Source organism: Herbidospora sp. NBRC 101105 (genome assembly GCF_030269205.1).
Classification (GTDB): Bacteria; Actinomycetota; Actinomycetes; order Streptosporangiales; family Streptosporangiaceae; genus Herbidospora; species Herbidospora solisilvae.
In genome coordinates, this window is record NZ_BSSX01000004.1 from 170241 (window position 1) to 224273 (window position 54033).

At 69.0% G+C, this 54033-nt stretch carries 70 protein-coding genes (2 of these 70 running past the window's edge); 10 read left to right on the plus strand and 60 right to left on the minus strand.

What is annotated here, in order from left to right:
* Window positions 1-102, minus strand: the 5' end (the start) of a protein-coding gene (guaB, locus tag QSK34_RS17985; RefSeq protein WP_161482586.1) for an IMP dehydrogenase. It extends 1380 nt beyond the left edge of the window; 102 of the gene's 1482 nt are visible here — the first part of the coding sequence; it begins with the start codon at window positions 100-102; the stop codon falls past the left edge of the window.
* A 468-nt stretch (window positions 103-570) separates the two neighbouring features.
* Here guaB and QSK34_RS17990 point away from each other — a divergent pair, with 468 nt between their 5' ends.
* Together QSK34_RS17990 and QSK34_RS17995 are read left to right on the plus strand one after the other, a co-directional pair.
* A complete protein-coding gene (locus tag QSK34_RS17990; RefSeq protein ID WP_285585430.1) occupies window positions 571-1560 on the plus strand; it encodes a helix-turn-helix transcriptional regulator in 990 nt (329 codons plus the stop codon).
* Between the two features lie 48 nt (window positions 1561-1608).
* The gene (locus tag QSK34_RS17995; protein WP_030451440.1) at window positions 1609-1986 is read left to right on the plus strand and encodes a DUF5319 domain-containing protein; all 378 of its coding nucleotides are present in this window, start codon (window positions 1609-1611) and stop codon (window positions 1984-1986) included.
* Here QSK34_RS17995 and QSK34_RS18000 read toward each other — a convergent pair.
* The 4 genes from QSK34_RS18000 to groES form a co-directional block, all read right to left on the minus strand.
* Window positions 1947-2108, minus strand: coding sequence for a hypothetical protein (locus QSK34_RS18000; protein ID WP_156045282.1), 162 nt, complete (start codon window positions 2106-2108; stop codon window positions 1947-1949). The two genes, QSK34_RS17995 and QSK34_RS18000, sit on opposite strands and share 40 nt — an antisense overlap.
* Window positions 2105-2749 (minus strand): sigma-70 family RNA polymerase sigma factor, encoded by a 645-nt coding sequence (locus tag QSK34_RS18005; RefSeq protein ID WP_081898345.1) that lies wholly within the window; start codon window positions 2747-2749, stop codon window positions 2105-2107. The genes QSK34_RS18000 and QSK34_RS18005 overlap by 4 nt, the downstream gene beginning before the upstream one ends.
* A gap of 243 nt (window positions 2750-2992) precedes the next feature.
* Window positions 2993-4615 (minus strand): chaperonin GroEL, encoded by a 1623-nt coding sequence (gene groL / locus QSK34_RS18010; RefSeq protein ID WP_062344986.1) that lies wholly within the window; start codon window positions 4613-4615, stop codon window positions 2993-2995.
* Between the two features lie 63 nt (window positions 4616-4678).
* The gene (groES, locus tag QSK34_RS18015; protein WP_030451443.1) at window positions 4679-4990 is read right to left on the minus strand and encodes a co-chaperone GroES; all 312 of its coding nucleotides are present in this window, start codon (window positions 4988-4990) and stop codon (window positions 4679-4681) included.
* Between the two features lie 250 nt (window positions 4991-5240).
* On the opposite strand from groES, the gene QSK34_RS18020 reads away from it, so the two are divergent.
* The 3 genes from QSK34_RS18020 to QSK34_RS18030 all read left to right on the plus strand — a co-directional run bounded on the left by QSK34_RS18020 (window position 5241) and on the right by QSK34_RS18030 (window position 8848).
* Window positions 5241-6305, plus strand: coding sequence for an RICIN domain-containing protein (locus QSK34_RS18020; RefSeq protein ID WP_285585431.1), 1065 nt, complete (start codon window positions 5241-5243; stop codon window positions 6303-6305).
* A gap of 34 nt (window positions 6306-6339) precedes the next feature.
* Window positions 6340-7491, plus strand: coding sequence for a class I SAM-dependent methyltransferase (locus QSK34_RS18025; protein ID WP_285585432.1), 1152 nt, complete (start codon window positions 6340-6342; stop codon window positions 7489-7491).
* A gap of 181 nt (window positions 7492-7672) precedes the next feature.
* Window positions 7673-8848 (plus strand): coiled-coil domain-containing protein, encoded by a 1176-nt coding sequence (locus QSK34_RS18030; protein ID WP_285585433.1) that lies wholly within the window; start codon window positions 7673-7675, stop codon window positions 8846-8848.
* A gap of 57 nt (window positions 8849-8905) precedes the next feature.
* Here the strand turns inward: QSK34_RS18030 and tsaD are convergent, their stop codons facing one another.
* From tsaD to coaA, 16 genes are all read right to left on the minus strand, one after another.
* Window positions 8906-9928 (minus strand): tRNA (adenosine(37)-N6)-threonylcarbamoyltransferase complex transferase subunit TsaD, encoded by a 1023-nt coding sequence (tsaD, locus tag QSK34_RS18035; RefSeq protein ID WP_285585434.1) that lies wholly within the window; start codon window positions 9926-9928, stop codon window positions 8906-8908.
* Window positions 9921-10352 (minus strand): ribosomal protein S18-alanine N-acetyltransferase, encoded by a 432-nt coding sequence (gene rimI / locus QSK34_RS18040; RefSeq protein ID WP_030451448.1) that lies wholly within the window; start codon window positions 10350-10352, stop codon window positions 9921-9923. The genes tsaD and rimI overlap by 8 nt, the downstream gene beginning before the upstream one ends.
* A 20-nt stretch (window positions 10353-10372) precedes the next feature.
* Window positions 10373-11074, minus strand: coding sequence for a tRNA (adenosine(37)-N6)-threonylcarbamoyltransferase complex dimerization subunit type 1 TsaB (tsaB, locus tag QSK34_RS18045; protein ID WP_285585437.1), 702 nt, complete (start codon window positions 11072-11074; stop codon window positions 10373-10375).
* A gap of 32 nt (window positions 11075-11106) precedes the next feature.
* Window positions 11107-11646 carry a class F sortase gene (locus tag QSK34_RS18050; RefSeq protein WP_285585438.1) on the minus strand — a complete coding sequence of 180 codons (540 nt, stop codon included), beginning with the start codon at window positions 11644-11646 and terminating at the stop codon, window positions 11107-11109.
* Window positions 11647-11650: 4 nt separating this feature from the next.
* Entirely contained in the window at window positions 11651-12286 is a 636-nt protein-coding gene (locus tag QSK34_RS18055; protein WP_285585439.1) for a hypothetical protein, read from the minus strand.
* Between the two features lie 116 nt (window positions 12287-12402).
* Window positions 12403-12831: a tRNA (adenosine(37)-N6)-threonylcarbamoyltransferase complex ATPase subunit type 1 TsaE gene (tsaE, locus tag QSK34_RS18060; RefSeq protein ID WP_161482682.1), complete on the minus strand. Its 429-nt coding sequence runs from the start codon at window positions 12829-12831 to the stop codon at window positions 12403-12405.
* 26 nt (window positions 12832-12857) lie between these two features.
* A complete protein-coding gene (locus QSK34_RS18065) occupies window positions 12858-13910 on the minus strand; it encodes an alpha/beta fold hydrolase (RefSeq protein ID WP_285585440.1) in 1053 nt (350 codons plus the stop codon).
* Window positions 13907-15034, minus strand: coding sequence for an alanine racemase (gene alr, locus QSK34_RS18070; RefSeq protein WP_285585442.1), 1128 nt, complete (start codon window positions 15032-15034; stop codon window positions 13907-13909). Before alr ends, QSK34_RS18065 begins: the two co-directional genes overlap by 4 nt.
* Window positions 15031-16491 carry an NAD(P)H-hydrate dehydratase gene (locus QSK34_RS18075; protein WP_285585444.1) on the minus strand — a complete coding sequence of 487 codons (1461 nt, stop codon included), beginning with the start codon at window positions 16489-16491 and terminating at the stop codon, window positions 15031-15033. Before QSK34_RS18075 ends, alr begins: the two co-directional genes overlap by 4 nt.
* A gap of 174 nt (window positions 16492-16665) precedes the next feature.
* Entirely contained in the window at window positions 16666-17100 is a 435-nt protein-coding gene (locus tag QSK34_RS18080) for a holo-ACP synthase (RefSeq protein WP_285585445.1), read from the minus strand.
* Window positions 17097-17813: an ABC transporter permease gene (locus QSK34_RS18085; protein WP_285585446.1), complete on the minus strand. Its 717-nt coding sequence runs from the start codon at window positions 17811-17813 to the stop codon at window positions 17097-17099. The genes QSK34_RS18080 and QSK34_RS18085 overlap by 4 nt, the downstream gene beginning before the upstream one ends.
* Window positions 17810-18718, minus strand: a complete 909-nt coding sequence (locus tag QSK34_RS18090) for an ABC transporter ATP-binding protein (RefSeq protein ID WP_285585447.1) — start codon at window positions 18716-18718, stop codon at window positions 17810-17812. The genes QSK34_RS18085 and QSK34_RS18090 overlap by 4 nt, the downstream gene beginning before the upstream one ends.
* Complete coding sequence (locus QSK34_RS18095; protein WP_285585448.1) at window positions 18715-19581, minus strand: ABC transporter permease; 867 nt, start codon at window positions 19579-19581, stop codon at window positions 18715-18717. Before QSK34_RS18095 ends, QSK34_RS18090 begins: the two co-directional genes overlap by 4 nt.
* Window positions 19578-20468 carry an ABC transporter ATP-binding protein gene (locus QSK34_RS18100; RefSeq protein WP_285585449.1) on the minus strand — a complete coding sequence of 297 codons (891 nt, stop codon included), beginning with the start codon at window positions 20466-20468 and terminating at the stop codon, window positions 19578-19580. Before QSK34_RS18100 ends, QSK34_RS18095 begins: the two co-directional genes overlap by 4 nt.
* Window positions 20469-20521: 53 nt before the next feature.
* Window positions 20522-21478, minus strand: coding sequence for a DUF389 domain-containing protein (locus QSK34_RS18105; RefSeq protein WP_285585450.1), 957 nt, complete (start codon window positions 21476-21478; stop codon window positions 20522-20524).
* A gap of 45 nt (window positions 21479-21523) precedes the next feature.
* The gene (gene coaA / locus QSK34_RS18110; protein WP_285585451.1) at window positions 21524-22447 is read right to left on the minus strand and encodes a type I pantothenate kinase; all 924 of its coding nucleotides are present in this window, start codon (window positions 22445-22447) and stop codon (window positions 21524-21526) included.
* 93 nt (window positions 22448-22540) lie between these two features.
* Between coaA and glmS the strand changes: the two genes are divergently transcribed.
* Window positions 22541-24376, plus strand: a complete 1836-nt coding sequence (gene glmS, locus QSK34_RS18115) for a glutamine--fructose-6-phosphate transaminase (isomerizing) (RefSeq protein WP_285585452.1) — start codon at window positions 22541-22543, stop codon at window positions 24374-24376.
* A gap of 41 nt (window positions 24377-24417) precedes the next feature.
* Window positions 24418-25824 (plus strand): alkaline phosphatase PhoX, encoded by a 1407-nt coding sequence (locus QSK34_RS18120; protein WP_285585453.1) that lies wholly within the window; start codon window positions 24418-24420, stop codon window positions 25822-25824.
* Between the two features lie 23 nt (window positions 25825-25847).
* Here the strand turns inward: QSK34_RS18120 and glmM are convergent, their stop codons facing one another.
* The 3 genes from glmM to rplM are packed head-to-tail and all read right to left on the minus strand — an operon-like array spanning window position 25848 to window position 28177.
* A complete protein-coding gene (glmM, locus tag QSK34_RS18125) occupies window positions 25848-27179 on the minus strand; it encodes a phosphoglucosamine mutase (protein WP_285585454.1) in 1332 nt (443 codons plus the stop codon).
* Between the two features lies 1 nt (window position 27180).
* Window positions 27181-27702, minus strand: a complete 522-nt coding sequence (rpsI, locus tag QSK34_RS18130; RefSeq protein ID WP_030451466.1) for a 30S ribosomal protein S9 — start codon at window positions 27700-27702, stop codon at window positions 27181-27183.
* Between the two features lie 31 nt (window positions 27703-27733).
* On the minus strand, window positions 27734-28177 hold the full coding sequence (gene rplM / locus QSK34_RS18135; RefSeq protein WP_030451467.1) for a 50S ribosomal protein L13: 444 nt from the start codon (window positions 28175-28177) through the stop codon (window positions 27734-27736).
* 393 nt (window positions 28178-28570) lie between these two features.
* Between rplM and QSK34_RS18140 the strand changes: the two genes are divergently transcribed.
* The 3 genes from QSK34_RS18140 to QSK34_RS18150 all read left to right on the plus strand — a co-directional run bounded on the left by QSK34_RS18140 (window position 28571) and on the right by QSK34_RS18150 (window position 32410).
* The gene (locus QSK34_RS18140; protein ID WP_285585455.1) at window positions 28571-29155 is read left to right on the plus strand and encodes a CAP domain-containing protein; all 585 of its coding nucleotides are present in this window, start codon (window positions 28571-28573) and stop codon (window positions 29153-29155) included.
* 26 nt (window positions 29156-29181) lie between these two features.
* Complete coding sequence (locus QSK34_RS18145) at window positions 29182-29901, plus strand: hypothetical protein (protein WP_161482566.1); 720 nt, start codon at window positions 29182-29184, stop codon at window positions 29899-29901.
* A gap of 61 nt (window positions 29902-29962) precedes the next feature.
* Window positions 29963-32410 (plus strand): hypothetical protein, encoded by a 2448-nt coding sequence (locus QSK34_RS18150; RefSeq protein WP_285585456.1) that lies wholly within the window; start codon window positions 29963-29965, stop codon window positions 32408-32410.
* Here the strand turns inward: QSK34_RS18150 and truA are convergent.
* The 36 genes from truA to fusA form a co-directional block, all read right to left on the minus strand.
* Entirely contained in the window at window positions 32400-33203 is an 804-nt protein-coding gene (gene truA, locus QSK34_RS18155) for a tRNA pseudouridine(38-40) synthase TruA (protein WP_285585457.1), read from the minus strand. The genes QSK34_RS18150 and truA overlap by 11 nt on opposite strands.
* 72 nt (window positions 33204-33275) lie before the next feature.
* Window positions 33276-33788 (minus strand): 50S ribosomal protein L17, encoded by a 513-nt coding sequence (gene rplQ / locus QSK34_RS18160; protein WP_285585458.1) that lies wholly within the window; start codon window positions 33786-33788, stop codon window positions 33276-33278.
* 84 nt (window positions 33789-33872) lie between these two features.
* The gene (locus QSK34_RS18165; RefSeq protein WP_030451474.1) at window positions 33873-34889 is read right to left on the minus strand and encodes a DNA-directed RNA polymerase subunit alpha; all 1017 of its coding nucleotides are present in this window, start codon (window positions 34887-34889) and stop codon (window positions 33873-33875) included.
* Between the two features lie 110 nt (window positions 34890-34999).
* Window positions 35000-35626, minus strand: coding sequence for a 30S ribosomal protein S4 (rpsD, locus tag QSK34_RS18170; RefSeq protein WP_030451475.1), 627 nt, complete (start codon window positions 35624-35626; stop codon window positions 35000-35002).
* Between the two features lie 20 nt (window positions 35627-35646).
* Window positions 35647-36051 carry a 30S ribosomal protein S11 gene (gene rpsK, locus QSK34_RS18175; RefSeq protein WP_020542285.1) on the minus strand — a complete coding sequence of 135 codons (405 nt, stop codon included), beginning with the start codon at window positions 36049-36051 and terminating at the stop codon, window positions 35647-35649.
* Window positions 36052-36088: 37 nt separating this feature from the next.
* Entirely contained in the window at window positions 36089-36469 is a 381-nt protein-coding gene (gene rpsM, locus QSK34_RS18180; RefSeq protein ID WP_030451476.1) for a 30S ribosomal protein S13, read from the minus strand.
* 212 nt (window positions 36470-36681) lie between these two features.
* Window positions 36682-36795 carry a 50S ribosomal protein L36 gene (gene rpmJ, locus QSK34_RS18185; protein ID WP_003956441.1) on the minus strand — a complete coding sequence of 38 codons (114 nt, stop codon included), beginning with the start codon at window positions 36793-36795 and terminating at the stop codon, window positions 36682-36684.
* Window positions 36796-36810: 15 nt separating this feature from the next.
* On the minus strand, window positions 36811-37032 hold the full coding sequence (gene infA, locus QSK34_RS18190) for a translation initiation factor IF-1 (RefSeq protein WP_030451477.1): 222 nt from the start codon (window positions 37030-37032) through the stop codon (window positions 36811-36813).
* 530 nt (window positions 37033-37562) lie between these two features.
* Window positions 37563-38030, minus strand: coding sequence for a hypothetical protein (locus QSK34_RS18195; protein ID WP_161482562.1), 468 nt, complete (start codon window positions 38028-38030; stop codon window positions 37563-37565).
* Between the two features lie 128 nt (window positions 38031-38158).
* On the minus strand, window positions 38159-38602 hold the full coding sequence (locus QSK34_RS18200; protein ID WP_285585461.1) for a DUF1707 SHOCT-like domain-containing protein: 444 nt from the start codon (window positions 38600-38602) through the stop codon (window positions 38159-38161).
* Between the two features lie 31 nt (window positions 38603-38633).
* Complete coding sequence (map, locus tag QSK34_RS18205) at window positions 38634-39437, minus strand: type I methionyl aminopeptidase (protein WP_285585462.1); 804 nt, start codon at window positions 39435-39437, stop codon at window positions 38634-38636.
* 147 nt (window positions 39438-39584) lie between these two features.
* Entirely contained in the window at window positions 39585-40259 is a 675-nt protein-coding gene (locus QSK34_RS18210) for an adenylate kinase (protein ID WP_285585463.1), read from the minus strand.
* Window positions 40259-41575 carry a preprotein translocase subunit SecY gene (gene secY, locus QSK34_RS18215; protein ID WP_030451482.1) on the minus strand — a complete coding sequence of 439 codons (1317 nt, stop codon included), beginning with the start codon at window positions 41573-41575 and terminating at the stop codon, window positions 40259-40261. Before secY ends, QSK34_RS18210 begins: the two co-directional genes overlap by 1 nt.
* A 215-nt stretch (window positions 41576-41790) precedes the next feature.
* The gene (rplO, locus tag QSK34_RS18220) at window positions 41791-42246 is read right to left on the minus strand and encodes a 50S ribosomal protein L15 (RefSeq protein ID WP_030451483.1); all 456 of its coding nucleotides are present in this window, start codon (window positions 42244-42246) and stop codon (window positions 41791-41793) included.
* A gap of 2 nt (window positions 42247-42248) precedes the next feature.
* The gene (gene rpmD, locus QSK34_RS18225; RefSeq protein ID WP_030451484.1) at window positions 42249-42431 is read right to left on the minus strand and encodes a 50S ribosomal protein L30; all 183 of its coding nucleotides are present in this window, start codon (window positions 42429-42431) and stop codon (window positions 42249-42251) included.
* A 2-nt stretch (window positions 42432-42433) separates the two neighbouring features.
* Entirely contained in the window at window positions 42434-43066 is a 633-nt protein-coding gene (gene rpsE, locus QSK34_RS18230; RefSeq protein ID WP_030451485.1) for a 30S ribosomal protein S5, read from the minus strand.
* Window positions 43067-43103: 37 nt separating this feature from the next.
* Entirely contained in the window at window positions 43104-43481 is a 378-nt protein-coding gene (gene rplR / locus QSK34_RS18235) for a 50S ribosomal protein L18 (protein WP_161482558.1), read from the minus strand.
* Between the two features lie 2 nt (window positions 43482-43483).
* Complete coding sequence (rplF, locus tag QSK34_RS18240; RefSeq protein WP_030451487.1) at window positions 43484-44026, minus strand: 50S ribosomal protein L6; 543 nt, start codon at window positions 44024-44026, stop codon at window positions 43484-43486.
* An 18-nt stretch (window positions 44027-44044) separates the two neighbouring features.
* Window positions 44045-44443, minus strand: a complete 399-nt coding sequence (rpsH, locus tag QSK34_RS18245; RefSeq protein WP_030451488.1) for a 30S ribosomal protein S8 — start codon at window positions 44441-44443, stop codon at window positions 44045-44047.
* A 69-nt stretch (window positions 44444-44512) separates the two neighbouring features.
* Window positions 44513-44698 carry a type Z 30S ribosomal protein S14 gene (locus tag QSK34_RS18250; RefSeq protein ID WP_030451489.1) on the minus strand — a complete coding sequence of 62 codons (186 nt, stop codon included), beginning with the start codon at window positions 44696-44698 and terminating at the stop codon, window positions 44513-44515.
* A 5-nt stretch (window positions 44699-44703) separates the two neighbouring features.
* Window positions 44704-45273, minus strand: coding sequence for a 50S ribosomal protein L5 (rplE, locus tag QSK34_RS18255; protein ID WP_030451490.1), 570 nt, complete (start codon window positions 45271-45273; stop codon window positions 44704-44706).
* A complete protein-coding gene (gene rplX, locus QSK34_RS18260) occupies window positions 45270-45533 on the minus strand; it encodes a 50S ribosomal protein L24 (RefSeq protein WP_202610623.1) in 264 nt (87 codons plus the stop codon). Before rplX ends, rplE begins: the two co-directional genes overlap by 4 nt.
* Before the next feature lie 9 nt (window positions 45534-45542).
* The gene (gene rplN / locus QSK34_RS18265; protein WP_030451492.1) at window positions 45543-45911 is read right to left on the minus strand and encodes a 50S ribosomal protein L14; all 369 of its coding nucleotides are present in this window, start codon (window positions 45909-45911) and stop codon (window positions 45543-45545) included.
* A gap of 189 nt (window positions 45912-46100) precedes the next feature.
* Window positions 46101-46394, minus strand: coding sequence for a 30S ribosomal protein S17 (gene rpsQ, locus QSK34_RS18270; RefSeq protein WP_030451493.1), 294 nt, complete (start codon window positions 46392-46394; stop codon window positions 46101-46103).
* The gene (gene rpmC / locus QSK34_RS18275) at window positions 46387-46623 is read right to left on the minus strand and encodes a 50S ribosomal protein L29 (RefSeq protein WP_030451494.1); all 237 of its coding nucleotides are present in this window, start codon (window positions 46621-46623) and stop codon (window positions 46387-46389) included. The genes rpsQ and rpmC overlap by 8 nt, the downstream gene beginning before the upstream one ends.
* The gene (gene rplP / locus QSK34_RS18280) at window positions 46623-47042 is read right to left on the minus strand and encodes a 50S ribosomal protein L16 (protein WP_030451495.1); all 420 of its coding nucleotides are present in this window, start codon (window positions 47040-47042) and stop codon (window positions 46623-46625) included. The genes rpmC and rplP overlap by 1 nt, the downstream gene beginning before the upstream one ends.
* Before the next feature lie 2 nt (window positions 47043-47044).
* On the minus strand, window positions 47045-47896 hold the full coding sequence (gene rpsC, locus QSK34_RS18285) for a 30S ribosomal protein S3 (RefSeq protein ID WP_030451496.1): 852 nt from the start codon (window positions 47894-47896) through the stop codon (window positions 47045-47047).
* Window positions 47896-48249 carry a 50S ribosomal protein L22 gene (gene rplV, locus QSK34_RS18290; protein WP_030451497.1) on the minus strand — a complete coding sequence of 118 codons (354 nt, stop codon included), beginning with the start codon at window positions 48247-48249 and terminating at the stop codon, window positions 47896-47898. The genes rpsC and rplV overlap by 1 nt, the downstream gene beginning before the upstream one ends.
* A gap of 29 nt (window positions 48250-48278) precedes the next feature.
* Window positions 48279-48557: a 30S ribosomal protein S19 gene (gene rpsS, locus QSK34_RS18295; RefSeq protein ID WP_030451498.1), complete on the minus strand. Its 279-nt coding sequence runs from the start codon at window positions 48555-48557 to the stop codon at window positions 48279-48281.
* 11 nt (window positions 48558-48568) lie between these two features.
* Window positions 48569-49405 (minus strand): 50S ribosomal protein L2, encoded by an 837-nt coding sequence (gene rplB, locus QSK34_RS18300; RefSeq protein ID WP_030451499.1) that lies wholly within the window; start codon window positions 49403-49405, stop codon window positions 48569-48571.
* A gap of 184 nt (window positions 49406-49589) precedes the next feature.
* A complete protein-coding gene (gene rplW / locus QSK34_RS18305; protein ID WP_062337777.1) occupies window positions 49590-49892 on the minus strand; it encodes a 50S ribosomal protein L23 in 303 nt (100 codons plus the stop codon).
* Window positions 49892-50542, minus strand: coding sequence for a 50S ribosomal protein L4 (gene rplD / locus QSK34_RS18310; protein WP_285585469.1), 651 nt, complete (start codon window positions 50540-50542; stop codon window positions 49892-49894). The genes rplW and rplD overlap by 1 nt, the downstream gene beginning before the upstream one ends.
* Window positions 50539-51192, minus strand: a complete 654-nt coding sequence (gene rplC / locus QSK34_RS18315) for a 50S ribosomal protein L3 (RefSeq protein WP_062337781.1) — start codon at window positions 51190-51192, stop codon at window positions 50539-50541. Before rplC ends, rplD begins: the two co-directional genes overlap by 4 nt.
* Window positions 51193-51206: 14 nt before the next feature.
* The gene (gene rpsJ, locus QSK34_RS18320; RefSeq protein WP_012887830.1) at window positions 51207-51515 is read right to left on the minus strand and encodes a 30S ribosomal protein S10; all 309 of its coding nucleotides are present in this window, start codon (window positions 51513-51515) and stop codon (window positions 51207-51209) included.
* A gap of 164 nt (window positions 51516-51679) precedes the next feature.
* On the minus strand, window positions 51680-52873 hold the full coding sequence (tuf, locus tag QSK34_RS18325; protein ID WP_030451503.1) for an elongation factor Tu: 1194 nt from the start codon (window positions 52871-52873) through the stop codon (window positions 51680-51682).
* Window positions 52874-52958: 85 nt separating this feature from the next.
* On the minus strand, window positions 52959-54033 hold the 3' portion of the coding sequence (gene fusA / locus QSK34_RS18330; protein ID WP_285585470.1) for an elongation factor G. It continues 1019 nt past the right edge of the window; 1075 of the gene's 2094 nt are visible here — the last part of the coding sequence; its start codon lies beyond the right edge, outside the window; its stop codon occupies window positions 52959-52961.

The following is a 54033-nucleotide window of genomic DNA, read 5'->3' on the forward strand; positions in this document are numbered from 1 at the left end:
CAGCCGGGTGCTGGTGTCGGCGTCACCCGGCTGCATGTCCGAAAATGCGGGCACCAGCAGTACGTCGTCGTACGTGAGCCCTTGTTCGGTGAATCTGGCCATGGTGTCCGCGAACCCCCTCCTGCGGCAAAGAAGACCTCGTCAGGCCTCTGGGCCAGTCTAGGGCTCACGCAAAGAGGCGTCCGCCACGCGCCCTCGTCGGGCGGCGGCGGTCGGGGCCGGGCGGGCGGAGCCGTAACGGAGAAGAACACGGAAAGGGGGGACCGTCGTAGGACGGACCCCCCTGACGCGTCGGGTGATGGGACCCCCACGGTGACCGCCGAGCCCCCCTCCGCGCCCGGTCGGTCACGGCGTCCCACCCGTGCCGACGCAGGGTCAAGAGTGCGTCACCCTGGGTCTCCGCACAATGTCCGAACCTGCAACTACACGAAGCTGCACCTGTCGCGGTTTTCTCGGTCCGAAACGCAATAGCGCGTTATTCTCGCGAAGTCGCTCGGTGGCCCAGCCGCGGCGGCTCCGGGCGAGGGAGCAGACATCTGGGCGCGACCACGACCTGAGACTGGACCGACGATGAGCACCTCTGCCGACCCTTTGGAACGCCTGGGCCTCACCAGGGCCCAGACGGCGGTGTACGAAACCGTCCTGCGGCTGCACCGGGCCACGCTCCCCGAGATCGCCCAGGCCGCCGACGAACCGGCCGACGAGGTGGCCGCCCGGCTGGCCGGCCTGGTCCGGCTGGGGGCGGTCGACGAACAGGCCGGCGAATACCTGGCCCGCCATCCCGCCGCCGCGATCGGACGCCTGATCGCCGCCCGCCTCGACCGCCTGGCCGAGGAGAGCCGCCAGATCGACGAGGTGCTGGCCTCGGTGGGCGGGCTGACCCTGACCTACGACGCCGGGCGCGATTATCAGGACCGCAGGTTCCCCGTGGAACTGGTGAACGGCGCCGACGAACTCTACGAGAGCGTGATCGGCCTGGCGCTCCAATCGCCGCCTTCGGATCTGGTGACCGCGATCCCCGATGAACGTAGTTTGACGGATTTCATCCGCAAATATGCCGACACGTGGATCGAGGCGCTCAAAAGCGATCTCCTTTCCGCCCGCGCGGTGATCCCCGCGTCCGCCCTCGCGATGCCCGGAATGCGCGACTCCCTCGACCGGCTCGCCGCCGCCGGGGCGGGCATCCGCGTCCTCGATCGCATCCCGAGCTGGTTCTTCGCGATCGGCCACGACGCCGCCGGCCTCCCGGCCGACTGGGGGGTGTCGTTACCCGGCAGCGCATACAACTGTTACCTGGTCAGGGCCCCGATCGTGGTGGGCGCGCTGCGGGCGCTGTTCGACGAGATGTGGCAGCGGGCGGTGCCGGTCCGGCCCGCGCCGGGGGCCGTGCAGGTCCTCAGGCTGGCGTCCCAGGGGATCTCCGACGACACCATCGCCCGGCGTCTGGGGGTGTCGGTCCGGACCGTCCGGGCGCGGTTCGCCGACGCCATGGCGGAGCTGGGGGCCCAGACCCGCTTCCAGGCCGGGGTTGAGGCCGCCCGCCGGGGCTGGTTGTCCTGACCCGGCCTTTGAGCACACTGGGAGCGATGGGAGTCATATGGTGGTTACGTGCTGGAAGACGTCCCCCGCGACCCGTTCGCGGACGACCCCAACGACCCCGCCGTGGAGCTGGGTGAGCTCGACGACGCCGAGCCGCTCACGATGGCCGAGCGCGACGAGGCCCTGACCGACCTCGCCGACGTGGAGGTGTTCCGCTCCCTGCTCGAACCGCAGGGAGTCCTCGGTCTCGTGCTCGACTGCCCGGAATGTGGTGAACAGCACTACTTCGACTGGGACCTGCTCCGGGGCAACCTACGCCAGATGATCGACAACGGCCGACCCCAGGTTCACGAACCCGCCTTCCAACCCGACCCCGCCGACTACGTCAGCTGGGAGTACGCCCGGGGCTACGTCGACGGCGTCATCGACACCGAAGAAAGCCGCTGAGCTTCCTGAATGCTGTCCACATCGGCGATCAGGGCCTTCAGGACCAAGATCGCCGGATCGGCTGACCGCACCGCCTCGCGCCGGGCCAACGCGTCGAGCACGGCGTCAACGTCGATTGTCACGCAATCGACTCTAGCTCCGCCATCTGACGGAGCCGGGCAAGAGCACGATGCTGGGCCACTCTGACCGCGCCGGGTGACATGCCGAGGACGTTGCCCGTCTCCTCCGCCGAGAGCCCCGAGACCACCCGCAGGATCAGCAGCTCGCGCTGGTTCTCCGGCAGCCGCGACAGCAGCGCGCGGGCGTGTTCGGCCTCGATGTAGCGCACGACGGTCTCCTCGGGCCCGGGACCCTCGTCGGGCCCGTCGGGGAGATCCTGGGTCGGCACGGCCGAACGCACCGAACTGCGCAGCGCGTCGGCCACCTTGTGAGAGGCGATGCCGAAGACGAACGACGCGAACGGGCGGCCCATGTCCCGATAACGCGGCAGCGCCGACAGCACCGCGATGCAGACCTCCTGGGCCACGTCGTCGGCGTTGTGATAATGCCCCGAAACCCTGCCAAGCCTGGCTCGGCAATAGCGCACGACCATCGGCCGCAGCTGCGTCAGCAGCCTCTCGATGGCGGTGCGGTCCCCTGTCACGGCCAGACTGGTCAGCTCCCTGAGGTCGGACTCCTCCGGCCTCACGTCGACTCTGGACCCAATCGCAAGCCTTACCCCAGTTGCGGCGTCGGCGACGCATCCCTCGGTCACGTTAGGCATGATGCCCGCCACACAGAGAACTGTCGTCATGGTGAACGGATACGGATTGGTCACATTGGGGCGGCGATAACGGCAAGTAATCGCACGAACACTCGACGGTTTTGGACATTTCACTAAAAGGCGGAAATTGCTGTATTTCTGTCAGATGTTCTGACAGCTCAGACCCATTCGGCGTTCAGCTTCTATATAGAACTACGGCCCCCACCCCGGAATGGGGTGAGGGCCGTAGAACGGCAACCGTTATTAGTGACCGTGCCCGTGGCCGTGACCCGCGCCGGCGGCGGCGGGGGCCTCCTCCTCGGGCTTGTCGACGACGAGCGCCTCGGTGGTCAGCAGCATGCCGGCGATGGACGCGGCGTTCTGCACGGCCGACCGGGTGACCTTGACCGGGTCGATGACGCCCTGGGCGACCAGGTCGCCGTACTCGCCGGTGGCGGCGTTGAGGCCGTGGCCCACGGGGAGCTCGGTGACCTTGGAGGTCACGACGTAGCCCTCGAGGCCGGCGTTCTCGGCGATCCAGCGGGCCGGCTCGACCAGAGCCTTGCGGACGACGGCGACACCGGTCGCCTCGTCGCCCGACAGGCCGAGGTTGTCGAGTTCGGCGGCCACGTGGACCAGCGCCGAGCCGCCGCCGGAGACGATGCCCTCTTCGATCGCGGCGCGGGTGGCCGAGATCGCGTCCTCCAGGCGGTGCTTCTTCTCCTTCAGCTCGACCTCGGTGGCCGCGCCGACCTTGAGCACGCACACGCCGCCCGACAGCTTCGCGAGGCGCTCCTGGAGCTTCTCGCGGTCCCAGTCGGAGTCGGACTGCTCGATGGCGAGCTTGATCTCCTTGACGCGGTCGGCGATGGCCGAGCCCTCACCGGCGCCGTCGACGATCGTCGTGGCGTCCTTGGTGATGACGACGCGGCGGGCCGTGCCGAGCACCTCGAGGCCGACGTGCTCCAGCTTGAGGCCGATCTCCTCGGAGACGACCTGCGCGCCGGTCAGGATCGCGATGTCCTGCAGCATGGCCTTGCGGCGGTCGCCGAAGCCGGGGGCCTTGACGGCGACCGAGGTGAAGGTGCCGCGGATCTTGTTGGTGACCAGGACGGCCAGGGCCTCGCCCTCGACGTCTTCGGCGATCACGAACAGGGCCTTCTTCGTCTGGGCGACCTTCTCCAGCAGCGGGAGGAAGTCGGCCAGGGAGGCGATCTTGCCCTGGGTCAGGAGGATGTAGGGGTCGTCGAGGACGGCCTCCATGCGCTCCTGGTCGGTGACCATGTAGGCCGACAGGTAGCCCTTGTCGAACTGGAGGCCCTCGGTGAACTCGAGCTCCAGGCCGAGCGCGTTGCTCTCCTCGACGGTGATGACACCGTCCTTGCCGACCTTGTCGAACGCCTCGGCGATCAGCTCGCCGATCTTGGCGTCCTGGGCGGAGATCGTCGCGACGTGGGCGATCTCCTTCTTGTCCTCGACGTGACGCGCGGAGGACAGCAGCTTCTCGCTGACGGCCTTCGCGGCCAGGTCGATGCCGCGCTTGAGCGACAGCGGCTGGGCGCCGGCGGCCACGTTGCGCAGGCCCTCGCGGACCATGGCCTGGGCCAGCACGGTCGCCGTGGTGGTGCCGTCGCCCGCGACGTCGTTGGTCTTGGTGGCGACTTCCTTGGCGAGCTGGGCGCCCAGGTTCTCGTAAGGCTTGTCGAGCTCGACCTCACGAGCGATGGTCACGCCGTCGTTGGTGATCGTCGGCGCGCCGAACTTCTTGTCGATGACCACGTTGCGGCCACGCGGGCCGAGGGTCACCTTGACCGCGTCGGCGAGGGCGTTCACGCCACGCTCGAGCGCGCGGCGGGCGTCCTCGTCGAACGACAGGGTCTTGGGCATTTAACAAGTCCTCTCAGCGTCGAAGACCCCGGGCGCTCGTCGCGCCCGGGGTCTCCTCACGGCCTACTTCTCGATGATGGCGAGCACGTCACGGGCGGAGAGCACGAGGTACTCCTCGCCGCCGTACTTGACCTCGGTGCCGCCGTACTTGCTGTAGAGGACGACGTCGCCCTCGTTGACGTCGAGCGGAACCCGCTTGCTGCCGGACTCGTCCCAGTTGCCGGGGCCCACCGCGAGGACCTTGCCCTCCTGGGGCTTCTCCTTCGCGGTGTCCGGGATGACCAGGCCGGAGGCGGTGGTCTGCTCGGCCTCAAGCGGCTGAACCACGATGCGGTCGCCGAGCGGCTTAACGGGAACCTTGGTGGCGGTCGTCACGATCGGACCTCCCCTTCAGATTGCGATGAATGAGCTGAAGAGGCGACCAGCGGCCTGCCGTCGCGGGTGTCAGACCTATCTGCGTCGCATTGGCACTCTCACTAGGCGAGTGCCAACACGACACAGTATGCACCTTCCCCGAGCACGTCAACACGAGCGGGACCGCACCTCAGGCGAGTGTTGACAGCCGGTGGCCGGAGTCGTTCATTGATCTCGCCCTCGCTTGTGCCACCAATCGAAGGGATGGGCAATGCGCAAACTGTTGACGGCCCTCACGGGCCTCCTGCTCATGGCGGGTGTCCTGACCGCACCCGCCTACGCGGAGTCGAACGGCGGCGTGCGGATCATGCCGCTGGGCGACAGCATCACCGACGGGTTCAACGTCCCCGGCGGCTACCGCATCAATCTATGGCAGCGGTTCGTCCAGGCAGGTCACACGGTCGACTTCGTCGGCTCGGGGTTCAACGGCCCGGCGAGCCTGGGCGACCACGACCACGAGGGCCACTCGGGCTGGCGGATCGACCAGATCGACGCCCAGATCGTCGGCTGGCTGCAGGCCTACACCCCCCGGACGATCCTGCTGCACATCGGCACCAACGACATGGGCCAGCAGTTCCAGGTGTCCACGGCGCCCGCGCGGCTGTCGGCCCTGATCGACAAGATCCGGGCCAACGCCCCTCAGGCCGAACTGTTCGTCGCACAGATCACGCCGTCCGCCGATCCCGCCTTCAACGCCCGGATCCAGACCTTCAACGCCGCGATCCCCGGCATCGTGGCCGCCAAGGGCCCGCTGACCCACCTCGTCGACATGAACACCGGCTTCACCACCGCCGACCTGGCCGACGGCCTCCACCCCAACCAGACCGGCTACGACAAGATGGCCGCCCGCTGGTGGACCGCCCTCCAGTCGTTCCCCGGCAGCGTCACGCCCGGGGCGGTCAACCTGGTGAACGCCGCGTCGAACCGCTGCCTCGACGTCAGCGGCGTCTCCCAGGCCCAGGGCGCCCAGGTCCACGTGTGGGACTGCCACACGCAGGCCAACCAGCGCTGGACCCGCACGGCGGCCGGCGAGTACCGGATTTACAACGGCACCCGCTGCCTGGACGTGAACGGCAACGGCACCGCCAACGGCACCAAGATCCAGATCTGGCCCTGCAACGGCACCCCGGCCCAGCGCTTCACCCACAACGCCAACGGCTCGATCACCGCGGCGGGCTCCGGCAAGTGCCTCCACTCCACCGGCACCGGCAACGGCGCCCTGGTGGAGCTCCGCGACTGCAACGGGACCGCGGCCCAGCGCTGGACCACGCGATAGCCGACCGGTGAGCGGCGGGCGCTAGCGTCTCCGTGTGGACCTGGAGAGCTTCGCCCGCCTGCTCACGCCCGACGGCCAGACGGCCCTGGCCGAGGCCGGCGCGACGCTGGCCTCCGGCGCGGGCCAGATCGAGGCCGTGACCACGCTGCGCCGGCGCTTCGACGCCGACCTGGTCTCCGCCGCGCTCACCCAGGCGGGCCTGCGCCGCCGCGCCGTCCCCAAGTTCGGCCCCGACGCCGAGGTGATGTACTTCACCCCCCACGGCCTGGAGCAGGCCACCCGCCCCGAGGTCGCCGAACACCGCGCCCGGCGGCTCGCGGGCCTGTCGGTGGCCGACGCGTGCTGCGGCATCGGCGGCGACCTGATCGCCCAGGCCCGGGCGGGCTGTACGGTCGACGCCGTCGACCTCGACCCCCTGACGGTCGCCGTGGCGACGGCCAACGTCCGGGCCCTGGGTGTACGGGCCGAGGTCCGCGTCGCGAGCGCGGAGTCGCTCGACCCGGGGGCCTACGACGCCCTGTTCGCCGACCCGGCCAGACGCACCACCAAGGGCCGCGTCTTCGACCCGGCCGCCTACTCGCCGACCTGGGACGTGGTCCTCGACCTGGTCCGGAAGGCGAGACGGGCCTGCCTGAAGGTCGCCCCCGGCATCCCCTACGAGTACATCCCCGACGGCATGGAGGCCGAGTGGGTCTCGTTCCGGGGAGAGGTCAAGGAGGCGGTCCTGTGGTCGGGCGCCGAGGGGCGGCGGGCGACCCTGTTGCCGTCCGGCGAGACCATGACGGCGCGCGGCGTCGAAGCCGGCGTCGCCCCCATCGGGCGCTACCTGTACGAGCCCGACGGCGCGGCGGTCCGCGCCCACCTGGTCGGCGAGGTCGCCGAGATCGTCGGGGGCCGGCTGATCGACCCCCAGATCGCCTACCTGTCCGCCGACGAACACGTGCCCACGCCGTGGGCGGCCGGCTATCTCGTCGAGGAGGTCATGCCGTTCTCGCTGAAGCGGCTCAGGGCCGCGCTGCGGGAGCGGAGGGTCGGCGCGGTCACGATCAAGAAGCGCGGCTCGGCGGTCGACGTGGAGCGGCTCCGTCACGATCTGCGACTGTCCGGGGAGGGCTCGATGGTGGTCGTGCTGACCCGTCTCGGCACCCGTCCCGTGGCGGTGCTGGCCTCGGAAATGGGCAGGTAAAGCCGCCAGTCCGGGCAATCCATCGGGAACCCCGATGTTTCCCTGTCCCCGGGAAAGTGGCAGCGCCGAGGGTTATCGTTCGGTGACATTACGTGTTCACGTCTTCCTCTTGATCCGGAGCTCCTCGGTGGAAAACCACACCCTCCTTCAAGCGGGCGGTCAGGCCGCAGTGTCCGACCGGATGCGCGAGCTGCTGGCCCGCGCGGCCCAGGACCATGTCTACGAGCAGCGCACCCAAGGGGCGGTGCTCGACGAGATCCGCCAGCGCATGGAGGGCATGGAATGGCTGCTCCGCGAGGTCCGCGAGCGCGAGCTCGGCGGCATCAGCGCGACCATGGAGGCGGTCGGCGGCCGCCTCGACGACCTGACGGGCCGCCCGCCCGCCTGGGCCGAGGGCCTCGCCCAGCACATCGAGATGGTCCGTGACCACGTCGACACCGTCGGCGAGAAGGTCACCCCCATCGGCGAACTCCCCAGCCTGTGGGCCGACGTCGGCACGATGGGCGAGAGCGTCGAGGAGTCCCTCACCCGGCTGGCCGCGGTCACCGACCGCCTCGCCCAGATGCACGCCGGCATGGAGGCGGCCGCCGCCCGCTTCAGCCGCATCGACAAGGCCGTCACCGACCTCAGCGAGCGCCTCGACCGCCTGGAGGCCGACGTCACCGAGTCGCTCACCGCCGGCCTCGACACCGTGGTCACCCGCCTGACCGCGACGCTCGACCAGATCGCGACCCGCATCTCCGGCGTCGAGGGCCAGCAGTCGGCCAGCAACGCCCGTCTCAGCGCGATCAGCGAGGCGCAGTCGGGCGCCAAGGCCCAGTTCCACGCCCTTGAGGGCCAGGTGGCGGGGGTGACCGCCCGCCTCGACCGCATCGACGCCCGCATCGAGACGGCCGACGAGTGCCTGGCCGACATCGACACCCGCGTGACGGGCATCGAGGCCAAGCTCACCGAGAACGGCGAGAAGCTCGACGGCACCGACCGCGCCGTCAGCGCCCTCGACGAGCGCCTGGGCGCCTGCGTGGGCGACTCGGAGACCCGCCTGACCTCGAAGGTCGAGGCCCTGGAGGAGCAGCTCGGCGAACGCTTCGACGGCGTCGACGACCGCGTCGAGTCGATCAACCAGCGGCTCGGCCAGCTCCCCGCGACCCTGGAGATCGGCGAACTGCACCGCCTGGTCGGCGAGATCGCCCCGCTGGTCGAGACCCGCACCGACCGCGAGGCGGTCCGCGAGGCCCTCTCGACCACGGTGGAGCCCGCCCACACCGACCTGACCAGAAGGCTGGGGGCGCTGGAGGAAACGATGCTGGCGCTGGCTGAGGCCCTCCTGCGGCCCACCAGGAGCTCCAAGGACTGAACTCCACACACGAGAAAGGGCCGGGCGACTTCGCCCGGCCCTTTCGTGTTCCTACGTTCAGACGCTCACGGTCGTGATCGGCATCGACGAGTCGGCCGGGATGTCGAGCAGCGAGGGCGTCGCCCCCGCCGCGACCAGGTTGGACCCCAGCGCCGCCACCATCGCCCCGTTGTCGGTGCACAGGCCCGGGCGCGGCACCCGCAGCCGGACCCCGGCCGCGTCGCAGCGCTCCTGGGCCAGCGCCCGCAGCCGCGAGTTGGCCGCCACGCCGCCGCCGATCAGCAGGTCGCCGACGCCGTGGGCGCGGCACGCCTGGAGCGCCTTCCTGGTCAGCACGTCGACCACGGCCTCCTGGAACGAGGCCGCCACGTCGGAGACCGAGACGGAGTCGCCCTGCTTCTCCACGTATCGGGCCACGGCCGTCTTCAGGCCGGAGAACGAGAAGTCGAGCGTGCCGTCGTCGACCTTGCCCCGGGGGAACGGGATCGCGTCGCCGCGCCCCTCGCGGGCGGCCCGGTCGATGTGGGGGCCGCCGGGGAACGGCAGCCCGAGCACCCGGGCGACCTTGTCGAACGCCTCACCGGCGGCGTCGTCGACGGTCGAACCGAGGGAGATGACCTCACGCGTCACGTCGGGCACCAGCAGCAGCGACGAGTGGCCGCCCGAGACCAGCAGGGCCATGCACGGCTCGGGCAGCGGCCCGTGTTCGAGCTGGTCGACCGCCACGTGGGCGGCGAGGTGGTTGACCCCGTAGAGGGGCACGCCGAGACCCACCGAGTAGGCCTTGGCGGCGGCGACGCCGACCAGCAGCGCGCCGGCCAGGCCGGGGCCCGCCGTGACGGCGATGGCGTCGATGTCGGAGAACTTCAGGCCCGCCTTCGCCAGGGCGCTGTCGACCGTGGGGGCCATCGCGTCGAGGTGGGCGCGGGAGGCCACCTCGGGGACGACTCCCCCGAAGCGGGCGTGTTCGTCCATGCTGGAGGCGATCGTGTCGGCCAGCAGGGTGTGGCCGCGCACGATGCCGACGCCCGTCTCATCGCAGGACGTCTCGATCCCCAGGACGATCGGCTCGTCAGCCATCGAGTTTCCTCACCATCGTGATCGCGTCGGTTCCGTCGTCGTAGTAGCCCCGCCGGAGGCCGAGCTGGTGGAAGCCGAACCGTTCGTACATGGCCTGGGCGGGGGCGTTGTCGGCTCGGACCTCCAGGAAGACCGCTGAGGCCCCCCGGCGGGCGGCCTCGTCGAGCAGGGCGTTGAGCATCAGGGCGCCGACCCCGGCCCGCCGGTGTTCGGCGAGCACGGCGATGGTCTGCACGTCGCCCTGGTCGCCCGCCACGGCCAGGCCGGCGTAGCCGACGATCCGGCCGTCGCGCTCGGCCACGATGTAGTGGCGGGTGCGCGGCTGGTCGGCCAGCTCGCCGAGCATCATGCGCTCGCTCCACGCGTCGGCGGGGAAGGTGGCGCGTTCGAGCTCCATGACGGCCGGCAGGTCGTCGACGCCCATGCCGCGCAGCGTCACCACGCTCACGCCGTCACCTTCTTGGGCGCCCCCGGGATCTGTGCGTCGGGGCGCCGCAGGTAGATCGGCACGGGCGGGCCGAGGACGGCCCGGTTCTGAGCGGCCTCGACCGAGTCGATGCGCCCCTCGGGCAGCTTGGCCGCCGCGGCGGCCTCCTCGGGCGACAACCGGCCCAGCTCGACGGCGGCCAGCGCGGCCAGCGCCCCGGCCGACGGGTGTTCGGGACCGGTCACGCCGTCGAGGTAGAGCCGGGCGCCCACGACCGTGTGCTCGACCGGCACGTCGGCGGGCTTGTCGACCCGGGGACCGTCGAGCCGGGTGGAGCCGTCGGCGTAGGTCGCCCAGAAGAGCTCCTTGCGGCGGGCGTCGGTGATCACCGTGAACGGGCCGGGCACTCCGGCGGCGTAGGCGATCGCGTCGAGGGTGCAGATGCCGTAGGCGGGCACCCCCAGCGTCGTCGACAACGCCCGCGCCGTGATGAGGCCGACCCGCAGGCCGGTGTAGGGCCCGGGGCCCGCTCCCGCGACGACGGCGGTGACGTCGTGGACGGTCACGCCCGCCTCACGCAGGACGGTCTCGATCGCCGGCGCGAGCAATTCCCCGTGGCGCCGGGCGTCGATGGTGGTGGATTCCGCCAGCACGCGTGTTCCGTCGTGCACCGCGGCGGTCACGGCAGGGGTCGCCGTGTCGAAGGCCAGGACCAGCACGAAAAGCAAGCCTAGCCCTACAGCACGTGTGCTCAGGAGCGGGAGGCGTACACGATCACGTTGTCCTTGTACTCGTGGGCGTCCCAGTCGAACTGCCCGCCGCAGGTGATCAGGCGCAGGCCCTCGCCGAGGTAGACCTTCTCGGCGGGGAACGACTCCTTGGGGATCTGCTCGATCGCGTCGACCTTGTAGGAGACGGTCTTGCCGTCGGACCTGACAACCTTGACGACCGCGCCCTTCTTCAGCTCCCGCAGCCGGTAGAAGACGGCGGGCGCGGTCTTGGTGTCGACATGTCCGATGATCACGGCCGCACCCTCGTCGCCGGGCACGGAGCTGCCCTCGTACCACCCGGCGATCTTCGGTTTCTCGTACGGCGGCAGCTCGACCTCCCCATCGCCGGTGAGGCCGAGCTTGATCAGCGGCGCCTTCATCTGGAGCACCGGGATGTCGATGCGTTCGGGCACGGCTTTGCTGCGCTCGCCCTCGACCTGGGCCGTTTCCGGCTTGGTCATCACGAACAGGACGAACCCCGAGACGATCGCCGCGACGACCATCCGGGTGGAGACGGCCAAGGCGTCAGCCCCGGGCGCGCCTGCGGGCCACCGCGATGCCGAGACCGGCCGCGGCCAGCAGCCCGACGGCGAACGGAGCGACCGGGATGCCCGACTCGTCGGCGGGACCGCCGGCGGCCGTGCCGCCGCCGCCCGCGCCGGGGGCCTTGGTCGGGAAGCGGGTCTCGTCGGCGGTGTTGCCGCTGCGGAGCACCTGCAGGCGGGCGTTGCCGATGTCGTTGGTGGCCGAGCAGCGCACCTCGACGCGGTAGCCGCCGGCCTTGGCGCTCGCCTTGAGCACGGCCACGCCGGTCAGCCGGGGCGCGGGGGCCGGGGACGGGGCGGGCGTCTCGGCCGCCGGGGCCAGCAGACTCACGATGCCGGTGAACGCGTCGGAGTGGGCGCTGGCCTGGTAGCTGGTGCCCGGCAGCGCGGGCGGGCAGTAGGCGGTGATCCGGATGTTCCGGGACTGCCCACCCTGGATCTCGTCGGGGCTGAGCGTGACCCGGACCTCCTGTCGGGGCGGGATGCTCGCGGTGACCGTCGGCACCGGTGGCGTCACTGTGATGGACGCCTCCGGGACGATGCCCGCCTCCGCGGAACAACCGGCGACTCCGAGTAGCAGCACCCCGGCCAACGCGGCCTTCGATAACGCGTTCATCGGCCCACCCCTCCCACCGCCGACCATTACCCAGAAAATCTAGGCCAATCCATTAGTAAAGATCTTCATTTTCTAACGAATCGGCGGCGGTGTGGAAGGCTCCAAGCGGGACCGTACTAGATCGTCCCTGCGGGAATATCGGACCAACGATTGCCAACACCCCGAAGCAGGACATACCTACTCTCATCGGTGTCGTCCCGGTCAATCACGATTTCGAGGCGCTCGTCCGACAGCCCCTCGACGAGGCCCTCGCCCCACTCGACCACGGTGACCGAGTCGGCCAGCGAGGCGTCGAGGTCGAGGTCGTCGACCTCGAGCGCGCCGCCCAGGCGGTAGGCGTCGGCGTGGACGAGGGCCGGGCCCCCGGACAACGACGGATGCACCCGGGCGATCACGAAGGTCGGGGAGGTGATCGGGCCGCGTACCTTCAGGCCCTCGCCTATCCCCTGGGTGAGAGTCGTCTTCCCGGCTCCCAGCGGGCCGGTCAGCACGACCAGATCGCCCGCCCGCAGCAGCCCGGCGATCTTCACGCCGAGTGCGCGCATGTCCTCGGCCGTGGCCGCAGGCTCCTTCACCTGTCCCCCAGTTCCGCCCGGTCGATCAGGTCGATCAGGGCATCGTTCACGATTCCCGGACACTCGAGCTGAACCAGGTGGGAACTGTCGGTCACCATGGTCAGCGTCGCCGTCGGCACGGCCGCCGCGATCGCCCTGCTGTGCTCGGGCGGGGTCAGCCAGTCGCGGTCGCCGACGATGATCGACGTGGGCACCTTGTTCAGCACGTCGAGCGCCTTCAGCTTGTCATGGGACATGAGCGCCGGGTAGAAACCGGCGATCACGTCGGCGGGCGTGGCCCGGATCATCGACTCGGCGAAGTCGACCAGGGTCGGGCTGACCCGGCCGGAGTCGCCGAAGCCGAGGTGGCGCAGCAGCAGGAACGAGATGTCGTTCCCGGCCTGACGCCCCCGGTCGACCAGCGCGGCCTTCTTCTTCATGACCGACACGGCCGCCGGCGTGGCCTTGTGGACCAGCTTGGCGACCAGGGCGGGCATGCCGAGGCTGAGCTCGGCCAGCTTACCGGCGGAGGTGGAGATGAGCGCGACGCCCTTGACCTTGTCGCCGAACAACTCGGGCCGCCGATCGGCCAGCGCCATGATGGTCATGCCGCCCATGGAGTGGCCGACCAGCACGCACGGCCCCGGCACGAGGTCGTCGAGCACCTGCGCGAGGTCCTCGCCCAGCCGGTCGATCGACTGGTCGACGTCGGCCACCCGCTCCGAGCGGCCGTGGCAGCGCTGGTCCCAGACGACCACGCGGTACTTCTCGCGCAGCAGGCGCCACTGGTAGTGCCAGGAGTCGGAGGTCAGGCAGTAGCCGTGGCAGAGCACGACGGTCAGCGGGGCGTCGGGCGGCCCGTCGACCTCGGCGGCGAGGGTGAGGTTGTCGGAGGTGACGACCCGGGCGGTCGTGCCGTGGAGCTCGCCGAAGGGCTCGCTGGCCTCCAGGTCGGGCCGCAACCGGATGCGGCCCACGGCGTAGCGCTTGGCCAGGGCGGCCACCGCCACCCCCGCGGAGGCCGCGCCGACCACGATCCCCGCGATGCCGGCTGTGCGCCGTACTGTCATTCCCGATCTCCTTGCCGCACGTGCACACGTGGCACCCGGGTGCCGATCCTGGTCACGATCTCATGAGTGATCGTGCCGAGGGAATCAGCCCATTCCTGACATGTGGGTTCATTTCTATCGCCTGGGCCGAAAAGGACAACTTCGTCCCCTTCTGTGGCGGGGTGGTCACCCAGGTCGATGGAGAACTGATCCATGCACACGCGTCCGGCGATGGTGAAGCGTTGGTCGTTGACGAGGACTTGGGCACGGTTGGTGGCGTTTCGCATGATCCCGTCCGCGTACCCGAGGGGAACCAGGCCAAGCGTGGTGTTCCTGTCGGTGACGTAGAGGTGGCCGTAGGAGACCCCCGTGCCCTTCGGGACCCTCTTGACGAGGGCGAGCCGGGCAGTGAGGGTCATGGCGGGCCGCAGGCCGAAGTCGCCCATCTCGGGGATCGGGCTCAGCCCGTAGAGGGCGATGCCGGGCCTGACCAGGTCGTAGCGCGCTTGGGGCAGGGTGACGATCGCGGCCGAGTTGGCGATGTGCCGCCTGACCCCCGGCAGGCTCCCGGCCGCCTCGTCGAAGGCGGCCAGCTGCTTGTCGATGGACGGATGGCCGGGGATGTCGGCGCAGGCGAAGTGGGACCAGACCCCGTCGACCACGATCACGCCCTCGGCCTGGGCCTTCAGCGCGGCGTCGACCAGATCGGGCCACGCCTCGGCGGTCGCCCCGCCCCGGGAGATGCCCGTGTCGACCTTGAGGTGGACATTGACTGTCTTTCCGGTACGCCGTGCCGCGGCCGCGATCTCGTCGATCAGCCACGGCGCCCCGGCCGAGAGGTCGACCCCCTTGGCCACGGCCTCGTCGAGCGGCTCCCCCGGCGGGATCAGCCAGGCCAGCACCGGAGCCGTGATCCCGGCGTCTCTGAGCGCGACGGCCTCACGGACCGTGGCGACCCCCAGCCCCGACGCCCCGCCCTCCAGGGCCGCCTTCGCGCACGGCACCAGGCCGTGGCCGTAGGCGTCGGCCTTGACGGCCGCCAGCATCTCGGCCCCGCCGGCGGCCTCCTTGAGGAGGGCGGCGTTGTGACGGATGGCCGAAAGGTCGACCCTGGCCTCGGCAGGAGTGACGAAGCTGCTGCTCATGCCTCCATATTTGCAGCCGTCCGGAGGTGCCGGATCACATCCGGCAACGAGAGGGCGACATCGAGTGCGGCGATCGGCGCGCCCTCGGCGGCCTTCCGGGCGGCCAGGCCGTGGAGGAAAGCGGCTGCGCTTCCGGCGTCGTAGGGGGCCAGTCCGGCGGCGAGCAGCGTCCCCGAGATGCCCGACAGGACGTCACCGGTGCCCGCCGTGGCCAGCCAGGAGGTGCCGGTCGGGTTCACCCTGACCGGACGGCCCCGCTCGGCGACCAGCGTGGTCGAGCCCTTGAGCAGAACGGTCACCTGGAGCTCCTCGACCGCCCTGCGGACGTGCTCGATCCGCCGGGCCTCGATGTCCTTCGGGTCGGCGCCCAGGATCCGGCCCAGTTCGCCGGCGTGCGGGGTGATCAGCGTGGGCGCCTCGCGGCGCAGCAGCCCGGGGTCGTTCGCGACGATGGTCAGGGCGTCGGCGTCCACGATCACCGGCAGGCCGGTGGCGAGCACCTCGGCGGCGATCCGCCGGGCCCGCTCGTCGGTGCCCATGCCGGGGCCGAGCACCCAGGCCTGGACCCGCCCGGCCTCCTCGACCGGATCTTCCCGCAGCACGGTCGTGACGGCCTCGGGCCACCGGGCCCTGACCTGGTGGACGGCGTCTTCGGGCCCGGCGAACCGGACCATGCCCGCCCCCGCCCTGACCGCCCCGCCCACGGCGAGCACGGCCGCCCCCGCGAACCGGTCGCTCCCGGCCAGGACCCCGACGACGCCCCGGCGGTACTTGTCCGACTCGATCCCCGGCACCGGCAGCAGCCGGGCCACGTCCCGGGCGGTCAGCACGGTGATCTCGGGTTCGGGCAGGTGGGGGGTCAGCCCGATGTCGACCAGTTCGACGATCCCGGCCCGCTCGGCCCCCGGATCGACGAGCAGCCCGGCCTTCCGGGCCCCGAACGTGACGGTGACCTGGGCCTTCACAGCCTCCCCGGCGACCTCGCCGGTGCCGGAGTCGACCCCGCTCGGCACGTCGACCGCCACCACCATGGCCCCCGACTCCGCGGCGACCCGTGCGAGCGTGGCATAGGGGTCCCGCAGGCCTCCCCTGCCGCCGATCCCGAGCAGCCCGTCGAGGATCAGGTCGGGCACGCCGACCTCGCCGGCCTCGATCACCCGGCCACCGGCTCTCTTCAGGGCCGCGAGCCCGCCCTCATGGGTTCTGCTCCCCGCGAGCACCGCCTCGACGCGGGCGCCCCGGGCGGCGAGCCGCGCCCCGGCGTAGAGGGTGTCCCCGCCGTTGTCGCCGCCTCCCACGAGCAGGACGACCCGGGAGCCGTAGACCCCCGGCAGGAGCCGCGCGCAGACGGCGGCGAGCCCGGCGGCGGCACGCTGCATGAGCTCGCCGTCGGGCACGAGGGCCATCAGGGCGTGCTCGGCCTGCCTGACCTGATCGCTGGTGAAAGCAGTCCACATGAGGTCGACGCTATCCCGGCGCCTGCCACGATCACTCGGCCCGGATGCCGGATTTTCGGGCGGGAGCCGTCGCGGCGCTTCCCTTGAGCGGCCGAGGAGCGCCGGTCGGCCGCCCGTCACCCGGGGCGGGGGGCGGTGCCGGGGTGGGCGGAGCCGTAACGGAGCCTGAAGAGGTCAGGCCTCGGCGATCACGTAGGCGACCGCGAAGCCGCCGTCGTGGCTGAGCGACAGGTGCCACCTGCGCACCCCGAGTTCCTCCGCGACCTCCCCGGCCCGGCCGCCGACCGTCAGCATCGGGCGGCCGTGGTCGCCGACGACGACCTCGGCCTCGCGGTGGGCCAGGCCCGGCGGGCCGCCCAGCGACTTCGCCACCGCCTCCTTGGCGGCGAAGCGGGCCGCCAGGGAGGCCACCGGGACCTCGCGGCCGCCGTCGGCGAAGGTCTCGCCCCAGAGTTCGGTGCCGGCGTTGCCGGAGACCAGCCCCGTCGAGACCGAGCGGCCCTGGAGTTCGGCCTCGGTGAAGAGGCGTTCGCGCAGGGCGGGCCGGCGTTCCAGGGTGGCCGCGAACCGCGCGACGTCCACCAGGTCGACCCCGATACCGACGATCACTCGTCCCCCGTGAGTGAGAGCACCCGTAGCCGCTGACCGGCCCACAGCACCGACCCCACCACGACGATGACCATGGCCGGGACGGCGAAGCTCAGCGCCACCTCCGACTTCAGGAAGGCTGTGGTCGTCACCTGGTCGGCGATCGACTGGGCCCACTGCTGGATGGAGAAACGCCGTGCTCCGGGCACATACCCGCCGATGAGGCCCTCCCACACCAGGGCGTAGATCACGCCGATGGTGACGGCGTGCCGGGAGACGACGCCGAGGAGGAGGAACACGGCGGCGTAGGCGATCCCGGCGAACAGGGTGCCCAGCGCGAAGCCGCTCGCGATGCCCGACTCGGTGCCGATCAGGATGTAGGCCGCCACGTAGGTCGGGATCACCGAGAAGGCCACCATCAGCGAGGCCGCGACGACGAACTTGGTGAACGCGATCACCGGACGGGAGATCGGCTTGGACATCAGGTGGATGATCGTGCCGTCTTCGATCTCCGGCGCGATCACGCCCGTCCCGGCGATCAGGCCGAGCAGGGGCAACATGGTGCCGATCGCGAAGACCTTCATGAGTTCGACGGCGACGCTCTCGTCGCCGCCCCCGATGAAGCGGAACAGGAGGGCGAAGGCGATCAGCGCGATGGGCAGCAGGGCCAGCAGCCAGATCCGCTTGCGGCCCAGCATGGCCCGGTAGGTGATGGACGCGACGACGGTGTTCATGATCGGCCGCTCAGGTAGGAGAAGACGCTTTCCAGGTCTTCGTCGGTCGGGGACACCTGCCACAGGCGCACGCCCAGGTCGCGGGCGAGCCTCGGGAGCTGGTGGGTGAAGCGCCGGAAGTCGACGGTGCGGACCTCCAGGCCCTGCGGCGTCAACGACACCCCGCCCGACGCGCTGTCGGCGATCAGCGCGGCCGCCAGCCGCCGGTCGTCGGAGGAGCGCACCCGGAACAGGTGGGGCCGGTCGGTCATCCGCCGCCGGATCTCGCGGTAGTCGCCGGAGGCGGCGTGACGCCCGGCGACCATGACCTCGATCTGCTGGGCGACCCGCTCGACCTCTTCGAGGATGTGGGAGCTGAACACGACGGTCCGGCCGGACGCGCCCAGCTGACGGACCAGGTCCATCAGGTGGAGCCGCTGGCGCGGGTCCATGCCGTTGAACGGCTCGTCGAGCAGCAGCACCGACGGTTCGTGGACGAGCGCCCCGGCGACCTTGATGCGCTGCCGCATGCCCTTGGAGTAGGTCTCGATCCGCCGGTCCTGCGCGGCGGCCATGTCGACCTGGGCGATGGCCCGTTCGGCCGCGTCGTCGCCGAGCCCGTGGAGGCGGGCGGCCGACTGCACGAACTGCCATCCGGTGAGGAAGCCGTAGACGCCCTCCTTCTCGGGCACCAGGCCGATCGTGCGGTAGACGTCGTGGTTCTTCCAGATCGGCTTGGCGTCGAGGGTGGCCGTGCCGCCCGACGGCTGGAGGAAACCGGCCATCAGGTGGAGCAGGGTCGACTTCCCGGCGCCGTTGGGGCCGAGCAGGCCGGTCACGCCGGGGCCGATCGTCATCGTCACGTCGTTGACCGCGACGACGTTGCCGTACCAGCGGCTGACCTGCCGGATCTCGATCACGCTCATGCGGCCAGCGCCTTCCGGTAGCGGGCGTAGAGGGCGGCCAGCGCCAGGAGCACCACCGCGACGACGACCAGCGCCGGACCGGCCCCGCCCGGAACGGGCTCACCGCTGGCAGACTGGGTCCCGAACAGATTGACCTGCACGGCGTTGACCAGGAAGAACGGATTGAGCAGGAAGCCCCACCTGCCGGCTTCCACGTGGCCCTCGCTCTGGAGCACCCCGAACAGCACCGCCGAGGCGGCCAGCGTGAACATGTAGAACGCGATCACCGACGCCACCCCGAGCCCCCGGCGCGGCGTGAACGAGGCCAGTGTGAGCCCGATCGAGGCCAGCAGCACCGCGTTGATCAGCGAACCGGCGAGCCCGGCCAGATATTCGTGGGTGTGCAGCGGCATCGGCAGGTCGATCAGCAGTTCGCCGACGAACTGCACGGTGAGCGGCACGACCATGAGGATCAGCAGCGCCGCGATCATCGCGGCGAGTTTGGCCCCGATGTAGTCGACGATCGTGACGGGCCGCGACAGGTAGAGCGGGATCACCCGGTGGCGCAGGTCGGGCGCCACGAGCACGGGCGACTGGGCGGCCAGGAAGATCGCGATGACCGGCTGCATGAAGACCGCGTAGTCGGTGTAGCTCAGCGGCGCCTGCTTCAGCAGCGCCATGATCGTGATCGACACCACGGCCGGCAACATCATGGCCCCGAACAGCAGGAACGGCATGATCTTCGACTTGAACGTGCGGCCGAGCCCGAAGGTGCCGCGCAGGCTGTAGACCCACAACGCGACGGCGCCGGCGCCCCGCCCGAGCCGGGGCCCGTCGTAGTGGCGGTAACCGATGTCGTGGATGACTCCGGTGGGCTGGCTCATCGGAACACATCCTCAATGCGGGCGTGGCGCTGCTCCAGGCGCACCAGGTTGAGATCGAGGTCGACGACCGCGTCTCTGAGCAGGTCGTAGGTCTCGTCGGCGCGCACCTGCACGGTCAGGGCGCGGCCCTCCACGACGACGGTCTCGCCGGTCTCGGTCAGCCGGGCGGCCAGCTTCTCCAGCCCTTCCTCGACCTCCACGGAGATCACCTGGGAGGCCTGGGTGAGCTCGCCGATCGCCGAGGAGCGCAGCAACCGCCCGGCGTCGATGACGATCACGTGGTCGCAGATGCGTTCGAGCTCGCCCAGCAGGTGGGAGCAGACCAGGACGCTGATGCCGAACTCGGTGCCGATCCGGTGGACCAGGCGGAGCATCTCGTCGCGGCCCTGCGGGTCGAGGCCGTTGGTCGGCTCGTCAAGGAAGATCACCTTGGGGTCGTGGACGAGCGCCTGGGCCAGCTTGACCCGCTGCTTCATGCCGGTCGAGTAGCCCCCGATCGGCCGGTAGCGCTCTTCCTGGAGCCCTACGTGACGCAGCGTGTCGGCGGCCCGTTCACGGGCGGCGATGCGCGGCAGCCCGGACATCCGGGCCATGTGCACGATGAACTCGGTCGCGGACTGGTCGGGCGGCAGGCAGTCGTGCTCCGGCATGTAGCCGACGGAGCGCCTGATCTCCTGCCCCTGCGTGACCGGGTCGAGGCCGAGCACCCGGGCCGAGCCCTCGCTCGCCGGGACCAGCCCGAGAAGGATCTTGATCAGCGTGGACTTGCCCGCGCCGTTGGCGCCCACCAGCCCGGTCACCCCGGCGCCGACCTCGACCGTGAGCCGGTCGAGCGCGGTGACCCGGGGATATCGCTTGGTGAGCGCCTCGGTGGCGAGGATGGTCATGATCGGGACAGTACTCCTTCACCTGTCGACGGGTCGTCGCCCATAAGAACGAGTCATCGGTCAGACCGTGGTCGCGGGCCGACGCGTTCCCCGTACTTCCCCCAGAGGAGCCGCTGGGCCAGCAGGGTGAGCGTGCCCGCGATGACCATGCCGAGGATGTTCACGCCGAGCTGCAGCCCGGCGTGGCCGACCTCGGCCCAGTCGCCGAGGGCGACCGCGACGGCGGCGTATCCGGCGGCCGGCACGGTGGTGACCGAGATGAACACGCCGACCAGCGACGACGACTTGCCCGCCGTGATCGACAACACCCCCGCCACCCCGGCCAGCAGCGCGACGATGAACGACCACCGGTCGGGCTTGACGATGAAGTTCACCTCTTCGGTGTTGCCCTCGGCGATCATGGACGGCTCGATCCAGCCGAGCCCCCGGGCGACCAGCGCGCAGGCCAGGGTGACCACGATGGCCGCGGCGAACCCGATGACCAGGTTGCGGACCGCCGCCCCGATCAACCCGGACTCCCGCTGCAGGAGCCCGAAGCAGACGGCCGCGATCGGCCCGAACTCGGGCCCGAGCACCATCGCCCCGACGATCAGGATCGGCGAGTTGAGCAACACGCCGATCGCGGCGAGCTGCGTGGCGATGGCGAGGAAGACGATGAACGCCCAGGTCATGCGGCTGTCGTCGGCCACCCGCGCGGCGAGCTCCTCCCAGACCACCGCGTCGTCGCCCTCGCCTGGCGCCTCCGCGCGGGCCCGGTCGGCGGCCTCGGAGATGGCGATGTCGATCTTCTCGACCGCGATCGACCCGCTGGTCTCGATCCCGAGCCCGCGCAGGCTCTCGATGACCCCGTTGGCGGCCTCCCTGGCGACGTCGAACTCGACGAGATCACCCTGGGGGGATCGCGCGACCCCCGGGAAGACGACGAGGTTGGTGACCCCGGTCGCCTCGCGCAGGCAGCCGACGACCCCGTCGGTGGCCGAGGTGGGGCTGATCACCCGAATGTGCAGCACGCGACCGATTATGGCCGCAGCCGTCGAACGCGACGGGAACCGCCGTCAGACCCGGCGCAGCCGGATTCGCCGGATCGAGTGGTCGGGCCCCTTCTGGAGGATGAGCCCGGCCCGCCCGCGCGTGGGGGCGATGTTCTCCACCAGGTTGCGCTCGTTGATGTCGCGCCACACGTTCCGCGCGAACACGGTCGCCTCGTCCTCCGACAACTCGGCGATGTGCTTGAAGTAGGACTTCGGATCGGAGAAGGCGGTGCGCCGGAGCTTGTGGAAACGGTCGACGTACCAGCCGCGGATGTCCTCCACCCGGGCGTCGACGTAGATCGAGAAGTCGAAGTAGTCGTTCACCGCCAGCGCCGTGGGCGGGGCGGGCTGCAGGACGTTCAGGCCCTCCACGATCAGGATGTCGGGGCGCTTGACCACCTGCCGCGCGCCCGGCACGACGTCGTATTCGAGGTGGGAGTAGACCGGAGCCTGCACCTCGGGCTTGCCGCGCTTCACGTCGGCCACGAACTTGACCAGGGCCCGCCGGTCGTAGCTCTCGGGGAAGCCCTTGCGGTGCATGATGTCGCGCTCGGCGAGCACCGCGTTCGGGTAGAGGAAGCTGTCGGTGGTGATCAGGTCGACGCGCGGGTGCTCGGGCCAGCGGGCGAGCAGGGTGTGCAGCAACCGCGCGGTCGTCGACTTGCCGACCGCGACGCTGCCGGCGATGCCCAGGATGTAGGGCGGCGGCGCGGCGTCGTCGCCGAGGAAGGTGCTGACGGCGGCTCCGCGCTGCCGGGCGCCGGTGAAGTGGAGGTTCAGGAGCCGGGTCAGCGGCAGGTAGATATCGGTCACTTCGGCCAGATCGATGGGATCGTCGACCCCTCTGAGCTCTTCGAGTTCGGCCTCGGTGAGCGTCATCGGCGTATTGCGCCGCAGCTCGCCCCACTGGGCCCGGCTCAGCTCGACGTACGCGTCCCGATCCGCCACGACGCCCAACCCTACCCCGATCTTGACCGCCGGTGGAGTTTCCAGGACCGGCGAAATGGAATGTTCTGTCCCATACGTGATTGGGGGCGAACTATGTGCGGGATCGTCGGATACGTCGGATCACGTCTCGCCATCGACGTCGTCGTCGACGGCCTGGCCCGGCTGGAGTACCGGGGCTACGACTCGGCGGGGATCGCCCTGGTCAACGGCAAGCTGAGCGTACAGAAGAGAGCCGGGAAGCTCGCCAATCTGCGGGCCGCGCTGGCCGAGACCGCGCTCGTCGAGGCCACCGTCGGGATCGGCCACACCCGCTGGGCCACCCACGGGGCCCCGACCGACCAGAACGCCCACCCGCACACCGACTGTCCCGCGCAGGTCGCGGTCATCCACAACGGGATCATCGAGAACTTCGCCGCCCTCAGGGCCGGCCTGGCCGAGAAGGGGCACATCCTGGCCTCCGACACCGACACGGAGGTCGTCGCCCACCTCATCGAGGACGAGCGGGCCACCGGCGCGGGCCTGGCCGAGGCCATGCGCCGCGTCTGCCGGCGGCTGGAGGGCGCGTTCACCCTGCTCGCCGTGGACACCGCCGAGCCCGACCTGGTCGTCGGGGCCCGCCGCAACTCGCCGCTCGTCGTCGGCAGGGGCGTCGGCGAGAACTTCCTCGGCTCCGACGTGTCCGCCTTCATCGCGCACACCCGCCGCGCCATCGAACTGGGTCAGGACCAGGTCGTCGAGCTGCGTGCCCACGACGTGACGATCACCGACTTCGACGGCATCCCGGTCTCCTGCCGCGAGTTCGTCGTCGACTGGGACGCCACGGCCGCCGAGAAGGGCGGCCACGACCACTTCATGCTCAAGGAGATCGCCGAGCAGCCCCGCGCGGTCGCCGACACGCTGCTGGGCCGGGTCGACGAACAGGGCCGGTTGCGGCTCGACGAGGTCAGGCTGCCACTCGGCACGGTCGACAAGATGATCATCGTGGCCTGCGGCACCAGCTACCACGCCGGGCTGATCGCCAAGCACGCGGTCGAACGCTGGGCCGGGCTGCCCTGCGAGGTCGAGCTGGCCAGCGAGTTCCGCTACCGCGACCCCATCCTGAGCTCCGGCACGCTGATCGTGGTGATCTCCCAGTCGGGCGAGACCATGGACACCCTCATGGCCCTGCGGCACGCCCGCGAACAGGGCTCGGCCGTCCTGGCGATCTGCAACGTGAACGGCTCCACCATCCCGCGTGAGGCCGACGCGGTGATCTACACCCACGCCGGGCCGGAGATCGCGGTCGCCTCCACCAAGGCGTTCCTGACCCAGCTCGTCGCCTGCTACCTGATGGCCCTCTACTTGGCCCAGCGCCGCCGGACCCTGCCCGACGAGGAGATCAGGGGCATCCTGGCGCGCCTGTCCAAGGCCCCGGCCGACGTGGAGGCGGTGCTGACCACCGTCGAGCCGGTCCGCGAACTCGCCCGCACGCTGAAGAACCAGCGCTGCGTCCTGTTCCTCGGCCGCCACGTCGGCTACCCCGTCGCCATGGAGGGTGCGCTGAAGCTCAAGGAGCTGGCGTACATGCACGCCGAGGGCTTCGCGGCCGGGGAGCTGAAGCACGGCCCGATCGCCCTGATCGAGGAGGGCCTGCCGGTCGTCGTCGTGGTGCCGTCACCCAAAGGCGAACCGACCCTGCACGGCAAGATCGTGTCCAACATCCAGGAGATCCGCGCCCGCGGCGCGATGACCATCGTGGTCTGCGAGGACGGCGACACCGCCGTCGAACCCTACGCCGACGCCCTGATCCGCGTCCCGGCCGTCCCGACGCTCCTCCAGCCGCTGGTCACGACGGTCCCGCTGCAGGTCTTCGCCTGCGAGCTCGCCTCCGCCAAGGGCCTGGACGTCGACCAGCCCCGCAACCTCGCCAAGTCCGTGACCGTGGAATGAGATTAATGTGACATGAACGACGAGTGACCAGGGAGACCCTCATGGATCGACGTTCGTTCATCGCCGGCAGCGCCGGCCTCGCCCTGTTAGGCGGCCCGTTCGCCGGAGTCGCCGCGGCCGGCGCCCGCGCCACCCGGGTCCACGGAGCCGACTACGGCCCGCTGGCCCCCGCCGCTGACCTGCGTGACGGCGTGGTCCGCCTGGAGCTCCCGAAGGGGTTCGCCTACCGGTCGTTCAACCCCGCCGGAAGCGACTTCACCCAGGGCGGCGTCACCCCGGGCCGTCACGACGGCATGGCCGCCTTCGCCGGGCCGCGCGGCACCGCGATCCTGGTGCGCAACCATGAGGTCAACGGCCCGGTCGGCGCATTCGGCGACGTGGCCGCCGCCTACGACCCGGCGGCCGGCGGCGGCTGCGCCACGCTCACGGTCACCCGCTTCGGCGAGGTCGTCAGCTCGGGCGTGTCGCTGAACGGCACCCAGATGAACTGCTCCGGCGGCCCCATGCCGTGGGGAGCGTGGGTGACGTGTGAGGAGACCGTCAACGGGCCCGACGTCGGCAACGACTTCACCGGCGCCGACAACACGCTGCTCAAGCAGAAGCACGGCTACATCTTCGAGGTGCCGCTGCGGCGCGACGCGTCGCGTACCCCCATCAGGAAGGCCGGTCGGTTCGCCCACGAGTCGGCGGCCTTCGACCCGGGCAGCGGCGCGATCTACCTGACCGAGGACAACTTCGGCTTCCCGTCGGGCTTCTACCGCTACCTGGCGCCCAAGCACCCCGGACGGGCGGGCCGCATCCTCGACGGCGGCCGGCTCCAGATGCTCGCCGTGCAGCGCAGCCCCCGCAAGGACCTGTCGGTCGGGCTCACGCCGGGCTCGACGTGGGAGACCACCTGGGTCGACATCGACGACCCCGACCCGGCATTCACCGTGAAACCCACCAACGACCAGGCCATCCAGTACGTCGGCAACCAGGGCCGCGACCAGGGCGCGGCGCTGTTCTCCCGCCTCGAAGGGGCCGTGTACGACGACGGCGTCGTCTACTTCGTCTCCACCCAGGGCGGCGCGACCGCACCCGGCGACACGCCCCCGTCGGGGTTCGGCAAGGGCCGCGGCCAGGTCTTCGCCTACGACACCCGCTCCGGGCGGCTGCGCCTGATCTACGAGTCGCCCTCGGCGCTGGCGCTCGACCTGCCCGACAACATCACCACGAGCAGGCACGGCACGCTGGTGCTCTGCGAGGACGGCGACGGCGGCAACTACCTGCGCGGGCTCACCCGGCGCGGTCAGATCTTCGACTTCTCCCGGCTGGTCAGCACCGACGGGGGCGCGGAGTTCGCGGGGGCCTCGTTCGGGCCGGGTGGTCACACCCTGTACGTCAACGTGCAGTCGTCCCAGGGCCTGTCGTTCGCCGTCTGGGGACCATGGCAGAAGGGCGGCTTCTGACAGAGCAGAAACCGCCCTCGAGTTCATCCGCAGGTGACTCGGACGACCTCGGCCAGTCGATCCGCCATCTCCGTCGCCTGGTCGTGCGAGGCCGCCTCGACCATGACGCGGATCATCGGCTCGGTGCCGCTCGGCCGGATCAGCACCCGGCCGGTGTCGCCGAGCTCCAGTTCGGCCTGCGCGACCGCCGCCAGCAGGGCGGCCTCGCGGGCGCGGTTCTTGTCGACGTTCTTCACGTTGACGAGGACCTGCGGCAACTTCGTCATCACCGACGCCAGCTCGGCCAGCGGCTTGCCGGAGCGGGCCACCGCCGCCAGCAGGTGGAGCGAGGTCAGCAGGCCGTCGCCGGTGGTCGCGTGGTCGAGCATGATGACGTGCCCGGACTGCTCGCCGCCGAAGGTGAAGCCGTCCTCCCGCATGCGCTCCAGCACGTAGCGGTCGCCGACGGCCGTCTCGACGACCGTCACCCCCGCCTCGCGCATGGCCAGCTTGAAGCCCAGGTTGGACATCACCGTGGCGACGACCGTGTCCTTGGCCAGGCGGCCTTCGGCGCGCATCTCCATCGCGAGGATCGCCATGATCTGGTCGCCGTCGATCTCGGCGCCGTCGGCGGTCACCGCGAGGCAGCGGTCGGCGTCGCCGTCGTAGGCGATGCCCACGTCGGCCCCGCTCGCCAGCACCGCCTCACGCAGCGGGCCCAGGTGGGTGGAGCCCACGCCGTCGTTGATGTTGAGGCCGTCGGGGGCGGTGCCGATCGTCTCGACCTCGGCCCCGGCGCGCAGCAGCGCCTCGGGAGCCACCATGTGGGCGGCGCCGTGGGCGCAGTCGACGACGACCCGCAGACCGTCGAGACGGTGCGGCAAGGAGCTCAGGACGTGGGAGACATAGCGTTCGGTCTCGCCGTACGCCTCCCGCACCCGGCCAACGGCCGCGCCGACGGGACGTTCCCACTTCTCCCCGAGACGCCGTTCGATCTCGTTCTCCACCGCGTCGGGCAGCTTGAAGCCCTGCCGGGTGAGGAACTTGATGCCGTTGTCGGGCGCCGGGTTGTGCGAGGCCGAGAGCATGACACCGAGGTCGGCTCCCAGCTCAGGGGTCAGGTAAGCGACCGCCGGGGTGGGCAGCACGCCGAGACGGAGCACGTCCATGCCAGACGACGCGAGGCCGGCGACCACAGCGGCTTCGAGGAACTCCCCCGAAGCGCGCGGGTCCCGGCCTACGACGGCGAGCGGGCGGCTCCTCCCGGCATCGCGCAGGACGTGCGCGGCGGCCACGGACAGGTCCATGGCCAGCTCGGCGGTGAGGTCGCGACCCGCGACCCCACGTACCCCGTCGGTGCCGAAGAGGCGGCCCAACTTAACGCTTGCTGTACTGCGGAGCCTTGCGGGCCTTCTTGAGGCCGTACTTCTTCCGCTCCGTGGCGCGGGCGTCACGGGTGAGGAAGCCGGCCTTCTTCAGCGGCGGCCGGTTGGTCTCCGCGTCGAGGATCGCCAGCGCGCGGGACAGGCCCATGCGCAGGGCGCCGGCCTGACCGGTCACGCCGCCGCCGTCGATGCGGGCGATGACGTCGAACTGCTCCTCGGCGCCGAGCACCACGAAGGGCTCGTTGACGATCTGCTGGTGGACCTTGTTCGGGAAGTAGACGTCGATGCTACGACCGTTGATGGTCCACTTGCCGGTGCCCGGGACGATCCGGACACGGGCCACGGCCTCCTTGCGGCGGCCGGTGCCGTACGAGTTGCCCGTGGTGACGGGCTTGCGCACGGGGGCGTCGGCAGCGGGGGCCGACTCGGTGGTGTACTCGGACGGGAACTCCTCGCCCGCGAATTCCTCGACGTCGCCCTCGACGAGCGTCTCGGTACCGATGGTCTCAGCCACGGTTCTCCTCTTAACTTTTTCTGGCTCGGCGTTACTGGGCGATCTGAGTGATCTCGAAGGGCACCGGGCTCTGCGCCTGGTGCGGGTGCTCCGGACCGGCGTAGACCTTGAGCTTCTTGGCCATCTTCCGGCCGAGGGCGTTCTTGGGCAGCATGCCCTTGACGGCCTTCTCGACGGCCCGGTCGGGACGCTTCTCCATCAGCTCGCCATAGGTGACCGAGCGCAGACCGCCCGGGTAGCCGGAGTGGCGGTAGGCCTTCTTCTGCTCCAGCTTGTTGCCGGACAGAGCGATCTTGTCGGCATTGACGATGATCACGAAGTCGCCGGTGTCGACGTGGTTCGCGAAGATCGGCTTGTGCTTGCCACGGAGCAGGACCGCGACGTGGCTGGCCAGCCGGCCGAGCACGACGTCGGTGGCGTCGATGACGTACCACTGACGTTCGACGTCGTTGGGCTTCGGGGTGAACGTGCTCACGGCAGTGCCTTCTGTCGGATGGTGAACAGTCGGAGGTCGCGCGGGCCCACGACGCTCAACCATCCGTCTCCACACAACGGGAGATGACGCCGGACGCGCCGTGTTCAGTCAGCGAAGGACTGAAGCACACACAACGATCCACCACCATACCCGGTCCCGTTGACTTGAGCAAAACGCAACGGTCCAAAACGGAGCGCTTACTCCGCTGCCCTGATCTGCGGGTCCGCTACCCATCCGGTCTCTCCATTCTCATTTTCAACAGGCTCTCGGATGCCTATATTTGGCTGCGGTATGTGGCAGAACCCTCACAACCGGCATTCCCAGCCAAGCGCCCGACGCGGGACGCTGCTGGGCGTTCTGGCATGCGTCCTGGCGGTCTTAGTCCTCGGCATCGTGATCGGCCGGATCACCGTGCTGGGCAACGGCTCCAGTGAGGTCTACCTGCGCGACAACCAGCCGGCCGCCAAGGCGACCCCGTCGCCGCCGCCCCGCCACCGGCCCGGGCTGGTCCCGGTCGCCCCCGTGGGCGGCGAGGAGACGGTGACCTCCTCCTCGCACGGCGAGGCCGGCACCAGGCTGCCCCCGGTGAGCAGCCACGTCGCCGAGCTCGAAGAGAACGTGGTGTTCTTCGTCAACGAGGCCCGGGTCAACGCCGGATGCCCCAAGCTGCGGATCGACCACCGCCTGGTGGCCTCGGCCCGGCAACACTCCGCCGAGATGGCGGCGACCGGCAGGTTCGTGCACGAGTCGCCCGACGGCGCGAGCCCCTGGGACCGCATGACCCGTGCCGGCTACCGGCTGGGCGGCGCCGAGAACATCGCCAAGGGTTACCGGAACGCCGCCGACGCGGTGAAGAGCTGGCTGAACAGCCCCTCCCACCGGCGCAACATCCTCAACTGCCAGCTCACCGTGACCGGGGTCGGCGTCACCCTCGAACCCGGCGGGCCGTGGTGGACGCAGGACTTCGGGTATTCCTGACCCGGTCTGCGGTTAATCTCGAGGTCATGGGTTCCCCCGCCAGACGCCGGTTCGCCGGCGCCGTCCCCGCCGGTCTGGTCGCCACCCTGGTCATCGGCCTGGTCACCGGCTGCTCCGACGACGGCGGCGCCCCCGCCGCCACCACCTCGGCCGCGCCCAAGCCCAGCCTGCCCGTCGCCCCCGGCGGCACGTTCGGCTACGCCGCCTCGCGCGAGACCGACCCCGATCCCCTCACCCTGAACGAGATCTTCGGCCGGAGCCGGTTCAAGAGCAACGGCCGGTCCTACAAGATGACCGTCCGGGAGATGGAGAAGAAGGACTGCAAGGACGCGGTCACCGGCGAGAAGCTGCAGAAGGCCCTGAAGGCGGCCGGCTGCAACCAGCTCGCCCGCGCCAGCTTCCACGACGCCAAGGGCACCGTGATCGGCACCGTCGGCGTCGCCAACCTGAAGACCAGCAAGGGCGCCAAGAGCGTCGCCGGGGCCGGCGCCGGCAAGGAGCGCAAGGACTACCTGAAGCCCCTCGCGGGCGACGACGACCACACCAAGGAGCTCGGCGACGGCGAGGCCTACGCCGGCGGCTGGACCCACGGGCATTATGCGATTCTGCTCTGGTTCCAGTTCAAAGACGGCCACGCACCGAAGAAAGCCGAGCTCAAGCGCCTTTACCAGGCCGCCGTCGACATCACCGACGCCACCGTGTTCACCGCGCTCGACACCAGGTCAGTGCGGGGCGGCCGAGGCTAGCACGATGCGTAAACGCCCATAGCGGCACGACGATCTCGCGTGCGCCGATACGCTTCCGGGTATGCGTGGCCAGGATTCCGCCTCCGAGCACGACCACGAGGGCAAGGTGCCCCCGCCCAGTTTCGGGCAGTCAGCTCGTGACGAGAACTACCCGCAGCCCGGAGAGGGCTCCGGCAACGGCTGGTTCGCCGTCACGACGAGCCGCCCTGCCCAGCCGGAGTGGCCACCCGCTCCCGCCGCCCAACCCGCCGAGCCCCCGACATGGCCCCCCGCCCCGGCTCGCGAGCCCGCCGAGTCCGGCGGCTGGTTCACCCCCGAAGACGCGGAACGCTCCGAGGAACCCGGCCCGACGTGGCCGACGCCCCACTCGTGGCAGCCGCCCGCGCCGGTGACCGAGCACACCCCCGAGGCTCCCCCGACGGGCCACTTCGGCTTCCCTAAGGCCTCCTCCGACCCCGTCCAGGGCTCCGCCTGGCCCCCTCCGGTCTACGACCCGCAGACCGAGGAGACCCGCGACCCGAGGGCCCCGTGGCCGATCCCCGCCACCCCCGAGCCCGAGGCGGACCAGACGCCCCCGTCCGCGTGGCCGGCGTACGACCCGCAGCCCGAGGAGACGCGCGACACCCGGGCCGCCTGGCCGCCGAAGGGCGAGCCCGACACCGCCTGGCAACCGCCGCAGGAAGACGACACCCGGGCCGCCTGGCCGGCCCCCGTCTACGACCCGGGAACCGAGGAGACACGCGACACCCGCGCCGCGTGGCCGCCGAAAACCGACCCCGAGACCCCCGAGACCGCGTCCGCCTGGCAACCACCGCAGGAAGACGACACCCGCGACACCCGCGCCGCCTGGCCGCCGAAGACCGAGCCCGAGACGCCCGAGACCGCGTCCGCCTGGCAACCACCGCAGGAAGACGACACCCGCGCCGTCTGGCCGCCGCCCGTCTACTCCCCCGACACCGAGGAGACCCGCGACCGCGACGCGGCCTGGCCGGTCCCCGCCGCCTACGACCCGGAGACCGAGGAGACCCGCGACCACGGCAAGGCCGGGTCGTGGCCGCCCGCGCCGGCGCAGCAGTGGCCCGGATGGCCCGCCGCCCCCACCGCGGAGCCGCCGGCGCCGGCGGAGGAGCCCCCGGTCGCCGACGCCACCACCTCCGGTCTCCCCCCGCTCCCCGAATGGCCCGCCGCCGAGGCCGAGCGCCCGGGTGAGCCCGGTGACATCGCCGTCTGGCCGCCGCGCCTGCCGGGCGAGGAGTCCGCCGCCGCCCCCGCCGAGCCGGTCGAGTCCCACGACGACCCGCCCGTCTACCCGCGCCACTGGCCCGCGGCCGCCCCACAGGCCGACGCGCCCGCCGAGCCCGACACGGGGGCGGCCACCGTCCCGGGCGACCGCCCGGAGGCGACGCCGTGGCCGCCCGCCCAGCAGTGGGCCAGCGACACCGGCACCCCGTGGCCGTCGGCCGCGATCCCCGGCGAGGAGCCCGCCGAGACGACGATCCCGCGCGAGGAGCAACCGGCCTTCCAGGAGGCCCAGCAATCGTTCGGCGCGGTGACCGGCGCCGACGTCCCCACCGACCCGGAGATGCCGTTGCAGAAGGTCGACCCCAAGCCGGAGCAGACGCAGGAGAACCTGTTCACTCCCCCCGTGCCGCCGGCCGCGCCGGCGTCCCCGGGGCGAGGGTTCGAGAGCCTGGGCGCCGCGCCGGTGGCCGAGGGGATCGTCCACCCGCCGCTGCCGAAGGGCTACCGCCCGGCCGAGGCCGCCCCGATCACCGAGGTGCCCGCCAAGAAGAAGGGCGGCGGCGCCAGGAAGGTGCTGCTGGCCGGCGGCGCCCTCGTCGTGATCGCGGCCATCGGGGCGTCGGCCTACATGGCCTATTCGGGCGAGGAAGACCCGGGCGGCGAGGTCGCGGCTCCCCCGGTGACCAACGCCCCGGCCGCCCCCGGCGGCGAGGCCGACCCGGCGCCGACGGTCGAGGCGGCGATGCTCGACTCGGAGACGACCGACCCCCGCAAACTGACCCTCAACGAGGCCTTCCCCGACGTGAAGGTCAGCGTCAACGGCCGCACCTTCAAGCGCGTCAAGGTCGACATGACCGACGACTGCGCCTCGGCCGCCGCCGGCGCCTTCGCCCGGTCCCTGTCGGAGAACGACTGCCGCCGGGTGCTCCGCGCCACCTACGTCGACGGCAAGAAGCAGTACGCCGTCACCACCGGCATCGCCGTGCTGCCCACCAAAGACGCCGCCCTGGCCGTCGACCAGACCAAGAACCTCGGCAGCAACCTGTGGTTCCGCGGCCTCAACGGCGACCCCGACTCGGGCGCCGACCGGGTGGCGATCAGCGGCGGCTACGCCGCGGGCATGGTCTGGGGCCGCTACATCGTCTTCAGCTACGCCACCTACGCCGACGGCCACACCCCGGGCGAGAAGGAGAAGGATCTCGGCCCGGTCAGCGGGGCCTTCCGCGACCAGACGGCCGAGATCATCGAGAAGCGCGTCACGAGCTGAGCGTGCGCACCCGGCGGGTCATCTCCGCCCGGCCGGCGAGCTCGGCGTCGGCCGGGTAGCTGACCTCCTCCAGGGTCAGCCCGACCGCCGGAGCCACGTGCACGCCCGAGTCGCGCACCGCCCGGCGGAGCACCTGGCCCGGCCATTCGATGGGCTGCCGCCCGTCGCCGACCATCAGCAGCGACCCCACCAGCGCCCGGACCATCGAGTGGCAGAAGGCGTCGGCCACCACCGTCGCCGTCAGGAACGTCTCGCCGCGCTCCCACGACAACCGCTGGAGTTCGCGGATGGTGGTCGCGCCCTCGCGCTTCTTGCAGAACGCCGCGAAGTCGTGTTCGCCCAGCAGGGCCGCCGAGCCCGCGTTGAGGAGGCCCACGTCGAGGGAGCGCTGGTACCACAGGACGTCCTTGCGCCGCAGCGGGTCGACTCCCCCGGGATTGTCGCTCACGCGGTAGCCGTACCGGCGGGACAGGGCCGAGAAGCGGGCGTCGAAGCCGGGAGGGGCGACGCTGACGCGGTTCACCCGCACGTCGGGAGGCAGCACCCCGGCGAGCCGCCGCAGCAGCATGGCGGGTTCCTCGACGTCGTCGGCCAGATCGACGTGGGCGACCTGGCCCCGGGCGTGCACACCCGCGTCGGTGCGGCCCGCCACGGTCAGGGACGGGGGTTCGGGCAGGCGCAGGATGCGTCCCAGGGCGGCTTCGAGCTCTCCCTGGACGGTACGCCTGCCGGGCTGCTTGGCCCAGCCCGAGAAGTCGGTCCCGTCATAGCCCAGATCGAGCCGCAGCCGCATCGACACACCCCTTTGGTGAAAAAGAAACGGGTCCGGCGTCCCGTGGGACACCGGACCCGGAAACCCGAAGGATCAGGCCTCGTCGTCCTTCTTGGCCTCGGTCTCGGTGACCTCGGCCTCGTCGGCGGACGCCTCCGCCTTCGTCTCCTCGACCTCATCGGCCTTGGGCTCCGGCGCCGGGGCGGCGGCGGGCTCGGGGGCCTTGCGGGTCGTGGTGACGGCGTTCAGCGGCTCGGTGACGAGCTCGATGACGGCCATGGGAGCGGCGTCACCCTTACGCTGACCGATCTTGGTGATGCGGGTGTAGCCACCGGGACGCTCCGCGAAGCTGGGGGCGATCTCGGTGAAGAGGTGGTGGACGACGCCCTTGTCGCGGACGACGGTCAGCACCTGGCGACGGTTGTGGATGTCGCCCTTCTTCGCCTTGGTGATCAGCCGCTCAGCCAGCGGGCGCAGGCGCTTGGCCTTGGCCTCAGTGGTCTTGATCTTCCCGTGCTGGAAAAGCTGCGTCGCGAGGTTCGACAGGATCAGCTTCTCGTGCGCCGGGGAACCACCGAGACGGGCGCCTTTGGTGGGCTTGGGCATGACATGCTCCTTTGGATAACCCGCCCCGGCCGTATCAGGTACCGGGGTCGGGCCGATCTAAATGATCGTTCTATCTGGGAAAACTCAGTACTGCTCGGTCTCGATGAAGCCGCCGTCCTCGTCGTCGTAGCCGCCACCGGCGACAGCGGACGGGTCGAATCCGGGCGGGCTGTCCTTGAGCGCGAGACCCATCTCGTGCAGCTTCTGCTTGACCTCTTCGATGGACTTCGCACCGAAGTTGCGGATGTCCAGCAGGTCCTGCTCGCTGCGCGCGACGAGCTCGCCCACGGTGTGGATGCCCTCGCGCTTGAGGCAGTTGTAGGACCGGACCGTGAGGTTGAGCTCCTCGATCGGCAGCGCCAGGTCGGCCGCCAGGGCGGCGTCGGTCGGCGACGGGCCGATGTCGATGCCCTCGGCCTCGACGTTGAGCTCACGGGCCAGGCCGAAGAGCTCGACGAGGGTCTTGCCGGCCGAGGCCACCGCGTCGCGGGGCTTCATGCACGGCTTGGTCTCGACGTCGAGGATCAGCCGGTCGAAGTCGGTGCGCTGCTCGACACGCGTCGCCTCGACCTTGTAGGTGACCTTGAGCACCGGCGAGTAGATGGAGTCGATCGGGATGCGGCCGATCTCCTGGCCGGGCTGCTTGTTCTGGGCGGCGGAGACGTAGCCGCGACCGCGCTCGACGGTCAGCTCCATCTCCAGCTTCGCCTTGCCGTTCAGCGTGGCGATGTGGAGGTCGGGGTTGTGCACCTCGACACCGGCCGGGGGCGCGATGTCGGCGGCGGTGACCTCACCGGGGCCCTGCTTGCGCAGGTACATGACCACCGGCTCGTCGTGCTCGGAGGAGACGACCAGGTTCTTGAGGTTCAGGATGATGTCGGTGACGTCTTCCTTGACCCCGGGAACGGTCGAGAACTCGTGGAGCACACCCTCGATGCGGATGGAGGTCACGGCCGCGCCCGGAATGGACGACAGCAGCGTGCGCCGCACGGAGTTGCCGATGGTGTAACCGAAGCCCGGCTCCAGCGGCTCGATGACGAACTTGGACCGGTGCTCCTCGAGGGACTCCTCGACGAGACTGGGACGCTGTGCGATGAGCATGCGTGGTTCCCTTCACAGACGGCGGCGCCCGCTATTTGACACCGCTCGGCAACAACCATGATGCCGCACGATCCGGTCAAACCGGACCATGCGGCATCAAGGAGCACTACTTACTTGGAGTAGAGCTCGACGATGAGCTGCTCCTGGACCAGCGTGTCGATCTGCTGGCGGACCGGGAGCTGGTGCACGAGCACCCGCATGGCCTCGGGGGCGACACCCAGCCACGCCGGGACGGTCTTGTCACCGGCGGTGGCGCGGGCCACCTCGTAGGGCATGAGGTTGCGCGACTTCTCGCGGATCTCCACGATGTCGTGCTCGCGGACGCGGTAGGACGGGATGTCCACCTTCTTGCCGTTCACGGTCACGTGACCGTGGCGGACCTGCTGGCGGGCGGCGTCACGCGACTCGGCGAAACCGGCGCGGTAGACCACGTTGTCGAGACGGCTCTCCAGGATCTGGAGGAGGTTCTCGCCGGTCTTGCCGCTCTTGCGGTTGGCTTCCTCGTAGTAGTTGCGGAACTGCTTCTCGAGGATGCCGTAGATGCGGCGGGTCTTCTGCTTCTCACGAAGCTGGAGCTGGTACTCAGACTCCTTCGGCCGACCGCGACCGTGCTCACCCGGCGGGTAAGGACGGATCTCGATGGGGCACTTCGCGGACTCACACTTCTTGCCCTTGAGGAAGAGCTTGGTCTTCTCGCGGCGGCAGAGCTTGCAGTCCGCACCCGTGTAACGAGCCATTTTTTCTTATCTCCTGGACGTCAGACGCGGCGGCGCTTCGGCGGACGGCAACCGTTGTGCGGGACCGGCGTCACGTCCTGGATGGACCCGACCTCGAGCCCGGTCGCCTGGAGCGAACGGATCGCGGTCTCCCGGCCGGAACCGGGGCCCTTGACGAAGACGTCGACCTTGCGCATGCCGTGCTCCATGGCGCGGCGGGCGGCGTTCTCGGCGGCCATCTGGGCGGCGAACGGGGTGGACTTACGGGAGCCCTTGAACCCGACGTGGCCGGCGCTGGCCCAGGAGATCACGTTCCCGTTCGGGTCGGTGATCGAGACGATCGTGTTGTTGAACGTGCTCTTGATGTGGGCGTGCCCGTGAGCGACGTTCTTCTTTTCCTTGCGGCGCACCTTCTTGGGTGCGCCCTGGCGGCTCTTCGGCGGCATTTAAGCGCTATCTCCTGAAATGGGCTGCAGCTAAGGACTACTTCTTGCCGGGCTTCTTCTTGCCGGCCACGGTCTTCTTCTTGCCCTTGCGGGTACGCGCGTTCGTCTGCGTCCGCTGACCGTGGACGGGCAGGCCCTTGCGGTGCCGGATGCCCTGGTAGCAGCCAATTTCGATCTTGCGACGAATGTCGGCCTGAACTTCGCGGCGGAGGTCACCCTCGATCTTGAAGTTGGCCTCGATGTAGTCACGCATGGGCACGAGCTCGGTGTCGCTGAGCTGGTGCACCCGCAGGTCACCGGAGACGCCGGTGGCCTCGAGGATCTCGAGCGCACGGGTACGGCCGATGCCGTAAATGTAGGTGAGAGCGATCTCCAGCCGCTTGTCGCGGGGGAGGTCGACGCCAACCAGGCGAGCCATGGTCGGGCATTCTCCTTCGTTTCGCGGAGGTCCTGCGCCCCACGCCCCTCCCCAATGCCCGGGGTGAGGGCCCCGGCCTCCGACCGGGGGTCTCCCGCGTGGTTCACCCCGGAAAGGGGCGCCTTCGCGAGTGTGGCGCGCGATTACAGACCCGGCCCCGCACATGCGTCGAGTCCGTCACCCTGGACGGACTCAGCGGGGGCCGGTGGCGACTAGCCCTGACGCTGCTTGTGGCGCAGGTTGTCGCAGATCACCATGACTCGACCGTGCCGGCGGATCACCTTGCACTTGTCACAGATCTTCTTGACGCTCGGCTTGACCTTCATAGTCCTTAATCGTTCCTACTTGTACCGGTAGACGATCCGGCCGCGAGTGAGGTCGTAGGGGCTAAGCTCCACGACGACCCGGTCGTCCGGGAGGATGCGGATGTAGTGCATGCGCATCCTGCCGCTGATGTGGGCCAGGACCTTATGGCCGTTGTCGAGCTGCACCCGGAACATGGCGTTCGGGAGCGACTCGACCACAGTGCCCTCGATCTCGATGGCGCCGTCTTTCTTGGCCAAAAGTTCCTCACGTTTCACTGATGCTCGGTCGTCTGAGGCTTCGGAACACTAATCAGCCGCGACCTTCAGGCGTACAGAGAGCGGCGGCGGCAAGGCCGCCACGCAAAAGGTCATAGTGAACCGACAAAGGAGTGTACGGCAACCCGGTGCGGAACGCGAAACGATCTCGCAGAACGGGCCCTCGTACACAACCGCATTCCAGGATAGCGCAAAACCGGGCCCACCCGTCCGGCACCGCCGACATGCCGGATCGGGTGGGCCCGGTGGCTTCGCGCCCGGGCGGCCCGCTCAGCCGGGACGCCCGGTGGCCGAGGGACTCCCACCCGGCCGACAAAGATCACCTACCCGGCGACAACCCGGTCAACGAGCCCGTAGGGCAAAGAATCCGCATGAAGACGAAAAGCGAACCGCAGCCGCCCCTCGGCCGTCCACGGTCCGCGCCAGGAATCTGCCCAATAGACCAAGAATCTGCCCAACAGACAGGGCCCGTCCTTGTCAGGACGGGCCCGCATCTTCAGGTGCCGCACGACTCAGAAGGCGTCGTTCCAGCCGCCGCAGTCGTCGAACCGGCTGGTGCCCTCGCAGACCCGGAAGTCCACGTCCTTCACGAAGCCCTTCTTGAAGCCGAAGAACTTGTCGAAGTCGCCGTGGCCGAAGGAGGTGTTCTTGAACCACTTGGTGTGGCTCTTGCCGAAGCGGTCGGTGTAGCGGTACCAGACGTACGACCACTGGCGGTCGCGGTCGGTGTCGAAGAGGTCGCCGTAGAACCAGTACTGGTTGCCGCTCTTGGTCCAGTAGCCCTTGAAGTAGGAGCGGTGGCTCTTCTCGAACTTGTCGCCCCAGTGCGAGTAGTAGGGGCCGAAGAAGTGCTTGGACGAGGCCGCCGCGGCGGAACCGGTCGCAGCCGTCGCGCTGGCGGCGGCGGGGGCGGCCATGGCGCCGGCCATGAGACCGGCGGCGAGGGCGGTGCCGGCGAGAACGCGGGGGAGCTTGCGCATTTGTCTGTCCTCCAGTGAGACCTTCCGGGGATGCTGCTCATCTCCGGACACCGCTCACATTAGGAAGGCACAACCCGCCGTTCTGTGGACGAATGCACACTCGACCGCGAGCGTGCACAACGGCACATTCAGGACCCCAATTCCCGCTTTTTATCGCCATTCTGACTTTGGGTGAGCGTGGCGATGAGCAGCCCGATCCCCCACGGCCCCATCACCCACAACGGCCACGGATAGACCAGTTCGCCCTGCGAGATCCACAGGATGAGCCAGATCGCCCAGTTGATCCCGCCGACGAAGAGCCAGCCGCCCCACGCCGCCTTCAGGTTCGCCGGCGCCCCCGGGGCCTGCGGTTTCACCGGCTCGGGACGCGCCGGGAGGTTCTTCAGGTCGATGTCCGGCAGGTCTCGCGTGAGCACCCGGAGCTCACCGAACGTCTTGGCGGCGTAGGCCGCCTCCAGTCGCTCGCCGAACTCCTCGGCGTTCAGCCGCCCTTCGACCATGTGCTCACGAAGGGCGGCCGCGACCTTCTCCCGGTCGGCGTCGGAGGCGCGCATCTCCGGATTGAATGCCATGGCCGAACCTCCAAATGCGTCTTTTTACCAATTATGTAGTGGCAAGCCGTTCTTTGCCGCCGTCGAGAGCCGTCAGAACGAGCGGGCCTTCCGCGGTGACCGCCACGCTGTGCTCGAAATGCGCCGACGCCTTGCCGTCCTGGGTGACGACCGTCCAGTCGTCGGCCAGCACGCGGGTCTGGTCGGTGCCGAGGTTGACCATCGGCTCGATCGCCAGGCACATGCCGGCCTCCAGCTTCGGCCCCCGGCCCGGCTTGCCGTGGTTGGCCACCCACGGGTCCATGTGCATCTCGGTGCCGATGCCGTGGCCGCCGTACTCCGTGGGGATGCCGTAGCGGCCCTGGGAGCGCACGTAGCGCTCGACCTGGTGGCCGATGTCCGACAGGTGGGCGCCGACCTTCAGGGCCCGGATGCCGGCCCACATCGACTCCTCGGTGACCCGGATCAGCTCCAGCAGCTTCGGGTCGACCTCCCCTACCGGGACGGTGACGGCCGAGTCGCCGTGCCAGCCGTCGAGGATCGCGCCGCAGTCGATGGAGATGATGTCGCCCTCACGGAGCGGCCGGGCGTCGGTGGGGATGCCGTGCACGACCTCCTGGTTGACCGACGCGCAGATCGTCGCCGGAAAGCCCTGGTAGCCCTTGAACGAGGGGATCGCGCCCTCGTCCCTGATCGCCTTCTCGGCGATGGCGTCGAGGTCGAGCGGCGTCATGCCGGGCTCGACCGACCGCCTCAGCAGGTCGAGGGTGCGCCCGACGACGAGGCCGGCCGCGCGCATCTTGGCGATCTGCTCGGGCGACTTGATCTGAATCCCGTGCTTGTTCTTCCGAAACATCCCTTAGGCACCCCTTGGGTGGATCAACTTTCAGGGGCAATCGCCCGATTCAATACATTGTTCCCTACGCGCCATGGAATCTGCCCGGCAGCAGGAACGCCACCCCACGTAGATCCGTGGGGTGGCGTTCCGATCGGGTCTTACGATCTAGCTTTCGTCTTCGGCTTGATCGCGCGTGAACTTGCGCAGTTCGCCCATCGCGCGAGCGGTGACCTCCTCGACGGGGCCCGTCGCGTCGACGCCCCGGAGGATGCCCTCGTCGGCGTAGAAGTTGATCAGTGGCGACGTCTGCTCCTGGTAGACCTCCAGGCGGTGCCTGATGGTCTCCTCACGGTCGTCGTCACGCTGGAACAACTCGCCGCCGCAGGCGTCGCAGACGCCGTCCTTCTTGGGCGGGTCGAAGTCGACGTGCCAGACCTTGCCACACGAGCGGCAGGTGCGACGGCCGGCGAGGCGGCGGACCACCTCGTCGTCGTCGACCACGAGTTCCAGCACCAGGTCGAGCCCGGAGCCCAGGTCAGCCAGCATCTTCTTGAGGACCTCGGCCTGCGCCACGTTCCGCGGGAAACCGTCGAGCAGGAAACCGTCCTGCGCGTCGTCTTCCGCGAGGCGACCGCGGACCATCGCGATCGTGACCTCGTCGGGAACCAGGTCCCCGCGGTCCATGTAGGTCTTGGCCAGCTTTCCGAGCTCCGTGCCACCCGACACGTTGGCGCGGAAAATGTCACCTGTCGAGATTTTCGGGATCGACAGATGTGATGCGATGAACTGGGCCTGCGTCCCCTTGCCCGCTCCGGGGGGCCCGACCAGGACGAGACGCACTATCTCAGGAAGCCCTCGTAGTTGCGCTGCTGGAGCTGGCTCTCGATCTGCTTCACCGTGTCGAGACCGACACCCACCATGATCAGAATGCTCGTTCCTCCGAACGGGAAGTTCTGGGTAGCGCCGGCCAGCGTGAGGGCGAAGATCGGGACCATGGAGATGAGACCCAGATACAGCGACCCTGGCGCGGTCAACCGGGTGAGCACGTAGTTCAGGTACTCGGCGGTCGGCCGGCCCGGACGGATGCCCGGAATGAACCCACCGTACTTCTTCATGTTGTCGGCGACTTCAACGGGGTTGAAGGTGATGGACACGTAGAAGTACGTGAAGAAGACGATCAGGAGGAAGAAGGTCGCCATGTAGATCGGGGTGTCGCCGGAACCGAAGTTCTGGGCGATCCACTCGACCACGACGTTGCTCTCCTGGCTGTTGGCGAACAGCGTCACCAGCAGCTGCGGCAGGTAGAGCAGCGAGGAGGCGAAGATGACCGGGATGATGCCGGCCTGGTTGACCTTCAGCGGGATGTAGGTCGAGGTGCCGCCGTACATCCGGCGGCCGACCATGCGCTTGGCGTACTGCACCGGGATGCGGCGCTGGGCCTGCTCCACGAAGACGACCGCGGCGATCATGAAGATGCCGACGATCATGACGATCGTGAAGGTGAAGGCGCCCTTCTGCCGGAAGATGTTCATCAGTTCCGACGGGAAGACCGCGATGATCTGAGTGAAGATCAGGATCGACATGCCGTTGCCGACGCCGCGGTCGGTGATGAGCTCACCGAGCCACATGATGACGGCGGTACCCGCGGTCATCGTGATGACCATCACGACGACGGTGAAGATGTCGTCGTTGAGCAGGATCGGGAGATCGTTGGCGGAGGTGCCGAACAACTGTCCGGACCGAGCCAGCGCGACGAAGGCCGTCGACTGGAGAACCGCCAGTCCGATGGTGAGATACCGGGTGTACTGTGTGATCTTCGCAGTGCCCGCCTGGCCCTCCTTCTTGAGGGCTTCGAGGCGAGGGATCACGACAGTCAGCAGCTGCAGGATGATGCTGGCCGTGATGTAGGGCATGATGCCCAGCGCGAACACTGAAAGCTTCAGCAACGCGCCGCCACTGAAGAGCTGGACCATCCCGTAGATGCTGCTGAGTTCGCTAGATTGAGCCGCTTCCAGAGCCTTACGGGCGTTCTCGGTGTTCACACCGGGCGTCGGCAGCACCGAGCCCAGGCGGAAAATCACAATGATACCCAGGGTGAAAAGCAGCTTCTTGCGCAGGTCCGGCGTCCGGAATGCCCGGGTAAGAGCGGTTAGCACGGTCCCTCCTGCGCGCCAGAGACGCGGTAACGGTGAGCGATGGTGCGGGGGTCGTCCATCGGCAGGTCTTCTTGCGGGTCTTACCAAAACAGCGGGTCTTACAAATGACAAACGAGCGGTTTGACAGTGAGACTCGGCTAACTGTCCAGCGAACTCTAACGCACTACGGGCGCGGAGGCTCATAACGAGCCCCCGCGCCTCGTGATGCGTGAGGCCTACAGCTCCGTGGTGGAGCCGCCGGCCGCGGCGATCTTCTCCTTGGCGCTGGCGGAGAAGGCGTGCGCCTGCACGTTCAACGCCACGGAGATCTCGCCGGTTCCGAGAACCTTGACCAGTTCGTTCTTCCGGACCAGACCGTTCGCCACCAGGTCGGCGACGGTCACGTCGCCACCGGAGGAGAAGACCTCGCCCAGCTTGTCAAGGTTGACGACCTGGTAGGTCGTCTTGAACAGGGAGTTGGAGAAGCCCTTCAGCTTCGGCAGCCGCCGCTGGAGCGGAACCTGGCCACCTTCGAAGCCGAGAGGCACGGTGGTACGGGAGTGGGAACCCTTCGTACCACGACCGGACGTCTTGCCCTTGGAGCCCTCGCCGCGGCCCTTGCGGACCTTGGCCTTGTTGGCACCCGGGGCGGGACGAAGGTCATGAATCTTCAGCGGTGCGTTCTCAGTCATGACTAGTCGACCTCTTCAACCTCGACGAGGTGCGTCACGACGGCGACCATCCCGCGGATCTCGGGACGGTCCTCCTTCACGACGACGTCGCCGATTCGCTTCAGGCCAAGCGAACGCAGCGAGTCACGCTGGTTCTGCTTGCCGCCGATCTTGGACCGGGTCTGCGTGATCTTCAGGCGGGCCATGTTCAGCTCCCCGCCTTCGCAGCGGCGGCGGCCTCGGCCAGACCCTCGGCGCGCGCCTTGAGCATCGCCTTGGGGGCGACGTCCTCGATCGGCAGACCACGGCGGGCGGCGATCTCCTCGGGGCGCGAGAGGCCCTTCAGAGCCGCCACGGTGGCGTGCACGATGTTGATCGGGTTGTCCGAGCCGAGCGACTTGGACAGCACGTCGTGGATCCCGGCGCACTCCAGGACCGCGCGCACCGGGCCACCCGCGATGACACCGGTACCGGGCGAGGCCGGACGCAGCAGGACGACGCCGGCGGCGTCCTCCCCCTGCACGGTGTGCGGGATGGTGCCCTGGATGCGCGGCACCTTGAAGAAGTGCTTCTTGGCCTCCTCGACACCCTTGGCGATCGCCGCGGGCACCTCCTTGGCCTTGCCGTAGCCGACCCCGACGAGGCCGTTGCCGTCGCCGACGATGACCAGCGCGGTGAAGCTGAAGCGCCGACCACCCTTGACGACCTTGGCCACGCGGTTGATCTTCACGACGCGCTCGATGTACGAGACGCCCTTCTCCTGGGCGCCACCGCGGCGATCGTCACGACGTTCCCGCCGCTCGCCACCGCCGCCGGCACCCCGACGCGGAGCTCCAGCCATCAGTGGTTCCTCTTCTCATTGCTCATAGGACGGGTCATCAGAAGCTCAACCCGCCTTCACGGGCGCTGTCCGCCAGGGCCGCGATGCGACCCGCGTAGCGGTTGCCACCGCGGTCGAAGACGACCGAAGTGATCCCGGCGTCCTTGGCCCGCTGAGCGAGAAGCTCGCCGACCTTCTTCGCCTTCTCGGTCTTGTCGGCCTCAAGGGAACGCAGCGAGGAGTCCATGGTGGACGCGCTCACGATCGTGTGACCCTTGCCGTCGTCGACGATCTGCACGAACAGGTGCCGCGCGGACCGGTTCACGACCAGGCGCGGACGCTCCTGCGTGCCGACGACGTTCTTCCGCACACGGCGGTGGCGGCGGGCTCGCGAAATGGCGCGAGCGGCGCTGTGCTTGCCGTACTTCGCAGCCATTACTACTTACCAGCCTTTCCGACCTTCTTGCGGACGACTTCGCCCTGGTAGCGCACGCCCTTGCCCTTGTACGGGTCGGGCTTGCGCAGCTTGCGGATGTTGGCCGAGACCTCGCCGACCTTCTGCTTGTCGATCCCGTCCACGTGGAACAGGGTCGGCTTCTCGACGCGGAAGGAGATGCCCTCCGGCGCGTCGACGATCACCGGGTGGCTGAAGCCGAGCGAGAACTCGAGCTGCGTCGGGCCCTTGGCCTGAACGCGGTAGCCGACGCCGACGATCTCCAACGTCTTCGAGTAACCCGCGGTCACACCGGTCACCATGTTGGCGATCAGGGTGCGGGACAGGCCGTGCAGCGCACGGACCTTGTTCTCGTCGTTGGGACGGGTGACGGCGAGATTGCCGTCGTCACCGCGCGAAACCTCGATGGGCTCGGCGACGGTGTGAGAAAGCGTGCCCTTCGGGCCCTTGACCTGGACACTCCGGCCGTCGATCGTGATGTCGACACCGCTCGGTACAGGGATGGGCAGCCGTCCGATTCGCGACATGCTGTGGTTCCTCCCCTCTTACCAGACGTAGGCGAGGACTTCCCCGCCCACTCCGCGCTTGCCGGCCTGCTTGTCGGTCATCAGGCCGCCGGACGTCGAGATGATCGCGACGCCCAGCCCGCCCAGGACTCGGGGCAGGTTGTCCTTCTTGGCGTAAACCCGCAGGCCGGGCTTGGAAACCCGGCGGATGCCGGCGAGCGAACGCTCACGGCTCGGGCCGAACTTCAGCTCCACCACGAGGTTCTTTCCGACCTTGGCGTCTTCGACGCTCCAGGACTGGATGTAGCCCTCCTGCTGGAGGATCTCGGCGATGTGCGCCTTGATCTTCGAGTACGGCATGGTCACGGTGTCGTGATACGCCGAGTTCGCGTTACGCAGACGCGTCAGCATGTCTGCGATCGGGTCGGTCATCGTCATGATCGATGGCCCTCCTCGCCGCGGTTTCCCAAAAATGAAGGGGACCTACGGCGTAGTGATGCTCTGGAATTACCAGCTGGACTTGGTGATGCCGGGCAGCTCGCCCCGGTGCGCCATCTCGCGGAAGCACACGCGGCACAGGCCGAACTTGCGGTAGACGGCGCGCGGGCGGCCGCAGCGCGAACAACGAGTGTACGCCCGGACCTCGAACTTCTGCTTGCGGGCCGCCTTGACCTTCAGTGACGTCTTCGCCATTTGGATCAGGCCTCCTTGAACGGGAACCCGAGCAGCTTCAGCAGCGCGCGGCCCTCGTCGTCTGTGCGGGCGGTCGTGACGACCGTGATGTCCATACCGCGCTGCCGGTCGACCTTGTCCTGGTCGATCTCGTGGAACATGACCTGCTCGGTGAGACCGAAGGTGTAGTTGCCGTGCCCGTCGAACTGCTTGGGCGACAGACCACGGAAGTCGCGGATACGCGGCAGGGCCAGCGACAGCAGGCGGTCGAGGAACTCCCACATGCGGTCGCCGCGCAGCGTGACGTGCGCGCCGATCGGCATGCCCTCACGCAGCTTGAACTGCGCGATGGACTTGCGGGCGCGGACGACGGCCGGCTTCTGTCCGGTGATGGCGGTGAGGTCGCGGACCGCGCCCTCGATCAGCTTGGAGTCGCGAGCGGCCTCGCCGACGCCCATGTTCACCTTGATCTTGGTGAGACCCGGGGTCAGCATGACGTTCTCGATGCCGAACTGCTCGCGCAGCTGGGCCGCGATCTCCTCGCGGTACTTCTGCTTGAGACGGGGGGTCACCCGCTCAGCGGTCTGGGCAGTCACTTGGCGTCCTCGTCCTTCGGCTTCTCGTCATCCTTGAGCTTCTTGACGTTGCTCACGTGGATGGGGGCCTCCAGGGTGGTGACGCCGCCTTCCTTGGCGCCGCGGGGACCCTGGTTGGTCTCCTTCGAGTGCTTCTTGATCATGTTCACGCCGGCGACGATCACGCGATCCTCGGTCGGCAGCGCGGCGATGACCCGGCCCTTGGCGCCCTTGTCCTTGCCCGCGATGACCTGAACCAGGTCACCCTTCTTCACGTGCAGCTTCCCCATTTAGAGCACCTCCGGCGCCAGCGAGATGATGCGCATGAACTTCTTGTCACGCAGCTCGCGGCCGACCGGGCCGAAAATACGCGTGCCCCGGGGGTCGCCGCTGTCCTTGATGATGACCGCGGCGTTCTCGTCGAACTTGATGTACGACCCGTCCTGACGGCGGCGCTCCTTGACGGTGCGGACGATGACAGCCTTGACGACGTCACCCTTCTTCACACCGCCGCCGGGGATCGCGTCCTTGACGGTGGCGACGATGATGTCGCCGATCCCGGCGTAGCGACGCCCAGAGCCACCGAGAACGCGGATGCAGAGGATCTCCTTGGCACCCGTGTTGTCGGCGACCTTGAGTCGCGACTCCTGCTGAATCACAGCTGAACTCCTGATGTGTCGTGCCGGTTCTCAGGGCGGGCCCTGAGCCTGGCCGAACCTACATGTCTTGTCCCTCGGCGCCAGACGAACCGCCGCCGCGGGCGAACCTCCCGTAGACGAGAGGCTCCTTGGACACCGTCATGGGGGCCGGGCCGAAGCACGGCCCCCACGAGGCGCGATCGCGTTATATTACTTGGCCCGCTCGAGGATCTCGACCACACGCCAGCGCTTGGTCGCCGACAGCGGACGGGTCTCCATGAGGAGGACGCGGTCGCCGACGCCGGCGGTGTTCTCCTCGTCGTGGGCCTTGTACTTGGTCGTACGGCGGATGACCTTGCCGTACAGCGGGTGCTTCACGCGGTCCTCGACGGCGACGACGACGGTCTTGTCCATCTTGTCGCTGACGACCAGGCCCTCACGGGTCTTGCGGTAGTTCCGCGCGGTCTTCTCGGTGGTCTCGACGTTCTCAGTTGTTTCAGCCATCGCTCGGCTCCTTCTCGACCGTGACGATTCCAAGCTCGCGCTCGCGCATCACGGTGTAGATACGGGCGATCTCGCGGCGGACGGCGCGCAGCCGCCCGTGGCTCTCCAACTGACCGGTCGCAGCCTGGAAGCGGAGGTTGAACAGCTCCTCCTTGGCCTCCTTGAGCTTCTGGACGAGCACCTCCCCGTCCTCCACGCGCAGCTCACCGGCGGTCAGGCCCTTAGCCATCACGCCTCACCCACTTCACGCTTGACGAACCGGCACTTCATGGGCAGCTTGTGCATCGCGCGGCGCATCGCCTCACGGGCGATGGGCTCGGCGACACCCGACAGCTCGAACATGACGCGACCGGGCTTGACGTTGGCGATCCACCACTCGGGCGAACCCTTACCGGAACCCATTCGCGTTTCCGCGGGCTTCTTGGTGAGGGGACGGTCGGGGTAGATGTTGATCCACACCTTGCCGCCACGGCGGATGTGCCGGGTCATGGCGATACGAGCCGACTCGATCTGGCGGTTGGTCACGTAGGAGTGCTCAAGCGCCTGAATGCCGAACTCGCCGAACACGACCCGGGTGCCGCCCTTGGCGGCGCCGCTGCGGTCAGGCCGGTGCTGCTTGCGGTGCTTGACCCTGCGCGGGATCAGCATGGTCAGCTCCCTTCAGCACCCGGCTGCTCCGCCGGGCCGGTCTCGGGGGCGGCCTGGGCGGCCGCCTCATTGCGGGGGGCGCGGTCGCCACGACCGGCACCGGCGCCACGGCGCGGACGGTCGCCGCCGCCACGACGGGGACGCTCGGCGCCGCCGCCACGACGGTCGTTGTCACGACGCTGTCCACCGGCGCGGGCGCCGGCAGCGGCGGCCTCACGCTCGGCGCGGCTGGTCGGGGCCTCGCCCTTGTAGATCCAGACCTTCACGCCGATGCGGCCGAAGGTCGTCTTGGCCTCGTAGAAGCCGTAGTCGATGTCGGCGCGGAGCGTGTGCAGGGGCACGCGGCCCTCGCGGTAGAACTCCGAGCGCGACATCTCCGCGCCGCCCAGACGACCCGAGCACGCGACCCGGATGCCCTTGGCGCCGCTCTTCATCGCCGACTGCATCGCCTTGCGCATGGCGCGACGGAACGAGACACGGCTGGAGAGCTGCTCGGCCACGCCCTGCGCGACGAGCTGCGCGTCGATCTCGGGGTTCTTGACCTCGAGGATGTTGAGCTGAACCTGCTTCTTGGTCAGCTTCTCCAGGTCGCCGCGGATGCGGTCGGCCTCCGCACCACGACGGCCGATGACGATGCCCGGCCGGGCGGTGTGGATGTCGACCTGGACGCGGTCGGTCGTGCGCTCGATCTCGACCTTGGAAATGCCGGCCCGCTCCATGCCCTTCTGCAGCATGCGGCGGATCGCCACGTCCTCGGCGACGTACGACTTGTAGAGCTTGTCGGCGTACCACCGGCTCTTGAAGTCGGTCGTGATGCCGAGGCGGAACCCGTGCGGGTTAACCTTCTGACCCACTAGCGGGCCCTCCCCTTCGGCTCGCGGGACTCCACGATCACGGTGATGTGGCTGGTCCGCTTGTTGATCCGATAGGCGCGACCCTGGGCGCGGGGGCGGAACCGCTTGAGCGTCGGGCCCTCGTCGACCCACGCGCGGCTCACGACCAGCGTCTCGCGGTCGAGCTTGAAGTTGTGCTCAGCGTTCGCGATCGCGGACGAGAGGACCTTGTAAACGGTCTCGCTCGCCGCCTGCGGCGCGAACTGCAGCACGGCCTGCGCCTCCGAAGCGCCCAGGCCGCGAATGAGGTCCACCACGCGGCGGGCCTTCCGGGGCGTGTGGCGCGCGTACCGCGCCTGTGCCCTGGCTTCCATCGCTGTCTCCTATTGCTTTCGAAGGACGCTTACCGCCGGCTGCGGCGGTCTTCCTTGACGTGGCTGCGGAAGGTCCGCGTGGGCGCGAACTCGCCGAGCTTGTGGCCGATCATCGACTCGGTGACGAACACCGGGACGTGCTTGCGGCCGTCGTGGACGGCGATCGTGTGACCGAGCATGTCGGGCACGATCATGGAGCGCCGCGACCACGTCTTGATGACGTTCTTGGTGCCCTTCTCGTTCTGGGCGTCCACCTTCTTCTGAAGGTGGTCGTCCACGAAGGGACCCTTCTTAAGGCTACGTGGCATTTCGGCTGCTCCTACCGCTTCTTCCTCTTGCTCCGACGCCGGATGATCAGGCGGTCGCTGGCCTTGTTGGCCTGGCGGGTGCGGCCCTCGGGCTTGCCCTTCGGGTTCACCGGGTGGCGACCACCGGAGGTCTTGCCCTCACCACCGCCGTGCGGGTGGTCGACCGGGTTCATGGCGACACCACGGACGGTCGGGCGCTTGCCCTTCCACCGCATACGGCCGGCCTTACCCCAGTTGATGTTGGCCTGCTCGGCGTTGCCGACCTGGCCGATCGACGCCCGGCAGCGGATGTCGACCTGGCGCATCTCGCCGGACGGCATACGCAGCGTGGCGTACATGCCCTCCTTGGCGAGGAGCTGGATCTGCGCGCCGGCGCTGCGGCCGAGCTTGGCGCCACCACCCGGACGGAGCTCCACCGCGTGGATGAAGGTACCGGTCGGGATGTTGCGGAGCGGCAGGCAGTTGCCCGGCTTGATGTCGGCGCCGGGGCCGTTCTCGATGCGGTCCCCCTGCTTGATGCCGGTCGGCGCGAGGATGTAGCGCTTCTCACCGTCGGCGTAGTGCAGCAGAGCGATGCGGGAGGTGCGGTTCGGGTCGTACTCGATGTGAGCGACCTTGGCCGGGATCCCGTCCTTGTCGTGGCGTCGGAAGTCGATGATCCGGTACGCCCGCTTGTGGCCGCCACCCTGGTGCCGGGCGGTGACCCGCCCGTGGACGTTACGGCCGCCCTTGCTGTGCAGGGGGGCAAGCAGCGACTTCTCGGGCGTGCTGCGCGTGATCTCGGAGAAGTCCGAGACGCTCGCGCCGCGGCGACCGGGGGTCGTCGGCTTGTATTTACGGATGCCCATCTTTTTCGTTCATCCCTGTCTAATTGCCGTGCCTCCGGCACGGCGGGTTTGGCCGCTTTCAGCGGGTGTCTTCCCTCGTCGCTCCGGGTCGCTTCGCTCCCCTGCGCTCCTCAGTCCAGACACCCGCGCGGCCAAACAACCACCTACACGTCTGGCCTACCGCAACGAGTGCGGTCTGCCCTTATCAGCCGATCTGGCCGAAGATGTCGATGCGCTCGCCTTCCGCAAGGCTGACGATCGCGCGCTTCGTACCCGGACGCTGGCCGTAGCCGAAGCGGGTGCGCTTGCGCTTGCCCTGGCGGTTAATGGTGTTGACGCCGGTGACCTTCACACCGAAGATCTGCTCGATGGCGATCTTCACCTGCGTCTTGTTCACACCCTGCTTGACCAGGAACGTGTACTTGTTGTGCTCGTCGATCAGGCCGTAGCTCTTCTCGGAGACGATCGGCTTGATGATGATGTCGCGCGGGTCGGTGATCTTGTCCATCAGGCGTCTTCCTTCCCGCTCTTCTCCAGGCGGGCCACGACGTCGTCGTAGGCCTCCTTGGTGAAGACGACGGCGTCGCTGCACAGCACGTCGTACGTGTTGAGCTGGCCGGCGTCCAGGAGGTGGACCTCCGGGGCGTTGCGCAGGCTCAGCCAGGTGAGCTCGTCGTGCTCGGTGACGACCACGAGCACGCTGCGCGAGCCGGTGATCTTACGGAGCGCCTCGAGGGCGGTCTTGGTCTTGGGCGTGTCGCCGGTGACCAGCGAGCTGACGACGTGCACGAGGTTGCCGCCGGCCCGGTCCGACAGGGCCTGGCGCAGGGCCGCGGCCTTCATCTTCTTGGGCGTGCGCTGCACGTAGGAGCGCGGCTGCGGACCGTGGACGGTGCCACCGCCGGTGAACTGCGGCGCGCGGGTCGAACCCTGACGGGCCCGGCCGGTGCCCTTCTGGCGGTACGGCTTCTTGCCACCGCCGGACACGTCGCCGCGGGTCTTGGTGGCGTGGGTGCCCTGGCGGCGAGCCGCGAGCTGGGCCACGACGACCTGGTGGATCAGCGGCACGTTGACCTTGGCGCCGAAGATGCTCTCGGGCAGGTCGACGGTGTCGCCGGTCTTGGCGCCGCTCGCGTCGAGGACGTCAATGGTGCTCACTTGGCAGCCCCCTTCTTGGCAGCGGTGCGGATGAGGACCAGGCTGCCGTTGGCGCCGGGGATCGCACCCTTGATCAGGATGAGGCCCTTCTCGGCGTCGACGGCGTGCACCTTCAGGCTCTGGATGGTGGTGCGGACGTTGCCCATCCGACCGGCCATGCGCAGGCCCTTGAAGACGCGGCCCGGGGTGGCGCAGCCACCGATGGAGCCGGGCGAGCGGTGCTTGCGCTGGGTACCGTGCGAGGCGCCCAGGCCCTTGAAGCCGTGACGCTTCATGACACCCGCGAAGCCCTTGCCCTTGCTCTTGCCGGTGACGTCCACGAACTGGCCGGCCTCGAAGGTGCCGGCGGTGACTTCCTGGCCGAGGGTGTACTCGGAGGCGTCGTCGGTGCGGACCTCGACGAAGTAACGGCGCGGGGTGATGTCGTGCTTGCGCAGGTAGTCGCCCAGCGGCTTGTTCACCTTGCGCGGGTCGATCTGACCGAAGCCGAGCTGGATGGCGGAGTAGCCGTCACGCTCGGGAGTGCGGACCCGGGTCACCACGCACGGACCGGCCTCCACGACGGTGACCGGGACGATCCGGTTGCCGTCGTCGAAGACCTGGGTCATGCCGAGCTTCTTGCCCAGGACGCCCTTGATCTGGTTAGCCATGTCAGTGCGTTCCCTCAGAGCTTGATCGAGATGTCGACGCCGGCAGGCAGGTCGAGACGCATGAGCGAGTCGACGGTCTTGGGCGTCGGGTCGATGATGTCAATCAGCCGCTTGTGCGTACGCATCTCAAAGTGCTCGCGGCTGTCCTTGTACTTGTGCGGCGAACGGATCACGCAGTACACGTTCTTCTCGGTCGGCAGGGGCACCGGGCCCGCGACCTTGGCGCCCGTACGCGTCACCGTCTCGACGATCTTCTTGGCCGAGCTGTCGATGACCTCGTGGTCATAGGCCTTGAGCCGAATGCGGATCTTCTGTCCCGCCATAATGGCCTCGGTGTCCTTCGCTGTCGTCTGAACAAGTAACGTGCGGCAGGTTGCCGCTATGTGTCCGTGATCCGGCAGTCACTTCGGAGGCCCGAAGCGGCTGCGGGATCACGGCGGGTGAAGCAAGGTGATGGCCGGGTCCTTGGGGACCCGGCCATCGGGTACTACTTGATGATCTTGGTGACGTTGCCGGCGCCGACGGTGCGGCCACCCTCGCGGATGGCGAACTTGAGGCCGTCCTCCATCGCGATGGGCTGGATGAGCTGGACGGTCATCTCGGTGTTGTCACCGGGCATGACCATCTCGGTGCCCTCGGGCAGGTTCACGACACCGGTCACGTCAGTCGTACGGAAGTAGAACTGCGGACGGTAGTTGTTGAAGAACGGCGTGTGGCGGCCGCCCTCGTCCTTGCTCAGGATGTAGACCTGGGCCTCGAACTCGGTGTGCGGGGTGGTCGTGCCCGGCTTGATGATGCACTGGCCGCGCTCGACGTCCTCGCGCTTGATGCCACGGAGGAGCAGACCGACGTTGTCACCGGCCTGGCCCTCGTCGAGGAGCTTGCGGAACATCTCGACGCCGGTGACGGTCGTCGTGGTGTGCTTCTCCTTGATGCCGATGATGTCGACGGTCTCGTTGACCTTGACGATGCCGCGCTCGATACGGCCGGTCACGACGGTGCCACGACCGGTGATCGAGAACACGTCCTCGATCGGCATCAGGAACGGCTTGTCGATCGCGCGGGTGGGCTCCGGCACGTTCTCGTCGACGGCGGTCATGAGCTCGATGATCGAGTCGCCCCACTTCTCGTCGCCCTCGAGCGCCTTGAGCGCCGAGACGCGGACGACGGGCAGGTCGTCACCGGGGAACTCCTGAGCCGAGAGCAGCTCGCGGACCTCGAGCTCGACGAGCTCCAGGATCTCCTCGTCGTCGACCATGTCGGCCTTGTTGAGGGCCACGACGATGTAGGGCACGCCGACCTGGCGGGCGAGGAGCACGTGCTCCTTCGTCTGCGGCATCGGGCCGTCGGTGGCGGCCACGACCAGGATCGCGCCGTCCATCTGCGCCGCACCCGTGATCATGTTCTTCACGTAGTCGGCGTGACCGGGGCAGTCGACGTGAGCGTAGTGACGCTGCTCGGTCTGGTACTCGACGTGCGCGATGGAGATGGTGATGCCGCGCGCCTTCTCCTCGGGAGCCTTGTCGATCTTGTCGAACGGGGTCGCCTCGTTGAGGTGCGGGTAACGGTCGTGAAGCACCTTGGTGATCGCCGCGGTCAGAGTGGTCTTGCCGTGGTCGATGTGCCCAATGGTGCCGATGTTCACGTGCGGCTTAGTCCGCTCGAACTTGGCCTTGGCCACTGCTCTGTCTCCTTAGAGATTTCTGACTTGACTTCAATCGCACGGTCCCACCGGCCCCGGACGGGGCCGGCGGCTAGCGACGGTGTTACTCGCCGCGGACCTTCGCGACGATCTCCTTGGCGATGCCCGGGGGCACCTCCGCGTAGGAGTCGAACTGCATGCTGTAGCTCGCGCGCCCCTGCGTCTTGCTACGGAGGTCGCCCACGTAGCCGAACATCTCGGAGAGCGGAACAAGGGCCTTGACGACCCGGGCGCCGGCCCGCTCGTCCATGGCCTGGATCTGCCCGCGACGACCGTTGAGGTCGCCGATGACGTCACCCATGTAGTCCTCGGGCGTGGTGACCTCGACGGCCATCATCGGCTCGAGAAGAACGGGGTCGGCCTTGCGCGCGGCCTCCTTGAAGACCATCGAGCCGGCCATCTTGAAGGCCATTTCGGACGAGTCGACCTCGTGGTAGGCGCCGTCCTGAAGGGTGACCTTGACGCCCACCATCGGGTAGCCGGCCAGGACGCCGAACTCGGCGGCCTGCTGGGCGCCCGCGTCGACCGACGGGATGTACTCCCGCGGGATGCGGCCACCGGTGACCTTGTTCTCGAACTCGTAACCGTCGTTGCCCTCGCCCAGCGGCTCAAGGTCGATGAGGACCTTGGCGAACTGGCCGGAACCACCGGTCTGCTTCTTGTGCGTGTAGTCGATCTTCTCCACCTTGCGGCGGATCGTCTCACGGTACGCGACCTGGGGACGACCGACGTTCGCCTCGACCTTGAACTCGCGGCGCATGCGGTCGACCAGGATCTCCAGGTGAAGCTCGCCCATGCCGTGGATGACGGTCTGGCCGGTCTCCTCGTCGCGGCGGACCTGGAAGGACGGGTCCTCCTCCGCCAGACGCTGGATCGCGGTGCCGAGCTTCTCCTGGTCGCCCTTGGTCTTCGGCTCGATCGCGACGCTGATGACCGGCGCCGGGAACGTCATCGACTCGAGGACGACCTGGTTCTGGATGTCGGACAGGGTGTCACCGGTGGTGGTGTCCTTCAGGCCCATCACGGCGACGATCTGACCAGCGATGGCGGAGGGCCGCTCTTCACGCTTGTTGGCGTGCATCTGGTAGATCTTGCCGATCCGCTCCTTCTTCCCCTTCACCGAGTTGATCACGGTGGTG

What these genes read in the sequence shown, in the direction of transcription:
- QSK34_RS17990 (WP_285585430.1), top strand. Translation starts at nt 571, where the DNA reads ATGAGCACCTCTGCCGACCCTTTGGAACGCCTGGGCCTCACCAGGGCC.
- QSK34_RS18005 (WP_081898345.1), bottom strand. Translation starts at nt 2,749, where the DNA reads ATGCCTAACGTGACCGAGGGATGCGTCGCCGACGCCGCAACTGGGGTA.
- groL (WP_062344986.1), bottom strand. Translation starts at nt 4,615, where the DNA reads ATGCCCAAGACCCTGTCGTTCGACGAGGACGCCCGCCGCGCGCTCGAG.
- QSK34_RS18020 (WP_285585431.1), top strand. Translation starts at nt 5,241, where the DNA reads ATGCGCAAACTGTTGACGGCCCTCACGGGCCTCCTGCTCATGGCGGGT.
- QSK34_RS18030 (WP_285585433.1), top strand. Translation starts at nt 7,673, where the DNA reads ATGCGCGAGCTGCTGGCCCGCGCGGCCCAGGACCATGTCTACGAGCAG.
- tsaD (WP_285585434.1), bottom strand. Translation starts at nt 9,928, where the DNA reads ATGGCTGACGAGCCGATCGTCCTGGGGATCGAGACGTCCTGCGATGAG.
- rimI (WP_030451448.1), bottom strand. Translation starts at nt 10,352, where the DNA reads ATGGGCGTCGACGACCTGCCGGCCGTCATGGAGCTCGAACGCGCCACC.
- QSK34_RS18055 (WP_285585439.1), bottom strand. Translation starts at nt 12,286, where the DNA reads ATGAACGCGTTATCGAAGGCCGCGTTGGCCGGGGTGCTGCTACTCGGA.
- tsaE (WP_161482682.1), bottom strand. Translation starts at nt 12,831, where the DNA reads ATGCGCGCACTCGGCGTGAAGATCGCCGGGCTGCTGCGGGCGGGCGAT.
- QSK34_RS18065 (WP_285585440.1), bottom strand. Translation starts at nt 13,910, where the DNA reads ATGACAGTACGGCGCACAGCCGGCATCGCGGGGATCGTGGTCGGCGCG.
- alr (WP_285585442.1), bottom strand. Translation starts at nt 15,034, where the DNA reads ATGAGCAGCAGCTTCGTCACTCCTGCCGAGGCCAGGGTCGACCTTTCG.
- QSK34_RS18075 (WP_285585444.1), bottom strand. Translation starts at nt 16,491, where the DNA reads ATGTGGACTGCTTTCACCAGCGATCAGGTCAGGCAGGCCGAGCACGCC.
- QSK34_RS18085 (WP_285585446.1), bottom strand. Translation starts at nt 17,813, where the DNA reads ATGAACACCGTCGTCGCGTCCATCACCTACCGGGCCATGCTGGGCCGC.
- QSK34_RS18090 (WP_285585447.1), bottom strand. Translation starts at nt 18,718, where the DNA reads ATGAGCGTGATCGAGATCCGGCAGGTCAGCCGCTGGTACGGCAACGTC.
- QSK34_RS18095 (WP_285585448.1), bottom strand. Translation starts at nt 19,581, where the DNA reads ATGAGCCAGCCCACCGGAGTCATCCACGACATCGGTTACCGCCACTAC.
- QSK34_RS18100 (WP_285585449.1), bottom strand. Translation starts at nt 20,468, where the DNA reads ATGACCATCCTCGCCACCGAGGCGCTCACCAAGCGATATCCCCGGGTC.
- glmS (WP_285585452.1), top strand. Translation starts at nt 22,541, where the DNA reads ATGTGCGGGATCGTCGGATACGTCGGATCACGTCTCGCCATCGACGTC.
- QSK34_RS18120 (WP_285585453.1), top strand. Translation starts at nt 24,418, where the DNA reads ATGGATCGACGTTCGTTCATCGCCGGCAGCGCCGGCCTCGCCCTGTTA.
- QSK34_RS18145 (WP_161482566.1), top strand. Translation starts at nt 29,182, where the DNA reads ATGGGTTCCCCCGCCAGACGCCGGTTCGCCGGCGCCGTCCCCGCCGGT.
- QSK34_RS18150 (WP_285585456.1), top strand. Translation starts at nt 29,963, where the DNA reads ATGCGTGGCCAGGATTCCGCCTCCGAGCACGACCACGAGGGCAAGGTG.
- truA (WP_285585457.1), bottom strand. Translation starts at nt 33,203, where the DNA reads ATGCGGCTGCGGCTCGATCTGGGCTATGACGGGACCGACTTCTCGGGC.
- rplQ (WP_285585458.1), bottom strand. Translation starts at nt 33,788, where the DNA reads ATGCCCAAGCCCACCAAAGGCGCCCGTCTCGGTGGTTCCCCGGCGCAC.
- QSK34_RS18165 (WP_030451474.1), bottom strand. Translation starts at nt 34,889, where the DNA reads ATGCTCATCGCACAGCGTCCCAGTCTCGTCGAGGAGTCCCTCGAGGAG.
- rpsD (WP_030451475.1), bottom strand. Translation starts at nt 35,626, where the DNA reads ATGGCTCGTTACACGGGTGCGGACTGCAAGCTCTGCCGCCGCGAGAAG.
- rpsK (WP_020542285.1), bottom strand. Translation starts at nt 36,051, where the DNA reads ATGCCGCCGAAGAGCCGCCAGGGCGCACCCAAGAAGGTGCGCCGCAAG.
- rpsM (WP_030451476.1), bottom strand. Translation starts at nt 36,469, where the DNA reads ATGGCTCGCCTGGTTGGCGTCGACCTCCCCCGCGACAAGCGGCTGGAG.
- rpmJ (WP_003956441.1), bottom strand. Translation starts at nt 36,795, where the DNA reads ATGAAGGTCAAGCCGAGCGTCAAGAAGATCTGTGACAAGTGCAAGGTG.
- QSK34_RS18195 (WP_161482562.1), bottom strand. Translation starts at nt 38,030, where the DNA reads ATGCGCAAGCTCCCCCGCGTTCTCGCCGGCACCGCCCTCGCCGCCGGT.
- QSK34_RS18200 (WP_285585461.1), bottom strand. Translation starts at nt 38,602, where the DNA reads ATGGCATTCAATCCGGAGATGCGCGCCTCCGACGCCGACCGGGAGAAG.
- map (WP_285585462.1), bottom strand. Translation starts at nt 39,437, where the DNA reads ATGTTTCGGAAGAACAAGCACGGGATTCAGATCAAGTCGCCCGAGCAG.
- rplO (WP_030451483.1), bottom strand. Translation starts at nt 42,246, where the DNA reads ATGACTGAGAACGCACCGCTGAAGATTCATGACCTTCGTCCCGCCCCG.
- rpmD (WP_030451484.1), bottom strand. Translation starts at nt 42,431, where the DNA reads ATGGCCCGCCTGAAGATCACGCAGACCCGGTCCAAGATCGGCGGCAAG.
- rpsE (WP_030451485.1), bottom strand. Translation starts at nt 43,066, where the DNA reads ATGGCTGGAGCTCCGCGTCGGGGTGCCGGCGGCGGTGGCGAGCGGCGG.
- rplR (WP_161482558.1), bottom strand. Translation starts at nt 43,481, where the DNA reads ATGGCTGCGAAGTACGGCAAGCACAGCGCCGCTCGCGCCATTTCGCGA.
- rplF (WP_030451487.1), bottom strand. Translation starts at nt 44,026, where the DNA reads ATGTCGCGAATCGGACGGCTGCCCATCCCTGTACCGAGCGGTGTCGAC.
- rpsH (WP_030451488.1), bottom strand. Translation starts at nt 44,443, where the DNA reads ATGACGATGACCGACCCGATCGCAGACATGCTGACGCGTCTGCGTAAC.
- QSK34_RS18250 (WP_030451489.1), bottom strand. Translation starts at nt 44,698, where the DNA reads ATGGCGAAGACGTCACTGAAGGTCAAGGCGGCCCGCAAGCAGAAGTTC.
- rpsQ (WP_030451493.1), bottom strand. Translation starts at nt 46,394, where the DNA reads ATGGCTGAAACAACTGAGAACGTCGAGACCACCGAGAAGACCGCGCGG.
- rpmC (WP_030451494.1), bottom strand. Translation starts at nt 46,623, where the DNA reads ATGGCTAAGGGCCTGACCGCCGGTGAGCTGCGCGTGGAGGACGGGGAG.
- rplP (WP_030451495.1), bottom strand. Translation starts at nt 47,042, where the DNA reads ATGCTGATCCCGCGCAGGGTCAAGCACCGCAAGCAGCACCGGCCTGAC.
- rplV (WP_030451497.1), bottom strand. Translation starts at nt 48,249, where the DNA reads ATGGAAGCCAGGGCACAGGCGCGGTACGCGCGCCACACGCCCCGGAAG.
- rpsS (WP_030451498.1), bottom strand. Translation starts at nt 48,557, where the DNA reads ATGCCACGTAGCCTTAAGAAGGGTCCCTTCGTGGACGACCACCTTCAG.
- rplB (WP_030451499.1), bottom strand. Translation starts at nt 49,405, where the DNA reads ATGGGCATCCGTAAATACAAGCCGACGACCCCCGGTCGCCGCGGCGCG.
- rplW (WP_062337777.1), bottom strand. Translation starts at nt 49,892, where the DNA reads ATGGACAAGATCACCGACCCGCGCGACATCATCATCAAGCCGATCGTC.
- rplC (WP_062337781.1), bottom strand. Translation starts at nt 51,192, where the DNA reads ATGGCTAACCAGATCAAGGGCGTCCTGGGCAAGAAGCTCGGCATGACC.
- rpsJ (WP_012887830.1), bottom strand. Translation starts at nt 51,515, where the DNA reads ATGGCGGGACAGAAGATCCGCATTCGGCTCAAGGCCTATGACCACGAG.